Annotated in this window: 38 protein-coding genes (1 of these 38 running past the window's edge); 24 read left to right on the top strand and 14 right to left on the bottom strand. The window is 60.2% G+C overall.

What is annotated here, in order from left to right:
• On the bottom strand, nucleotides 1-1,196 hold the 5' portion of the coding sequence (locus tag KQI84_04810) for a thymidine phosphorylase (protein MCB2154184.1). 115 nt of this gene lie to the left of the window's left edge; 1,196 of the gene's 1,311 nt are visible here — the first part of the coding sequence; the start codon lies at nucleotides 1,194-1,196; its stop codon lies off the left edge, out of view.
• Between the two features lie 196 nt (nucleotides 1,197-1,392).
• Nucleotides 1,393-1,998, bottom strand: a complete 606-nt coding sequence (locus KQI84_04805) for a hypothetical protein (GenBank protein MCB2154183.1) — start codon at nucleotides 1,996-1,998, stop codon at nucleotides 1,393-1,395.
• Nucleotides 1,999-2,223: 225 nt separating this feature from the next.
• On the opposite strand from KQI84_04805, the gene KQI84_04800 reads away from it, so the two are divergent.
• The 5 genes from KQI84_04800 to KQI84_04780 all read left to right on the top strand — a co-directional run bounded on the left by KQI84_04800 (nucleotide 2,224) and on the right by KQI84_04780 (nucleotide 15,617).
• On the top strand, nucleotides 2,224-10,278 hold the full coding sequence (locus KQI84_04800; protein MCB2154182.1) for a right-handed parallel beta-helix repeat-containing protein: 8,055 nt from the start codon (nucleotides 2,224-2,226) through the stop codon (nucleotides 10,276-10,278).
• 90 nt (nucleotides 10,279-10,368) lie between these two features.
• Nucleotides 10,369-10,848, top strand: coding sequence for a peptide-methionine (S)-S-oxide reductase MsrA (gene msrA, locus KQI84_04795; GenBank protein ID MCB2154181.1), 480 nt, complete (start codon nucleotides 10,369-10,371; stop codon nucleotides 10,846-10,848).
• An 86-nt stretch (nucleotides 10,849-10,934) separates the two neighbouring features.
• Complete coding sequence (locus KQI84_04790) at nucleotides 10,935-12,662, top strand: hypothetical protein (GenBank protein ID MCB2154180.1); 1,728 nt, start codon at nucleotides 10,935-10,937, stop codon at nucleotides 12,660-12,662.
• 3 nt (nucleotides 12,663-12,665) lie between these two features.
• Nucleotides 12,666-14,138, top strand: a complete 1,473-nt coding sequence (locus KQI84_04785; protein ID MCB2154179.1) for a hypothetical protein — start codon at nucleotides 12,666-12,668, stop codon at nucleotides 14,136-14,138.
• A 3-nt stretch (nucleotides 14,139-14,141) separates the two neighbouring features.
• Entirely contained in the window at nucleotides 14,142-15,617 is a 1,476-nt protein-coding gene (locus KQI84_04780) for a hypothetical protein (protein MCB2154178.1), read from the top strand.
• Between the two features lie 18 nt (nucleotides 15,618-15,635).
• Here the strand turns inward: KQI84_04780 and KQI84_04775 are convergent, their stop codons facing one another.
• Entirely contained in the window at nucleotides 15,636-16,001 is a 366-nt protein-coding gene (locus KQI84_04775) for a NifB/NifX family molybdenum-iron cluster-binding protein (protein MCB2154177.1), read from the bottom strand.
• A gap of 221 nt (nucleotides 16,002-16,222) precedes the next feature.
• Between KQI84_04775 and KQI84_04770 the strand changes: the two genes are divergently transcribed.
• The 7 genes from KQI84_04770 (at nucleotide 16,223) to KQI84_04740 (ending at nucleotide 25,470) form a co-directional block, all read left to right on the top strand.
• Complete coding sequence (locus tag KQI84_04770; protein ID MCB2154176.1) at nucleotides 16,223-17,689, top strand: magnesium chelatase; 1,467 nt, start codon at nucleotides 16,223-16,225, stop codon at nucleotides 17,687-17,689.
• A 41-nt stretch (nucleotides 17,690-17,730) separates the two neighbouring features.
• The gene (locus KQI84_04765) at nucleotides 17,731-19,161 is read left to right on the top strand and encodes a radical SAM protein (protein MCB2154175.1); all 1,431 of its coding nucleotides are present in this window, start codon (nucleotides 17,731-17,733) and stop codon (nucleotides 19,159-19,161) included.
• A gap of 81 nt (nucleotides 19,162-19,242) precedes the next feature.
• Nucleotides 19,243-20,664 carry a pectate lyase gene (locus KQI84_04760; protein ID MCB2154174.1) on the top strand — a complete coding sequence of 474 codons (1,422 nt, stop codon included), beginning with the start codon at nucleotides 19,243-19,245 and terminating at the stop codon, nucleotides 20,662-20,664.
• A gap of 272 nt (nucleotides 20,665-20,936) precedes the next feature.
• A complete protein-coding gene (ftsZ, locus tag KQI84_04755) occupies nucleotides 20,937-22,406 on the top strand; it encodes a cell division protein FtsZ (GenBank protein ID MCB2154173.1) in 1,470 nt (489 codons plus the stop codon).
• Nucleotides 22,407-22,538: 132 nt separating this feature from the next.
• Complete coding sequence (locus KQI84_04750; GenBank protein MCB2154172.1) at nucleotides 22,539-23,639, top strand: glycosyltransferase; 1,101 nt, start codon at nucleotides 22,539-22,541, stop codon at nucleotides 23,637-23,639.
• A 77-nt stretch (nucleotides 23,640-23,716) separates the two neighbouring features.
• Nucleotides 23,717-25,138 (top strand): hypothetical protein, encoded by a 1,422-nt coding sequence (locus KQI84_04745; GenBank protein MCB2154171.1) that lies wholly within the window; start codon nucleotides 23,717-23,719, stop codon nucleotides 25,136-25,138.
• A 62-nt stretch (nucleotides 25,139-25,200) separates the two neighbouring features.
• A complete protein-coding gene (locus KQI84_04740) occupies nucleotides 25,201-25,470 on the top strand; it encodes a hypothetical protein (protein MCB2154170.1) in 270 nt (89 codons plus the stop codon).
• 15 nt (nucleotides 25,471-25,485) lie between these two features.
• Here KQI84_04740 and KQI84_04735 read toward each other — a convergent pair whose 3' ends face one another.
• Nucleotides 25,486-27,111: a family 10 glycosylhydrolase gene (locus KQI84_04735; protein MCB2154169.1), complete on the bottom strand. Its 1,626-nt coding sequence runs from the start codon at nucleotides 27,109-27,111 to the stop codon at nucleotides 25,486-25,488.
• A 145-nt stretch (nucleotides 27,112-27,256) separates the two neighbouring features.
• On the opposite strand from KQI84_04735, the gene KQI84_04730 reads away from it, so the two are divergent.
• The 3 genes from KQI84_04730 (at nucleotide 27,257) to KQI84_04720 (ending at nucleotide 29,283) form a co-directional block, all read left to right on the top strand.
• A complete protein-coding gene (locus KQI84_04730) occupies nucleotides 27,257-27,682 on the top strand; it encodes a VanZ family protein (GenBank protein MCB2154168.1) in 426 nt (141 codons plus the stop codon).
• A 219-nt stretch (nucleotides 27,683-27,901) separates the two neighbouring features.
• The gene (locus KQI84_04725) at nucleotides 27,902-28,624 is read left to right on the top strand and encodes a phosphatidylserine decarboxylase family protein (GenBank protein MCB2154167.1); all 723 of its coding nucleotides are present in this window, start codon (nucleotides 27,902-27,904) and stop codon (nucleotides 28,622-28,624) included.
• Between the two features lie 185 nt (nucleotides 28,625-28,809).
• Complete coding sequence (locus tag KQI84_04720) at nucleotides 28,810-29,283, top strand: MerR family transcriptional regulator (GenBank protein MCB2154166.1); 474 nt, start codon at nucleotides 28,810-28,812, stop codon at nucleotides 29,281-29,283.
• Between the two features lie 9 nt (nucleotides 29,284-29,292).
• On the opposite strand, the gene lysA is transcribed toward KQI84_04720, so the two are convergent.
• Nucleotides 29,293-30,564: a diaminopimelate decarboxylase gene (gene lysA / locus KQI84_04715; protein ID MCB2154165.1), complete on the bottom strand. Its 1,272-nt coding sequence runs from the start codon at nucleotides 30,562-30,564 to the stop codon at nucleotides 29,293-29,295.
• A 181-nt stretch (nucleotides 30,565-30,745) separates the two neighbouring features.
• Between lysA and KQI84_04710 the strand changes: the two genes are divergently transcribed.
• Together KQI84_04710 and scpA are read left to right on the top strand one after the other, a co-directional pair.
• Nucleotides 30,746-32,920 carry an acyl-CoA mutase large subunit family protein gene (locus KQI84_04710; protein ID MCB2154164.1) on the top strand — a complete coding sequence of 725 codons (2,175 nt, stop codon included), beginning with the start codon at nucleotides 30,746-30,748 and terminating at the stop codon, nucleotides 32,918-32,920.
• A 36-nt stretch (nucleotides 32,921-32,956) separates the two neighbouring features.
• Nucleotides 32,957-35,107: a methylmalonyl-CoA mutase gene (gene scpA / locus KQI84_04705; protein MCB2154163.1), complete on the top strand. Its 2,151-nt coding sequence runs from the start codon at nucleotides 32,957-32,959 to the stop codon at nucleotides 35,105-35,107.
• 78 nt (nucleotides 35,108-35,185) lie between these two features.
• Here scpA and glgB read toward each other — a convergent pair whose 3' ends face one another.
• From glgB to KQI84_04690, 3 genes are all read right to left on the bottom strand, one after another.
• Nucleotides 35,186-37,405, bottom strand: coding sequence for a 1,4-alpha-glucan branching protein GlgB (glgB, locus tag KQI84_04700; GenBank protein MCB2154162.1), 2,220 nt, complete (start codon nucleotides 37,403-37,405; stop codon nucleotides 35,186-35,188).
• Nucleotides 37,406-37,549: 144 nt separating this feature from the next.
• Nucleotides 37,550-38,389 (bottom strand): response regulator, encoded by an 840-nt coding sequence (locus tag KQI84_04695; protein MCB2154161.1) that lies wholly within the window; start codon nucleotides 38,387-38,389, stop codon nucleotides 37,550-37,552.
• A gap of 147 nt (nucleotides 38,390-38,536) precedes the next feature.
• Complete coding sequence (locus KQI84_04690) at nucleotides 38,537-39,526, bottom strand: aldo/keto reductase (protein ID MCB2154160.1); 990 nt, start codon at nucleotides 39,524-39,526, stop codon at nucleotides 38,537-38,539.
• Nucleotides 39,527-39,674: 148 nt separating this feature from the next.
• Between KQI84_04690 and KQI84_04685 the strand changes: the two genes are divergently transcribed.
• Nucleotides 39,675-40,088, top strand: coding sequence for a VOC family protein (locus KQI84_04685; protein ID MCB2154159.1), 414 nt, complete (start codon nucleotides 39,675-39,677; stop codon nucleotides 40,086-40,088).
• Here KQI84_04685 and KQI84_04680 read toward each other — a convergent pair.
• Nucleotides 40,085-40,531, bottom strand: a complete 447-nt coding sequence (locus tag KQI84_04680) for a DoxX family protein (GenBank protein MCB2154158.1) — start codon at nucleotides 40,529-40,531, stop codon at nucleotides 40,085-40,087. The genes KQI84_04685 and KQI84_04680 overlap by 4 nt on opposite strands.
• A 32-nt stretch (nucleotides 40,532-40,563) precedes the next feature.
• A complete protein-coding gene (locus KQI84_04675) occupies nucleotides 40,564-41,142 on the bottom strand; it encodes an NAD(P)H-dependent oxidoreductase (protein ID MCB2154157.1) in 579 nt (192 codons plus the stop codon).
• A 322-nt stretch (nucleotides 41,143-41,464) separates the two neighbouring features.
• On the opposite strand from KQI84_04675, the gene KQI84_04670 reads away from it, so the two are divergent.
• The 4 genes from KQI84_04670 to KQI84_04655 all read left to right on the top strand — a co-directional run bounded on the left by KQI84_04670 (nucleotide 41,465) and on the right by KQI84_04655 (nucleotide 47,463).
• Nucleotides 41,465-41,929, top strand: coding sequence for an Hsp20/alpha crystallin family protein (locus KQI84_04670; GenBank protein MCB2154156.1), 465 nt, complete (start codon nucleotides 41,465-41,467; stop codon nucleotides 41,927-41,929).
• Nucleotides 41,930-41,988: 59 nt separating this feature from the next.
• Entirely contained in the window at nucleotides 41,989-42,384 is a 396-nt protein-coding gene (locus KQI84_04665) for an Hsp20/alpha crystallin family protein (protein MCB2154155.1), read from the top strand.
• A gap of 179 nt (nucleotides 42,385-42,563) precedes the next feature.
• Nucleotides 42,564-45,185, top strand: coding sequence for an ATP-dependent chaperone ClpB (gene clpB / locus KQI84_04660; protein ID MCB2154154.1), 2,622 nt, complete (start codon nucleotides 42,564-42,566; stop codon nucleotides 45,183-45,185).
• Nucleotides 45,186-45,330: 145 nt separating this feature from the next.
• Complete coding sequence (locus KQI84_04655) at nucleotides 45,331-47,463, top strand: serine hydrolase (protein MCB2154153.1); 2,133 nt, start codon at nucleotides 45,331-45,333, stop codon at nucleotides 47,461-47,463.
• A gap of 55 nt (nucleotides 47,464-47,518) precedes the next feature.
• Here KQI84_04655 and ftsY read toward each other — a convergent pair whose 3' ends face one another.
• From ftsY to KQI84_04635, 4 genes are all read right to left on the bottom strand, one after another.
• On the bottom strand, nucleotides 47,519-48,535 hold the full coding sequence (ftsY, locus tag KQI84_04650) for a signal recognition particle-docking protein FtsY (GenBank protein ID MCB2154152.1): 1,017 nt from the start codon (nucleotides 48,533-48,535) through the stop codon (nucleotides 47,519-47,521).
• 362 nt (nucleotides 48,536-48,897) lie between these two features.
• Nucleotides 48,898-49,668 carry a site-specific DNA-methyltransferase gene (locus KQI84_04645; GenBank protein MCB2154151.1) on the bottom strand — a complete coding sequence of 257 codons (771 nt, stop codon included), beginning with the start codon at nucleotides 49,666-49,668 and terminating at the stop codon, nucleotides 48,898-48,900.
• Complete coding sequence (locus KQI84_04640; GenBank protein ID MCB2154150.1) at nucleotides 49,665-50,894, bottom strand: hypothetical protein; 1,230 nt, start codon at nucleotides 50,892-50,894, stop codon at nucleotides 49,665-49,667. Before KQI84_04640 ends, KQI84_04645 begins: the two co-directional genes overlap by 4 nt.
• A complete protein-coding gene (locus KQI84_04635) occupies nucleotides 50,869-52,179 on the bottom strand; it encodes a DUF58 domain-containing protein (protein MCB2154149.1) in 1,311 nt (436 codons plus the stop codon). The genes KQI84_04640 and KQI84_04635 overlap by 26 nt, the downstream gene beginning before the upstream one ends.
• A 694-nt stretch (nucleotides 52,180-52,873) precedes the next feature.
• Here KQI84_04635 and KQI84_04630 point away from each other — a divergent pair.
• Both KQI84_04630 and KQI84_04625 read left to right on the top strand, forming a co-directional pair.
• Nucleotides 52,874-56,596, top strand: a complete 3,723-nt coding sequence (locus tag KQI84_04630; GenBank protein ID MCB2154148.1) for a vitamin B12-dependent ribonucleotide reductase — start codon at nucleotides 52,874-52,876, stop codon at nucleotides 56,594-56,596.
• Nucleotides 56,597-56,806: 210 nt separating this feature from the next.
• A partial coding sequence (locus tag KQI84_04625; protein ID MCB2154147.1) for a TIR domain-containing protein occupies nucleotides 56,807-57,671 on the top strand: 865 nt, incomplete at its 3' end.

The following is a 57,671-nucleotide window of genomic DNA, read 5'->3' as shown; positions in this document are numbered from 1 at the left end:
TGGTAGATCGTCATGATCTCATCGCCCGCCGACACCTTCTCACCCACCTTGCGATGGACATGCAGACCAACGGCCAGGTCGACCGTATCCGTAGTCTTCATGCGTCCGGCCCCGAGCGTATTGCCCGCGACGCCGATCTTGCGCGTGTCCATGGACTGAATGACGCCGGAGCGGGAAGCCTTGTATGTCTCCGTAGTCTTGACCTGGGGCAGCAGGCTGCGGTCGCGGATGATGTTGGCGTCGCCGCCCTGGGCCGTGATCCACTCCTCGAACTTCGCCATCGCTGAGCCGTCGTCGAGCAGCTTGACGAGAGTCGCGTATGCCGCGTCGGAATCTGCGGCCTTGCCGGCGTGAACGAGCATGTCCGCACCAAGGCGCAGCGTGCATTCGCGTGAATCCGCCGGGCCTTTGCCTTCGAGAAGATCGAGCGTCTCGAGGATTTCAAGGCTGTTGCCAACCATATCGCCGAGAGGTTGACTCATCTGAGTGATCATCGCGCTCATCTTCATTCCGAGGGCTGTCCCGATGGCAACGAGTTGGCGCGCCAGCGCGCTGGCTTTCTCGAAGGTATCCATGAATGCGCCCGAGCCGCATTTGACGTCCATCACGAGAGCGTCGGCCCCGGAAGCGGCCTTCTTGGAGAGAATCGAGCCGCAGATCAGCGGGATCGACTCGACAGTCGCCGTCACGTCGCGAAGCGAGTAGAGGCGCTTGTCGGCGGGAACGAAGTTCTCTGTCTGGCCGATGATTGCGCAGCCGATCTTATCGAGCTGCGCCTTGAATTCGGCCTCGCTGAGCGCCCAGCGATAGCCGGGGATCGCGTCGAGCTTGTCGAGAGTGCCGCCGCTGTGTCCCAGGCCGCGCCCGGAAACCATGGGGTCGACCACGCCGGCCGCCGCCACGAGGGGGGCCAGAATCAGGGAGACCTTGTCGCCCACGCCGCCGGTCGAGTGCTTGTCGGTCTTGATTCCGGGGATCGAGGACAGGTCGAAGGTATCGCCCGAGGTCATCATCACGCGGGTCAGCGCGGCGGCTTCCTCTGGCGTCATGCTCTTGAAGAAAACGGCCATCAGGAAGGCAGAAATCTGGTACTCGGGCACGTCGCCGCTGACGTAGCCTCGGATGAGGAACTCAATCTCTTCGCGTGTCAGTTCGCCGCCCTGGCGCTTCTTGTAAATCAGTTCCGGAACGTTCATTGTGTAGGTGCGCTCTCCATATCATCGTGGTCAAAACCGGCTATGTAGGCAGAGAGCGGGGCCGATGGCAAGACCGACTTGCGGGGAATGGCGAATCCGTAATTGAGCGCCAGATGCGCGCACGACCAGATTGGGACCAAGGCATAGACAGGCGTCTTGTTCGACTCTGGCAGGCTCGGATGGCTGGTCGGGGCAGTCAGGACGCCCAGGAATTCCGGATGTCAGTGATGGTCCAGATGCCGTCGACTTTCTTCAGGAAGACCATGTCGCCAAACATGTGGAGGCCAAGTTCGCGGTCCGTTCCGGCGTGATAGACGTACACGACGGCTTCCGGGGGATCGGCGAGCATGTCCTCGCCGGGCAGCCAGAAGTAAAGATAGCCCCGGTTGTCTGGAAAGGTCGTTTCGTACTTCCCCTTACGAACCAGATTGTGGGCCTCGTTTCTTCCGATCAGAACGACGTTCTCATAGTGCAGAGTGCCGGGGAACTGGAATGGAAGGTTGTTCCGAGTCTCGAAGTTGCGCGTTGCCATGCTGCTCTCTTCGTACCACGGCCCCAGTCCCCCGGGTTTGTAGGGCTCACCCTCTGGCGTTTCGGAGAGTATCGCCACGAAGGGTCCGGTATTATTCGGGGCCCAGGGGGTTCCTTGGGTAACGTAGTGCTCGCAGACGGCCTTTATGATGCCGAGGTCCTCATCGCCGACCGCCGTGACGATTCGGGACGTCGTGTGGCTGCCCGCGCAGGCTGTCGCCAGGATGGCCATGACCAGCAGAGCTGGGGAGAAGGCGTGGGAGAAACGCATCGTGAGGGACCTCGTCCAAGGGGATTGGCTATTGTGAGCGTCGAGACGCCCCGTGGCGTCAATCGGTTCCCCTTACCGCGGGGCGAGTCAGAGGCACTCACAAAGAGAGAATCTCCTTTACGGACAGGGCATATCCAGGTTCAACTAGCCCAAATTAACGACTTGCGATCAGTCGCGCTTCCGACATGAGGACGGGAGCGAACTTCGAGGATTGGGAGGGGAGCCATGAAACGTTCCCTCAAGGCCCTGACCAGGGTCCGATTCATTGCATTTGTGTCACTTATTCTATGTACAGTCTGCCTGGCCGGTAGGGAGGATATGACTCCCACCAAGGGCGACGTGTCGGGCGATGGAGACATCGATGGGCGCGATGCGCTGCTGGTCTCGCAGTCCATCGAAGGCGTGGAGGTACTGACTCCCGATCAGCAGGACGCGGCCGACGTGGCGCCGTTCCCGGGAACCGGCGGAAGATGGACGGGCGACGGCGTCATCGACGAAGACGATGTGCTGCGCCTGCTGTACAAGGCCGTGGGATTGGTGCCTGAAGGCGAGTTCACCGGGGACTTCTCCGGATCCGGGCCGGTCGTGCTGGATTTCTCCCCGCGCGCAGGAACGGTCGGAACGCAGGTGACGTTGACCGGGGCGAATTTCCTGCCCGGGTTACCAAACGACAACGAGGTCCGTTTCGGGTCGACCATCGCATCGATCGATTCGATGACGAATACTCAGATCGTTGTGACGGTTCCTGCCGGCGCAGCCTCTGGGGTCGTCACCGTACAGACGCCCGGCGGCGAAGCCGTGACGCCCGCGGAGTTCGTCGTCACGCAGTCAACACCGGGGCAGTTCGTTCCCCCCGCCGGCGTGGACGCCTCGGCGCACACGATCGTGTGCGTGTACGATGAAGTCCAGGCGGATGCGTCGGGCAACTTCCAGATCGAATTTCCAGACGATCGCGTTGGTCTGATCGGAGCAGCTCCTCCAGGTGCAAGTCAGAGCACCTACCTGGCGCTTCGTCCGCCGGCCGGTTCATCGGCTCGGCGTGCAGACGATGTGCTGATCAACGCGGAGACTACAGCGGAGACGTTGGTCTTCATGCATCCGTTCTTCATCACACGCAATCCTCAGCGCGTGGAGACGTTGCTGAACACGATGGAGAACGTCCCGGAGGTCGCGCAGTTAGCGACCGTGATCGCGGAGCGCTATGCGGTCAGCGATCTTGGCCTCGACGATCCGCAGGTCACCACGGCGTGGAACAACGCGGTAATCGCGATGATGAACGCACTGCCGTCCGGTGTAACACATACAATCGGCGCCGTGCGCGGCGAGCGCTCGACTGATGACTTCGACACGACGATCCGCGAGTCCGCCGGCATTCGTGCCGATGGCGATATCCGTGTTCGCACGATGGGAATCGACCTGGATTACCTGTCGTTCCGGCGCGAAGGCGATGCGCTGGAGGTTACTCCGAGCCTCAGCGTGGATTACAGTCCGGTCGATTGGCTTGTCGCAATCTATCGTCTGGATCCGACGGATATGCCAACGGGATTCAGCGAGTCGTTCCGCGGAATCAAGGCGCGCAACATTCGCCGTACGGGCTATCAGAAGTCGACAATGGTGGCGGGGAATTTGTGGACGGCAAAGATCGACGTGCTTGGCCAGGGAATGGATTTCGTGATGGATTCCGTTCTGGATTGGGTAGGCATGGGTGGCGATGCGGTGCTGCCGCTGCAGAGCGACGAAGATGCGATCTACATGATTCGCGCGTTCAGTGGCTCTTACAAGGACCGCTGGGCGTTCTCTGGCAACGATGCGACAGCGATCAGTCAGGTCGATGGCGATCGGCGCCTGGCGAACACGGCAACGGGCATCAACGTGACGTTGGCTCTGGTCGACGTTTGGGGCCTGGTGGCAGGCGAGGAAGGGACGCCGAGTAAGGAAGCCATCAAGGCAGGCATGCAGTCCGGCCTCGCGGCGATTTCCACAGAGATGGGGAACAACGCACTCGGCGAATTCACCGAAGAGCAGGCGCTGGATTCGATCCTGAACATCATCACGGAGGTAGGGAAAGGCATCGCGGCCGCTTACGCGAATGAGGGCATCAGCCAGGCACAGGACAAACTGCAGGGAACACTCAAGAAGGCTCTCGGCAAGGCGGTTCCCTTGCTAACAATCCTGGAGAAGATTTCCTCGATTGGACGCGTGGGTGAACGCATTGTGGGATTGATGGGCTACATCGTCAGTCCCTTGGATCTAGAGATTGTTCAGGGACCGACGCCTTTGGAAGCGGGCCTTGTATTGGTGGGCGATCCGTTCTCTCCGATTGTCGAATCGATGGATCCGACATCCGGCGGACCAGGGACGGAGGTAACGATTACAGGCCAGAGATTCAATCCCAGCGCCACGCAGAACAAGGTAAAGTTCGGCAATGTCGAAGCAGAGGTCGTTTCGGTCAACGCGCAGGGCACGCAGCTTGTGGTGCGCGTACCGAGCGGCTTGTCGAAGTGGTCGAACCCTTACACGATCTCGGTCGAGACGCCTGCGGCAATGAGCCCAAAGGGGATTGCGGGATTCACGTATCGAGAGATTCCGGTATTGATGGAGTTGTCTGTCACGGAAGGCTATCCGGCATCATCGAACCCGACAGGAAAACCACACGCAGATTTCGCGGGAACGGAAGTTCGGCTGATCGGCCAGAACATGAACGTCCCATCGGAAGGACCGAATCACCGCGTCTACTTCGGTGGAACGGAAGCGACGATCACCTATCAGACGACGACTTCCATTTACGTCAACGTACCACACCTGACGTCGAGCGGAGCACATGATGTCTATGTGCGATTCACAACGGAGAACGGCGAGGAGTCGACTCAGCACCTGACGTTCAACGTCTATGGCGACCCGACGATTTCCTCGGTCGCTCCGACGGAAGTCCCGGCCGGTGCGACAATCAGTATCCAGGGCACAAACCTGTACGACCCGATCCAGGTGATGATCGACGACGTTGGCGTTGGTGGACAACTTGGCGTGAATGGAACGATCTACCTGGCTTCGATGCCAAACATCGGAGATGAAGGACAGCAGTTGGCTCTGCAATTGTGGACGCCTCGCGGCGTGGTCGAGCGCACCATCACCCGTCAGGCCGGAGTTCAGGTTGATGATCTGACTCCTTTGCCGGCCGGCATCTCAATGACCGTCACGACGGCTGCGAGTGGCATGACGCCTGACGGGGAAATCTCGCTGGCAGAAGCCGTTGCAATGGCAAACGGCTCGCAGAATTTCTGGGATGGTGGAGCATACGACGACAAGAACAAGGAAGAGACGGTCGATTATTACGAACGGCGCGGCGGCGAAGATCCGGACTTCTATTACTACTGGGAACAGGGAGGTTCGAGCGAAACGACTCTGGAAGAGAACAACGGGACTGCACATGAAATTAAGCAGTTCTATCGTGTCGATCACTTCCATGCCGATCATGGGGGCGGAACAAGCGACCGGTACCCGAACGGAACCGAAGATCTGGACAGCGGAGTGGATAATGATCACAAAGTCGAGGAGGGCGATCGCTGCTCAAACAAGGGTGGTGTGACGGATTTCGCCCATTTCAACGGAGCGAACTTTGCCGACACAATCACGGAGAGCACCGGAGCTCGCACGTATGCGTTCGGGACGACACTGGCTCTGGGTGTGCAGGATTATTTTAGCCTGACAGATTCAACGCTGAATATCACCGGCGGCGTGACGCTGCCTGAAGGAACGGACTTTCTGGGCAAGACACTCACAGTAACACAGCCCATCGCATGTTCCGGAAGGTGGGTCTATGTCGGATTCCAGGATGTGACTGCGACCGGGGATGCAGCCTTCGAATTGACGGATGGATTCCAGGTCGAGATCCGCAACATGGCCATCCATGCGACCGGCCATGCGATCAGCGGTTCAGGCGGCGGGAAGAACACATTCTCGAATCTGACGATCGACTCGCCCGGCGGAGATGGCATTGCGATGTCCAACTCCGACGAGAATACCATCCAATCTGTAGATATCACGGATGCGGGCGGAAGGGGCATCTACCTCAGCAATTGCGACCAGACTCTGATTGATCACGGTTCGATCTCCGGTGCAGGGGGCGACGGTATCGGAGTCGAAGGTGGCCGATACAATAAGATCAGGTATGTCAGCACGATCGAAGATGCAGCCAATGGAATCAGCCTGAAAAACACTGAACAGGCCCAGGTAATGGGGCAAATGACCATTCAGAACTGCACAGGCGACGGCATTCGAATCGATGGCGGCGGAATGCATCAACTGAATGACGGCTACGTTCAAAACATCATGGATAACGGCGGCGATGGCCTTGTGATCGTCGACAGCGAACTGAATCAGGTGCGCAATCTTCGACTCGCGGGTAACAGTGGCAGCGGTGTGGAGTTGCGCGGCTCGGGTTCGCAACACAACGATCTGGCTGGCTTGAATGTTGGCATGTACTACTCCCTCGATTCGGGGAATTGGGTCCTGAGCGGCAACAACAGCTACGGCATCCATGTTTCAAATGGCGCGAACAACAACCGCGTCGGAAGTTACATGGGCGGCACGAACAAGGTCGTGGCCAACGGCAATCATGGCGTACTGGTTGAAGGTGCGGGGACATCGTACAACTCGCTTGGTATCGAGGGCGGCTTCTACGGAGCGTCCGGCGCTGTCCAAGGCGCGAACCAAGGCGATGGCATCCGCATCCAGGGCGGCGCGTCCGACAATGAAGTCGTGATGGGCTTCATTCACGGGAACACTGGAAACGGCATTACGATTACGGGCTCCGGCACGGACAACAATCTGATCGAGCAGAGCGACATTGGAACACTTATTCTGAATGACGGGACCAATCCAAAGCCGAATGGCGGTCTGGAGATCGTGGTCTCCGGCGGCGCGCAAGGCACGCAGATTGTCGATACCGATGTGGGTGCCAATCCAAACGGTGGTATCTTACTCGACCAGATTTCCAGCGCATCTCTCGACAATGTCGATATCGGCGATGAGGTCGTCTACACGCGAGGAAAACGCATTGCGGCGACGGGGGTCGGCTTGGATCTCGTGAGTTGCAGCAACGTCGATGTTGCAAGTGTGTGGGCCGAGGGCTTCGAAACAGGCGTGCGGGTGGCCGGTGCGGGATCGAGTAACATCTCGTTGGATGCCTACGCGCAGTACAACTCGGGAACGGGTGTACTTGTGGATGGCGTGTCAGGTTTCAATGCTGTGAAACTGCAAGGCTTCAACAACCTTGGCAGCGGCATTGAATTGCGAAACTGCGAAATCGCGCCGGAAACCATTAGCGCGAGCTATAACGGCGCCCACGGTATCCTGGTGGAGAATTGCTCGCCGGTGACTCTTCAGAATCCGAATGCTCTCGACAATCTCGAAGATGGCGTGCGAATCGACAATTGCGCGGATGTCCTAGTGACCAACCCTGCGACGGCCAACAATGGGCAGCACGGGCTGCATTTCCTCAACGGTTCGTCCGGTATCGATGTCATGAACGGTTACCTGGAAAGCAATCAGGGCTGGAATATTGCCCTGGATGGCGTCAGCGATGTCCACATTGGCAGCGATCCGGGCGATTACCTGAGCATCGACGAAGGACTGCAGGGCGGACTGCAGGTCAAAGATTCCACAGACGTGTTGATCGGCAACGAGCGTGACGAATATCAGTGCTTCTTCAATTCGCATCCAACGACAGATATCGAGATCGGGGGATCATCGAACAATGTCCAGGTTGTCGGCACCTACTTCGGAGCGAATTCCGGTTCGACTGGCGACTCGTGCATTCATGTGACCGGTGGTTCCAACATTAAGATCGGCTCGGATCGGGCCGAATGGGGAAACTACTTCGTCTCACCAGGGCGCGATGCGATCGTTGTCGATGGTCCTGCTTCAAACGTGGAGATTATCGGCAATACGTTCGGGGCTGCCTCGACGAGTGGAAGCAACACCTACTACGGGAATCATATGGGTATCGTGCTGCAGAACGGCGTGACCGGGGTGGGGATTTATGGAAACTGGATCTTCTCCAATGATTCCCACGGCATTCTAATCCAAGGCGGTGCACACGGAAACATCGTCACACGCAACCACATCAATTCGAATGGCGGCGACGGTGTTCACATCACTGGAACGGGCACAACGGGCAATCGCGTGACCCAGAACAAGATCTTCCACAATGGTGGCGCGGCGATTGGATTGTCAGCCGGTGGAAACAATCAGATTCCAATGCCGGTGATCACGAACGTCTCGCCCGACAGCCACGCCCTCGGTGGCGTGGTGAATCCGGCGCCACCGGATGGGAGTTGGGTTGAGGTATTTGCCGATCGAGATGATGAAGGCTATCAGATGCTCGGCCGCACGCCGTTCCTTGGAAACAACTTCTATCTGAGGACGAAGATCCCTGCCGGCAAGCAACTGCACGCCGTCGCCCTTCATCCCGATGGCAACACGTCAGAGTATGGCCCTGTCGATGAGGTTCAATTGCCGCGCGAGTACGGCGTCATCTTCGCCTCTGGAATGGATACGCAACGCGACGCCTACTTCCTCGATCCAACAGATCCAGTGCCGCGTCAGATCACTCAGAACACGGCGGACGACTACTGGCCGGCGCCCATGCCACAAGGCCTGGGAACACTGTTTGTTTCCGATCGCGAAGGTTCTGCCGATCTTTGGATGGATTCGTTCCAAACGGAAGGTCTGATGCGTATTGCAGGGAATCCCGCCGAAGATACGCAGGCGGACTGGAGCGGCGCGACGAACGACATCGTCTTCGTCTCGCGACGCGATGGGAATGCGGAGCTCTACAAGACCAACGTCGATCCCGCAAGTCCCGACATTCGCTTGATCAACTCCACGGGCGACTTCGGCGATTGGGATTCGTACCCGACGGGATACTCGGCTGCGACGGTTCTTGATGCGGATGGACTGATCCTGACGGATTTGCACTTCTACGTTTCGACATCTTCGGCCGGCTTCGAGTGGAGCGTCCTTGAAATGGGGGCGACGGAACCAGGCGCGGTACTCACCAGCGGCACAGTTGCATCGACGAGCTTCGGCTGGGTCGATGTGCCGATCTCGCCCATCGCGGTCAGTGGCCAGGTTGCTGTCGCGATGACGTACGTGCAGGATTCGACACCAATGCTATCGACAGGCACGTCCGGCCCGGACAACCGCTACTACCTCTACAATCCATCAACGGGTTGGGAAGCGCGGCCGGACTACTTCTGGAGGATCGAGGCATCTGCCGCGCCGGGCGATCCGACAAGACTGACGAACGACCCCGCGGAGGATTTGCATCCGCGCTGGTCACCGGATGGATCTCGGATAGCGTTCGACAGCGATCGCGGCGGAAATCGGGATGTCTGGCTGATGAATGCCGACGGTACAGGTCCGACAAAGCTGACCGATGGCACGGGCTCGAACCACTCCCCCGCCTGGAGTCCCGACGGGCAGTCGATCGCATTCGTCTCCGACCGCGACGGCAACAGCAACATCTACACGATCGGCGCGGATGGGACGGGTCTTGCCGCGTTCACGGATGATGCCGCGGAAGATGTCGGGCCGGATTGGACGTGGGATGGCAACGCGATCGTGTTCGCCTCGAACCGTTCGGAAGGCTACGAAATCTACCGTCGCAATGTTTCCGGTTCGTCGAATGCCAAGCGTTTGACGTTCATGATCGGCGATGCGGAACAACCACGGACCGTGCCGCTGGATTACATGTATGGCTTCAACATCGACCCGACAGAGGTCCAGGTTGCGGTTCGTCGCGACGTGCCGCCGGTTGCGCGCGGCGGCGGGCCAACGACGGTGACAATCGCCAGCACGCAGGCCGTGCCGGGCGGGCAGTTCACACTGTCGCTCTTGATCGATGGCGCGGACGACATGGGCAACCTGGGATTCGAGCTCGAATACGATCCGGCCGTTCTGGAGATTGTCTCTGTCCCGACGTCGAGTCTGGGTACGGGATCGATCTACGCAATTGGCCCGGACACGTTCCCGGACGATTCGGGTTCAGTGCGCTTCGAGTGGATCCAACCGACCGGCTACATCGGCAGTGCGCCCGTGCTGGAAATGCCGATGCGCGTAAAGGCCAGCGCACCGTACGCCAACATACCGCTGACGCTGAAGGCGTCGCATCTGTACGACTCGTCGCTCCTGGAAGTATCGCTTGATGTGATCAGCGGCGTCGTGACGATCGGCGCGCAGACATACGAGGGGTGCTTCTGGATGTTCGTGGGCGACTGAGGTCGCGTGCTGGAGTTTCCGGAGCGAATCCATCTGCGCACGAATTTCGCTCCGGATGCTGCCAGCCAAATGGAAAGGAACATCGCGACCATGGAGAAGGCCACATTTGCAGCGGGGTGCTTCTGGGGAGTCGAGCAGGCGATTCGCGAGTTGGATGGCGTGGTTGATGCGCGCGTCGGGTACATCGGCGGGCACACGGAGAATCCGACCTACAAACAGGTTTGCACCGATGGCACAGGGCACGCCGAAGCGGTCGAGGTGACATTCGATCCGGAGAAGGTCAGCTACGCCGAGTTGTTGGATTACTTCTTCCGCCTGCACGATCCGACGACGCTGAATCGCCAGGGTCCGGACGTTGGTTCGCAGTACCGGTCGGCGATTTTCACGCACAGCGATGCCCAGGCGCAGGCGGCTGAAGCTGCAAAGGCAGAACTCGCCGCATCGGGGAAGTTCGGCGACCGCACGATCACGACCGTGATCGAGCCGGCCCCGACGTTCTGGGAAGCCGAGGAGTACCACCAGCGCTACTTCGAGAAGAACGGCGGCGGAGGCTGTCACATCGTCCGGTAGCCCACGCGCCCGCGAATCCACCTTGCGACCGCACATGAACCCTTGGTCAATTGGTCCATTCCATTGGCCGAGGGTTCTTCATTTCAATGAGGCGATTGCTGAGTGGACGGGGGCCATTGTGGGTCGCGGGGGTGCTATGTCTGCTGGCGCTGGTCGCCTTGATGTTGCCGACCCTCTTGCCGATGTTCAGCCCCAACACTCCGGCTTTCCCGCATGACGACGTGCGGAACGCATCCTTCGCAGAGGGGAGATTCGTCGACAATCAGACTGCACGCGTTGTCACGTGGGAACCAACGGGGCGCGAGGCGTATCGCGCAAATCCGGAACATCCTTGGACGAGCATCATTCGGTCGCATTGGTCGCAGAGATACATCCATCGGGAAGATGAAGTGTTCTCACGAGACTGGGCTCCCACGATCTCGATGCCAAATGATGGTGAACTGGAGATCCTTGTCGCTGTGGCTCGGACATCTGGCCATGAACCAATCTGGTTGGATCCGGAGCTGCAAGAAATTCGTGCCGAAGACGCCAAGGCCCGGCTTGCAGACTTCGGGTTAGTCGGCCTTGCTAATCTGGCGCAATCACCGAATCCCTTCTCATATGCCCGATTTCAGTTCTGGGCAAAGGCGAAGGGCGAGTTCGTAACTCATTGCAGTCGTGCCTCGCTCCGGGACACCGCAAACGGATATGAGTTGGCTGGTAGTCCTTGGTCTCTTGTCGAAACCAGTTCCGATGGGGTGGAGATCAGGACTGCCGGCTTCGACTACGCGGTCTCACCGCCCGGTCCACTGACTCTCTGGCTCGAGTCTGTTCCACCGCCGACCTCCTACTACTTGGGAGGGGCACCCGGTTCTCGTGCGATTGTGGATGGTGCGGAGGTCATACTCGAGGATGTCATCTATCCCGATGAGAATGGTTGGCTGCACATATTTGATGAGAACCAAGGCTCGACGACAGCAAGAGGGAGCTTCGCAGTCGCCATTGATCGGCCACCACGGATCGAGGGAAGCCGTTCACCGAGGCTGATTGCACATTTCCAGGATGGCAGTTCGCAGGTGTATTCAATGTCAGCCGAAGAGTGGTGGATCTTCGATAAAGGCGACCCCGAGACGGTTTCTGAATACGAGTTTGAGTTCGACAAGAGCCACAGATTCCTGAAGATTCCCGTTCCTGACCTGGAGAAGCTCTTAGGAACATCGCATTCTATCGAAGACTTGGCTGCGGTAGCGATTCCAACTTACAGCCTGAATGGAATGCCTGATCTCGCAGAAGTTCTCGGGGCTGCGCTCGAGTCGAGGGTGGTGATAGACGGACAGCACCTGTCCGGACTGGCCCCAGTCGGACCGGCAGCGCAGACTTGGCCACTCAATACGAAAGGAATGAATGCAGGTGAATTACTCAGGATATGGCGCAGCCAGTATTCATCTGAGCACGCGGTTCTATGGGCAAACGAAACGCGATCAAAGCCATATGTTACACTGACGCCGCCACAGTACATGTGGGATAGATCTCCCACATTCCGTTCGCAAGCCTTGCGTGCCTCCTCCAACGCCTGGTTGATCCTCGCCATTCTCGGCGGATTGCTTGGCGCGCTCAAGTTGTGGTCGTTGATTCAGGCGAAGCGGTTGCACGATCACCTGCGCAATCGTGGGTATGCGTGGATGGGATTCTTCCAGGCGGAGTGGCTCTATCTTCTCCTCGGCCGGCGGGCGTGGCGGATTCCGGCGTACGATGAACTCGGCGCCGTGCCGCACGTGACCCCGGACGACGTGAGGTCCATCGCGCGCGTGATGCGCGAGGCGGAGGAGCCCTGACTCATGAAACGCCGCGCGATCGTCTGGGCGCTGTTGACGAGCAGCAACTCGATGCGTGGGGCGCTGCTGCTGACAGCTCTTGCAATCGCCCTCATCGCGACGCCATGGGCGATGCGTATTGTCCAGCCGCACACGCCCGTGTTCAGTCGAAGTATGGTGCGAAATCCGAACTTCGTGAAACCCTATCGCAAACCGAAACAGCAGGAAGGACTGCTCGTCTCGTGGGAGCCCACGGGGCGGTTCGAGTACTCGTCCGGGGCATGGGGCCATGGCCCGCGCCGTGGTATTACCAACAGCTACCCTGGTGAGTTCAGCCGACTAGAAGAGAGGCCACTGAGTATTCAGAAGCGCGTCTACCTGGAGGAGTGGAAGCCTGCGATAACCCTGCCCGACGGTAGATGCCTGGAGTTCCTCGGTGCCGCGATTTCGTATGAGCATGGCGAAACTCTCCTGCTCGGGCCCGATCTCAATCCGCTCTCTGATTCCGAAAGGTCCGCGCTGGATGCTCGACTCACATCGGATGGACTCACGCTCGCGCCGCCTCGTCACTACGCGAATCACAGTGCTGCGATTAGGTTGTGGCTTCAAAGAACACCCGAACTCTGGCGCGAACAATCTTATACGTGCATTCGATTGCGCGATCGCGAGACGGGATGGCCGATGTACGAAGGAAGGAGATTCTTGCATTCCCGTCACGGTGTCGTTCACCTGAAGGGCAAGACGGAGAATGCCATCCTCAAGGTTGACTGTCATCTCGTCGCGCCGCCTTCCGGCCCTTCTCTCCTCTGGGTCAGCCTGGAGGGCGCCGATGTAGCCATCGCCTCGAATCGGCTCGACCGACTCCTTGGCTACACACAAACGTACGAGGACCTCGCCGATGTGCCATTGCCTTCGCGTGTGCTGCGCGAGGAGGGGGAACTGGAGGATCTACTGAGCGCCACGTTGCAGGCAGATGTCTCCTCTCCGATGGGCTTCCTGAAGGCTCTCCCTGCAGAGGAGTGGCCTGATGAAGTGCTGACAAATCCTGTCGATACAACCGGCATGACGGCGGGGGACTTGTTTAATCTGTGGCGGGCACGCTATCCCGAGCATGCCGTTGTGTGGGTGCGGGGCGCCAACTACTTGCTTCCCTGGGTGTCACTTGCCGCGCCAGGCTTGATCTGGGAGCGCCATCCAACCCGGTACTCGAACTTCCTATCGTTCCTGATGTCGCCTTGGAAAATCACTCGCATTCTTCTCATTGGGTACGCACTGCTCTGGCTTTGGTCGTTGCTCCAGGCGATGCGCCTCCGCGACCACTTGCGGCGCTGCGGCTACACGCGAATCGGTTTGACTCAGGCGGAGTGGCTCTATCTTCTTCTCGGCCGGCGGGCGTGGCGGATTCCTGCGTACGATGAACTCGGGGCCGTTCCGGACGTGAACCCGGACGATGCGAAGTCCATCGCGCGCGTGATGCGCGAGGCGGAGGAGCCCTGACTCATGAAACGCGGCGCGATCGTCTGGGCACTGTTGACGAGCAGCAACTCCATGCGTGTGGCGTTGTTGTTGACTGCTCTTGCGTTCGCGCTTCTGGCGACGCCATGGGCGATGCGTATTGTCCAGCCCCACACGCCGGTGTTCAGTCGAAGCATGGTGCGAAATCCGCATTTCGTGGAACCGTACGATTCTTCAAAGCAACCGGACCGCCTCATTGTTTCCTGGGAACTAGCGGGAAAGCACGAGTACAGATGGTCCGCCTCGGATCCGAGCTTCGTCTACAATCGAAGTGGAATCTGGCAATCATCACGCTGGGATCTTGATTATCCAGATGGCGTTCAAGATCAAGTTCTTGTCGCGGATTGGGAGTCCCCAATCGCGTTGCCGGGCGGGCGTGAGTTGAGAATCCTCGGAGCCGCCATTGCGCTTGAGGGTGGAGCACGTTACATCCTGGGACCGAATCTGGGGCCGATTTGGGACTCCGAGCGAGTATGGTTGGAAGACAGGCTGACTTCGCAGGGGCTTGAGCTCTCGGTGCCGAAGTTGAAACCGAATCGTTGCGCTGCCATTCGACTCTGGATACTGCGAACGCCGGACATCTGGAATGAGAAGGATTTTGCACTCGTGCGGCTGCGCGATCGTGATACGGGCTGGCCAGTATACGAGAGGAAATCACAAATCCTCAGCTACCTTGGCTATGTCGACATGAGCCGTGTGGCAGAGCAAGAAATCGCCGAGATCGAAATCAATCCGGTCGCGCCGCCAACGGGAGAATCGTTGCTGTGGGTTCATCTGCACGATGTCGACGTTGCGATTCGTGCCTCGAAACTGGACGGCCTGCTGGGTTATACGAAGACCTATCAGAATCTCGCGGCGGTGCCGCTCCCTCCACGAACACTGAATAGCGATGAGGAAATGATGGATTTGCTGAGCGCGGTGCTGCAGGGCGAGGCCCCCGGTATTGGCCCGTCCTTTCTCGATGATCTCCCGGAGGAGGACTGGCCAATTGAAGCGGCGCGATTCCCTCTCGATACCAGCGGTATGACGGCGGGCGACTTGCTGAACGCGTGGCGCGCGCGCAAACCTGATCATGCGGTCGTATGGAGCCGAATCAGGAGTTCGCCAGTTGCGACGATTTCACTCATTGCTCCGCAAGTGCTATGGGAGCGCTATCCAACTCGTTACACGAATTTCCTATCGTTCCTGATGTCGCCTTGGAAGATCATTCGCATCCTTCTCATTGGGTACGTACTGCTCTGGCTTTGGTCGTTGCTCCAGGCAATGCGCCTCCGCGACCACTTGCAGCGCTGCGGCTACACGCGAATCGGTTTGACGCAAGCGGAGTGGCTCTACCTTCTCCTCGGCCGGCGGGCGTGGCGGATTCCGGCGTACGATGAACTCGGCGCCGTTCCGGACGTGAACCCGGACGATGCGAAGTCCATCGCTCGCGTGATGCGCAAGGCGCAAAGAGAAGACTAGACTGAAGCGATCGCAGTCTTAGTGACTATGCCCGGAGCAGGCTGCCTGGTCGTCGAATTCGGCGAGTTGGCCGGCTTTCAGGGCTGCCAGATTGTCGCGCACGGTGCCGGGAACAGCCTGGAAAACGCGCACGCCGCCTTCGCGCATGTTCGCGAGGGCACGACGCCCGAGGCCGCCGACAACAAGCGTGTCGATGTTGTGGGCGCGCATCGTCTTCACGGGGTGGCAGCGGCCGTGCTCGTCGTGGGTGTTGTCGTTCTCGAGCGCGACGGTCTGGTCGGTTTCCGCATCGTGCAGAATGAACATGGGTGCCGAGCCAAAGTGGCCGGAGATTTCGCTGTCGAGTCCGCAGTCGACGGCGATGGGGAGACAAATCTTCTTCATTGGATATTCCTCATCCTCTCATATTCCTCCAAAATGCACGGCTCCTCCAGCCGCGCGGTCAGGATACTGGAATGGGGTGCGGGGAATGGCAAGGGGATTGGGGGGGAAGCGGCCAGGCTGTCAATTCGGAGCCAATAGGCGTGGCCCGGATTCTGCATGGCTGGGGGGTGTCCCCGCCGGGGCGGCGGTTGGGGGCAAAACCTGAACAGGATCAAGGCTCTATGATTGCGCTCCCAAAGACGATCGGTCAGTTGAAGGAATCCGGGTACAAGCCGGTTTCGGTGAAGGAGGAGATGCGGCGGAATCTGATCCGCAAGCTGCGTGCGGGCGAGGACCTCTTCCCGGGCATCATTGGGTACGACAAGACGGTGATTCCGCAGATTGTCTCGGCGGTGCTGTCGAAGCACGATTTCCTGCTGCTGGGTCTCCGCGGTCAGGCGAAGACTCGTATCATCCGCCAACTCGTCGGGCTGCTGGACGAGAAGATGCCGATTCTGCACCAGAGCCCGATCAACGAGGATCCGTTCCATCCGCTGACCAAGCGCAGCCGCGAGATGAACGAGGAGTTGGGCGATTCGACTCCGATCGACTGGGTAACGCGCGACGCCCGCTATCACGAGAAGCTGGCGACGCCGGACGTTTCGATCGCGGATCTGATCGGCGACATCGATCCAATCAAGGCCGTGGCGCGGAAGCTGGATTTCTCGGACGAGGAAGTGATTCATTACGGAATCATTCCGCGCACGAATCGCGGCATCTTTGCGATTAACGAGCTGCCGGATTTGCAGGCACGCATTCAGGTCGGACTGCTGAATATCCTGGAAGAAAAGGACATCCAGATTCGCGGCTTCCCCGTCCGGTTGCCGCTGGACCTGGTGCTGGTCTTCACGGCGAACCCGGAGGACTACACCAACCGCGGCAACATCATCACGCCGCTCAAGGACCGCATCGATGCGCAGATCCTAACGCACTATCCGGAAGACCTGGAGCATGCGAAGGCCATCACGCGACAGGAAGCCTGGACGGATCGCGACTCGAATGTGCAGGTTCCGGAATTGATTCGCGAGGCGATCGAGCAGATCGCCGTTGAGGCGCGCCATTCGGATTTCGTGGACAAGTCCAGCGGCGTGTCGGCCCGCATGGCGATTTCCTATCTCGAAACGGTGTACTCGACGGCAGAGGCGCGTGCGCTGCTGCACAATGAGAGCAGCACGGTTGCCCGGATCAGCGATCTCTTCTCGTCCATCACGGCACTGACCGGCAAGATCGAGCTGGTCTACAAGGGCGAGCAGGAAGGCGTGGCGAATGTGGCGCTGCACTTGATCGGGCGCGCGATGAAGCATCTCTTCAACAGCCGCGTGCTGCCGAACTACAAGCCCGGCAGGGATCGCAACGCGGACTGGACCGGATTCCAGCCGATCATCGATTGGTTCGAGGAAGGCAATCGGCTGCACCTAACCAGCGACATGAGCCAGCGCGACTACGAGGTGGCGCTGGAGGAAATCAAGGGGCTGAAGAAGATCACGAAAGATCTTGGTTTCCACACTTCGGACGCCGAGTTGCCGGTCATGATGGAGTTCGTCGTCGAAGGCCTGCACCAGAACTTCCTGTTGACCAAGCACATCAAGGACGCCCGGATCACGTACACGGACGCTGTGAGCTACATGATGAACGAGCTGTCCGAGTAGCGTGGACGCCGAGCCGAGGCTTGGCGCCCCCAGGAGACTTCATGGACTGGCGCCGGAAGCTGACGCAGGTTTTTCAGCCCGACTCGTATTTCTGCGATAAGTTGTGGGCGGCCGTTTCGGTGCGTTGGAACGGCGACGTCGAACCGTGCTCCTGCGCCTATGGCGAGTTCGAAGTCCAAAACGCGTTCGATTCGTCTGTACATGAAATCTGGAACTCGGCGCCGTACGTGGCGACGCGCCGGTATCTGAATGAAGAGGCCGCCGGTCAGACGCCGGAGGCCACGCCGGAAGTCTTTCCCATCTGCACAAATTGCCCCGTGCCTCTGATCGATCGAATGCAGGTCGTGCGCTGGCGCCTGAAGGGCTTCACGCCGCGGCTGTGGTGGAAGTCTCGCGGCGATGAGTTGTGGAGAACGAAGTACAAAAACTACCGCCAGTTGCAGCGACATCTCGCGACACCGTGCGAGACGATTCCGTACATGCCCATCATCGCCAATATCGACGTGGCGAACATCTGCAATCTGCGTTGCCCGTTTTGCGTGGCCGGGACGGAGAGTCTGACTCATCCACGGGGCATGATGAGCATGGAACACTTCGAGCGTTTGCTGGAGGAGCTTGGGCCGACGCTTCTGTACCTGGAGTTGTACCGTTACGGCGAGCCAATGCTGAACAAGCACTTGCCCGAGATGATCGAGCTGGCATCGCAGAAGTACAAGATCGCGACGCGGATTTCTAGCAATCTGTCGATGCCGCTGAAAGACGATACAATCCAGCGTCTCGTCCGCAGCGGTTTGGATGAACTCTTCATCGCTGCGGATGGAACAACGCAGGAAGTGTACGAGCAATATCGGCGTCGCGGGAAACTCGACGTTGTGCTGGAAAATGTGAAGGCGCTGGTGGCCGCGCGTCGAGCCGCCGGGCGCAAGACGCCGCGGCTGGTGTGGCAGATGCTCGTCTTTGCGCACAACGAACATCAGGTGCCGGATGTGTATCGCATGACGCGAGAGCTCGGCGTGGACGATGTGCTTGAGATCCAACCTCAGATTCCGAAATTCGACGACTCGCAGAAATGGGCCAGCAGCCGCGGGGCACGCGATGCGAAGGACGAGCGCCTCGTTCGGCAGATCCGCGACGTGCGAGTGGAACGAGTGAAGGATCGCCTTCGAATCGAAGCGGACACGATCAATACGACGCGCGAACAATGGGTGCGGACAGGCGCGAATCCCTTCCGGGTCGGGGTGAAACTCTACGCCGCCGACAAGACGACATTCTTGCACGAACTGGGGCGACTCGAACTGCCGGAGAATCTGCTGCCTGGCGAAGAGGGAACTGCCACAGGTGAATTGCCCTCCCCCGCCGAACCGGGCGACTACTGGCTGAAGCTGGATGTGCTGCGCGAAGATCTCTACTGGTACGAATGGCGAACAGGGCACCGCAGCGAGCCGGCGTGGGTACAGTTGAAGGCCGAATGAAGCCTTGAAGGGGACCTCCTTCAACGTCTATGAAGGACTAAGTGGCGATCCCGCCGCGAAGCCCATCAGGAGTGTTTCGAAGTGTCCTTCCATCTCGTCCGCCGTTCTCTCATCTTCATCTTGCTTTGTCTACCACTTGGAGGCTTCTCGCAGATCCCGCGGGAAGACCTCTGTGTCGAAGCTCGCGATACGATGAAGAAGGCGGCGACGGTCTTTTACGCCAAGGCTTCCAGTCATGGTGGCTACGTCTACTACTACAGTCCGGACTTCACGACCCGCCTTGGAGAAGGCGAAGCCACAAAGGACCAGGCGTGGGTAGAACCGCCGGGAACGCCGATGGTTGGAATGGCTTTCCTGAAGGCCTACGAAGCCACGGGCGATCCATTCTACATGGAGGCGGCGACAGATGCGGCGAGGGCGCTGATCTATGGACAGTTGAAATCCGGCGGTTGGGCGGCAGAGATCGATTTCGATCCGCAAGGAAATCGCTCCGCAGACTATCGCAATGGGAAAGGGCACGGCAAAAACAACACAAGCCTGGACGATGGGGTCACACAATCTGCCCTTCAGTTCATGATGCACATGGACAAGGCCACCGATTTCAAGAACGAGGAAATCCATGAGGCGACGCAATACGCGCTGGATGCCTTTATGAAGGCGCAATTCCCCAACGGGGCCTTCCCCCAGGGATGGGACCAGCCAGTTGCTCAAGACTTGCCGATCGTGCCTGCAGCGTTTCCCGACTACGATTGGCGAACGGAAGGTCGCATCAAGGAGTACTGGGATCTTTACACGTTGAACGATGACGTGGCGGGCTATGCCGCCGATACCCTGATCGATGCCTACCGGATTTGTCAGAATCCGAAGTTTTTGGAGTCCCTTCGCCGGCTGGGGGATTTTCTGATCCTGGCCCAACTGCCCGCCCCGCAGCGGGGTTGGGCCCAGCAGTACAGTTTCGAGATGATCCCCGTCTGGGCACGGAAGTTCGAACCGCCCGCCGTCGCCTCCGATGAAACTCAGGAAGCGATTTCGACGCTGATGGACATCTACGAGGTGACCGGCGATCCGAAGTATCTTCAGCCTATCCCCGCCGCGATCTCCTATCTGCGAGAGTCTCTCCTGCCGGATGGTCAATTGGCCAGATTCTATGAACTGCAGACGAATCGGCCCCTCTACATGGTTCGGGATGGCAAGGGCTACAACCTGACTTATGACGACTCCGACTTGCCCAGCCATTATGGATGGAAGATCACGCCGAAGGTGGATCGCCTGGAGGAAAGGTACAATCGGCTGCTTGCAGGCGCCCCTGAGGAGAAGACGGAGAACTGGGAGACGAGGGCGCGCGAGATTCTGGTTTCGAGTTGGGTGACGACTTACGAGGGACAAGGCTTGAAGGGACAGCCCAAGTTCAAGACGGGTGAGGAGTTCATTTCCAGCCAGGAATTCAGCCGAAGGTTATCGGATCTGAGCGAATTTTTGATGGCAGACTGCCAGGCCGACTGAAGGCCGTATTCGCAGGGACGAAGCGGGATTTGTGCTCCGAATTTGCGTTCTCATTGGATTGACGGCTTTTTCCGCCAATTTCTCGCAACAAGTACTTGACACTGTTGGGTGCCTCCGTGCCCTTTTCGAAACGAGTGTGGTCAAGGTCTGACTTCCACTTGGGATTTTTCTAAGGAGGCATCGCCAACTAGACGAACTTCCCTGCACCGGGCAGCACCTGTTCCATATTCCCCGATCCTGTTCGAAATCTTCCCGCTCCCGAGGAGAGTACCATGCCAGAATTTGTTCTTGAAGACGAGCCCGCAGGGTTCGCGCGAATCAAAGTTGTCGGTGTCGGCGGCGGAGGCTGTAATGCCGTCGATTCTATGTTCGACCTGGGCCTCCAGAACGTCGAATTCTTCGTTATCAACTCCGACTTGCAGGCTCTGAAGCGCAGCAAGTGCCCGAATCGTATCCAGATCGGCGCTGAACTGACGATGGGCCGTGGCTGCGGCGCCGATCCGTCGCTGGGCGAACGTTGTATGGAAGACGCCCGCGAAATGATGATCGAGACGCTGACAGGCGCGGACATCGTGTTCGTGACAGCCGGCCTGGGTGGCGGCACCGGTACGGGCGCCGCTCCCGTGATCGCCCGGATTGCCAAGGAACTTGGCATCCTGACCGTGACCGTCGTAACGCGGCCCTTCAAGTTTGAGGGCCCCCGCCGCACGAAGTCGGCCCTCGAAGGCCTCGAGAAGCTGCGCGACGCCTCCGACACGATGATCGTCATCAACAACGAGCGCCTGCTCGAGGTCGTCGGCCCGAAGGTTCCGATGAAGGATGCCTTCGCGACCGCCGACAAGGTCTTGAGCCAGGCGGTCGCTTCGATCAGCGACCTGGTCACGACACCGGGCCTGATCAACGTCGATTTCAACGACATCCACACGATCATGGGCGGCCGCGGTGGCGCCGTGATGGGCGTTGGCCTTGGCAAGGGCGAGTCCCGCGCCACGGAAGCGGTCAAGAAGGCCACCAACAGCCCGCTGCTGGACAAGGTCGTGATCGACGGCGCCACGGGCGTCCTGATCTGCATCACCGGCGGCCCGGACATGACTCTGGCCGAGGTCAGCGAAGCAACCAACCTGGTTGCCGAAGCGGCCGATCCGGATGCGGAGATCATCTTCGGCGCGGTGATCGACGAGTCGCTTGAAGATTCGATGCGCGTGACGTTGATCGCCACGGGTTTTAGCGATGAGCTCCATCGCCGGCGCGAGTTGGAGCAAGCATTCAAGTCCGCGCCGACTGCCCCGCCGTCTCGCCTGACCAAGCCGGACACGCCGGCTCCGATGGCCGAGATGGAAGAAGAAATCTCCGTCGAGGATGAACTCGACGATAATCCGATCTTTCGGGAAGAATCTCCAAAATCCCGCCCGCGGCGCGTCGAGCCTGAGCGCCCGAAGCAATCCTCCCTTCGTGAGGCCCTGGAAAGCATGATGGAAGAGGATGGCGAGTCCGAGCCCGAGCGTCCGCGTCGGGCGGAGCAGCCTCCGATCCGTGTTGCCCGGCCCCGCGTGAACGGTGGACCGGCTGTCCGGCCGGCGAACCCACAGCACGCCTCCCACGAGCCGCGCGTGAAAGCCCAGCGCCACGACGAGCCGGCACCCAGCGTGCCGCAGTACAGCCCTGTCGGCGAAGAAAAGGCCCAGGAGGACGACTACGATACGCCGGCCTTCCTGCGTCGTCGCCGCAGCCTGTTTGACTGATCCCTGAAGTCACCCACCGCATCTCCTGTCGAATCGCCCCCGGTGCAAGCCGGGGGCGATTCACGTTCGTGGCTGTAGTCAAATAGGGTTTTCTGCTGGACGCGGTCTGGCGTTCAGGGATTCCGTTGAGGAATGAAGATCATCCGTGTCGTGGACAAACTGAGTCATGGCGGCGTGCAGCGAGGCGAGGTCCTCGCGGCGGCCGAACTGGTTGCCCGCGGCCACGAGGTATTGGTCCTGTGCACGGAAGAAGAGGGCGAACTCGCGGCAAAGGTCCGTGAGTCGGGAGCACGCGTGGACGTCTTTCCGATGCGGCACTGGCGCAGTGCGCGAGACATCTGGCGCCTTTCCCGGTTGTTCCGGCGGGAACGGCCCGATGTAGTGCACTCACACAAGTTTCGCCAGAACATCCCCGCGACATTCGCCGCGTGGCTGGCCCGCGTGCCGAAGATCTTCGCCCAGGTTCATTCCATCGACTCCATTCGCGGCCGGGGGAAGGTCCGCGCGGAACGCATCGCCGCGCGACTGCGAACCGGTACGATCGTGGTTTCCGAATCGGTCGCGGCGGATGTACGAAAGGCCCTGGCACCGTGGGAGATCCCGCGCCTTCATCTCATCTACAACGGGATCGAAACGGAACGGTTCGCTTGTCCCGAGCGGAAGGCGACTCGCGCTGCGGTGCGGGAAGAATTCGGCCTGCCGCCAGATAGCCTCCTTCTGTTTGCGGCGGGACGGCTCTCGCGCGTGAAAAACCAGGAGATAATGGTCAAGGCGATGGCTGCGCTGAAGGACGATTTCCCCATGGCGCATCTCCTGATCGCGGGCGAGGGCGATCGGCGGGAGTTGCTGCAGAAGGCGATCGAGCGTCACGGCCTCGAGCAGCGCGTGGTCCTGGCTGGATTGCGCAACGATGTGCCGCGCCTGTTGTGCGGTTCGGATATCTATGTTTTGTCCTCGAATTCGGAGGGATTCTCCTATGCGACGATCGAGGCAATGGCTTCCGGCATCGCGATCGTCCATACGGACGTGGGAGGAGCGCGTGAGGCGCTGCACGAGGAGCGAAACGGCCTGATCGTACCTCCCGGCGATGTGGAGGCGTTCACGGCCGCCTGTCGACGCCTTTTGGAGAATGAGGAACTCCGGCATGCGATGGCCGACAACAATCGCGCGGATGCAGAACGCTTCAGCTTGCGCGCGATGATCGATCGGACGCTGGAGCTTTACAGCGACTGACCAGAGCGGCTTTTCGATTGGTTCCGCTGCTAAATCGCACCGATGATGGATTCTACTGTGGACTGAAAGGTCGCCGAGTGCCCCAAGAAGTCAAACCCCGACCGAAGGAGAAGCTGTTCCGCCGCGATGCGGGACACGTCGCTCGCGTGGCTCTGGGTGTGCTCGCCATTCTGCTCCTGCTGCTGAATCTGGGTGCGTGGGCGATTCTGCGAAATGTGCTTCGTACGCAAGAGCACTTGCTGGAAGAAAGTCTGGAAACAGGAGCGGCGCTGATTGCCGGTGCGATTCCGTACGGCAATCTCTTCATCCTCGAAGCCTCCTTCGATCCCACGGCAGAAACAACGAACATCGAGACGCTCGTCTACTACGCAGGGTTGGATATTCCGTCGGCCAATGCGCTGCAGCGATCGATCGCAGACGTCTCGAAAGGGGCTGAGACTTTCAACGCAGAGGTGCTCTCGCTGGACGGGAAGCTCCTGCTGGATGAATCGGGGTTTCATCTGGATGGTGCAATGGCGGCGGGCGTTGAAGAGGATGCGGACTTGATGGCAAGGGCCGCGACCGGCCAGCGCGTCTCTAATGTCATCAATCGAGAGGATCGAACGAAGCGAACCTACCAGCCTCTGCGTTCAGAGGACGGCACAGTGATCGCGCTGCTGCGCTTGACTTCGGAGCGGCTCAATACGTTCCCCGGTCGTCAGCAGATTCGTCGCCTGACAGTCGCAACGCTGCTGGCAACGGCGCTTATCGTGGCGTTGTGGTTGGCGCTATCTCGCCTGATCAAGCGCGCAGTTCTGGCGGAACGAATGGCCGACCAGAGCGATCGCCTGCGCGCATTGGGCACGGCGACTGCCGGGATTGCTCACGAGATCCGCAATCCGCTCGGGATTATTCAGCTCTCGGTGGAGGAACTGGCCGCCACCATTCACGAGGTGAAGGATCCGGAAGCGCGCCGTCGCCTGGAAGCGTTGTCGAGCGATCTCCAGGAAGAAACGGTTCGCCTGCGCGAGTTGTCGGATCAGTTCCTCGACTTCGGGCGCGAAACGCCGCGCTCTGAGGGTGGTCCACTCGATCTCGCCACCGCCACGGACCAGACAGTGAAACTCTTCCGCAAGGGGCTGCCGCCTCAAGTCGAGATCGAATTGCTGTGTGGCACGGGCGATCTGAGTGTCGTGTTTGGCGAGAATCGCCTGCGCCAGGTGCTGCTGAATGTCCTGCAGAATGCGAGCGATGCGCTGGGCGAGAAAGGCGGACGCATCACCGTGCGAACGCGGCGCGAGAAACGCACTGCTGTCGTCGAGATCGAGGACGACGGCCCCGGCATGGACGCTGCCACACTAGCTCAGGTGTTCGATCCGTTCTTCACAACAAGGCCGGAAGGAACGGGACTGGGTCTTTCACTCAGCCGTTCGCTTGTCGAAGCTGCGGGAGGGAGCTTGAGCGCAGAAAGCTCCAGGGGCGTAGGAACGATCGTTCGCCTCGTGCTGCCACTGCGATAGGAGCGTCTTGAATATCGTCCGCCTGCGAGGGTAGGGATAGTAAATCCTAAAGGAGGCACGATTTGGAAGGCTTGATTGCGCTCGCAATTCTGAATATCCCTGTCTATTTTTTGATCGGGTGGGTCGTCTTCGATGGATGGGGGGATTTCTTCGAATCCATCATCTTCTGGTTGAAGCCCGACTTCTGGTCATTCCTGAGCGGTGAATTGATGGAAGACTGGTGGGCGGAGATGAAGATTCTCTTCTTCCTGCTGCTCTGCGGACTTGTTCTGTTTGGAGAGTACCAGACGTTCGGGAACGCAGTCGGGAATCTCGTGAAGGGCCTGATGTGAGGCCCCTTCTTCCCCCTACTGCCCCAAAACCAACCTGACCGTTTCTGTTCCCGGCTGATTGATCAGTGCCTTGCCGGCGGCAGTTCCTTTGCCGCGCTTGGAGGCTGAAATCGCGAGGGGTTTGCCCTTCGGAACTTCCAGAAACGCGCAACGGCCGTCCGCGGCGGTCACGCCGGGGCTGCTGCGATCAGCCATGCGGACGGTGGCATCGACGACTGGATTGCCAGAACCGTCCACTACGGTGACGAGCACATGAGAGGCGAGTTGCGTGCGCTGGGTCGCCAATGCACCTCGCCCGGAAGATGCCGAACCGAAGAGCGCGGGATAGCTCCCGTCGTGCTGGCGCATCCGAGTCAGCGAGAAGATCGATCCGCCGTTTCCGGTCGAATCGGCGACCCGCCATTCGCGCGAGAGTTCGCTCCAACTATCCAGGTGATTGCCGCCCATGCCCGGGAGGATTCGCATGCCCGAGGCTTCGCCGGCGAAATCCCGCGCCAGTTCGCCAAATACCGGTTTACCGGGAATCCTTGCCTCCGGCCAGTAGATCATCGGACAGACGCCGTCCACCGTTCCCCGACGCAGCCAGCCAAGGGAGTCCTGGTAGAACTGGTGATAGCCGGAGGAGAACTGCTTGTAGCCGGGAAGACGGGTGTTATCGCAGATGCCCCAAACAGCCGCTGTCAAAGGCAGGCCGGGTTTCTCTTCATTGATCTGCGCTTTCAACGTCTCAAGCAGCCGCGTGACCTGGTCGCGCTGCCAGGATTCCCAGTCCAGCTTCTCCGGATTGCCGGCACCTTTGAAGCGTGCCTCCGAAACGTCGTCATGGCTTGTGTCGGCCAGCGGATACCGCACGCGGTCCACGTGGATGCCATCGACATCGTAACGCCGCACGACGTCCATGACGACGCGGCGGATGTAGGCCTGGACCTCAGGGTTGCCAGGCGAGAAGTAGAAATAACGATCAATGTCCTGAAAGTCCGGCGGCTGCCCGTCTGCGCGTTTGATTCCCCAGTCTTTCCGCCCGCCGTTGCCCATCACGACATAGAACGGGTGGATGGGCTTCGTTCCACGGGCAGGCCAGGGCTGATCCTCTTCCCACTGCCATACGGGATAGACATTCATGTAAGCATGCAGGGCAATGCCACGCTTGTGTGCTTCCTCGATCGCGAGCGCCAACGGATCGAATCCAGGGTCTCCGCCGATCAGCGGGGACCACGGTTCGTAGGGCGATGGATAGAGGACGTCGGCCTGGCCGCGAACCTGGAAGAATACGGTGTTGAAACCGTTGCGCGCCAGGATCTCCATCGACTCGATGATGTTGGCGCGGGTGGCAGCGGGGTCGTTCTTCACGGGCCACTCGAAACGCGTCACCCACGCGGCGCGGATTTCTCCGGCGGGGTGAAGGTGCTGGCGGTTGGCTTGTTCCAGGTTCTTGCTCAAGAGCGACGTCTCGCGGACTTGGGCTCGGGGCAGGCGAATGGTCTCGTCGCCGAGGGCGATCTGCACCACGTCGCCATTGACAGCCACGATGCGGCCGTCCAGCACGCGGCCGTTCTTCAGAACGATGGGTGCAGCCAGCACCATGGCCGCCACAATCGGCCAGAGAATCATCAGCAGGAACAGGCGGCGGCGGGAGATCATCAACGCTCAAAACCCCACAGGTCTAGTTCCCGTTTGCGTGGCGGTTTTCAGAGAACACTGTCAAGAAGTTCAGCGGGGGGATTACCCCTTGAGGTGAGGCGCCGGGGCTCCCTAGCTTCTTCGGACGTTTGACTGGGAGTCGCTCGTGCTGCCTGCCGTTGCTCTGCTCATCATTGGTGCCATCATCTGGGTCCTCGGATCTGGATCATTTGGACGCGCTCAGACGCAGGCCTGGATCGATCGGGTGCGCAGCCGCCCCAAGATTTACGAGTGGCTAAATCGCCACCATGGGAAATTCCGCGCATCGGCGCACTACATTGAGTTCGGTGGACTCTTCCTGATCTCGTATTGGTGCTGGGACTCGTGGTTTGGGGACGGAATCCTTGCGTGGCACCCCTGGAGAGCTGTGATTATTGGGGTTATCGCGGCCATTGGGGCCTACATGGATGAAATCCACCAGTTGCGTAGCGGCACCCGTCAATTCCGTCGTGTTGATTTCCTGCACAGTCTTTGCGGCATTTCGATCGCTGCTTGGATCATGTTTTACCAGGCGTGGTTTCGATTTTCTTGAGACCAAAGCCGAACTTGGAGCGTATGCTGGGGGCTCGCACCGCATTGACACTAGTATATTTAGTTCTCAGCGCGGTCGGGCGAGTCATCAGCCGAGTGCCATCCCATCCTGGCCTTGCGCATCGCCCCAGCCTGTTCTAGCCCAGCAATTGCTAGACGCGTGAGAGTACCGGTTCGCCCCACAGGCCGAACCTGAGTTTGAAAGGACTGTTGATTTTTCATGCCTAGTCACCGAGAGCCTGCGATCAATGTCGCGGCTCCTGCCTGGAAGTTCTTCGTTCCCCTGGCGGTGCTGACGATCATCGCGGCCATCTTCTATTGGCCGTTCGCGATCGTTTTCGCCATCCTGGGGCTTTATGTGTTGTATTTCTTCCGCGACCCGCGTCGCCGCGTGCCAAACATCCCGGGCGGAATGGTTTCGCCGGCGGACGGCAAGGTGGTCTCCGTGATCGAGGTGCCCTGCGAGCAGATGCCGGACGGGCGGGCCTTGCGCGTCGCGATCTTCCTGAACATCTTCAACGTTCACATCCAGCGCGCCAGCCATGCCGGCAAGGTGATCGAGGTCATCCGCAAGGAGGGCCGTTACCTGAATGCCATGAACGAGAAGTGCAGCGAGGAAAACGAGCAGTGCACGATCTGGCTGGAGAGCGAAGAGGGTGTGTTCGGCATCCGCCAGATCGCCGGCGCGATCGCTCGCCGGATCGTCTGCGATGTGAAGAAGGGCGATTCGCTGGAGCACGGCGAGCGCTACGGCCTGATCCAGTTCGGTTCGCGGGTGGAGTTGTTCCTGCCTCTGGATGCGACAGTGAAGGTCGAACCCGGCCAGAAGGTGGTCGGCGGCGAGACGTGTCTGGCAGTGCTATTCGAGGAAGACGTCCGCAAGGGGCGCCGTCCAAGCCGCGAGTCCATGGAAGCGAACGAGAAGGTCGCGGCAGTGAGCTGATTCCGATTCTGGAGAAGACTGCGTTCGGATTTTTGAGGGATTTGCCGTTCGTCAGCCCCCGACACCCGTCGTCAATCACGTCATTCCGATGCCCCGGCACGCCCGGGGCGTCTTTTTTCGTTGAGAACCAAGGCGCCGGGACCCAATAACTAGCCTGACCACAGAATTCTGGAGTCCGCCCCGCGATGACGACGTATCCGAAGAAGCTGTTCTACCGCATCAACGAGGTCGCCAACATCATCGGAGTCGAGCCGTACGTGCTGCGGTACTGGGAAACACGCTTTCCGCAGTTGGCTCCGGAGAAGGACGGAAGCGACCAACGGCGCTATCGCCAGAAGGACATCGATGTCCTGCTGCGGATTCGCGAGTTGCTGTACGAGGAGAAGTACACAATCGCCGGTGCCGTGGAGAAGTTGAAGGAAGAGAAATCCAGCGGCCGTGGCGGAACTCGCACCGTAACGCGCCCCAAGAAGTCCCAGAAGGTCCAGGACCTGTTCGACGACGCGGAACCGCCGGACGGCGTCGATTCCGCCACGCCGACTTTCGATGCCAAGGAGACCGGACTCTCCGAGGATCAACTCGATCGCATCCGCCGCGTGCGCGAAGAGCTTGGTCTGCTCAAACGCGAGATCGAAAACTGGCGGGACGAACTGGCCTAAGCTCCCCTACTATTGCAGATGCTCCGGCACGACCTCGTGCTTTGTCAGGTCGCGCGCAGTTTCGCGCCGACGAATGAGGTGTGCCTGTCCGCCGTCGACAAGCACTTCGGCAGGCTTCGGACGTGAGTTGTAGTTGCTGGCCATCACGAACCCATACGCGCCGGCATCCAGCGCGGCCAGCAGATCGCCGGGCCTGGGTGCAATCATCTCGCGCTTCTGAGCCAGGAAGTCGGCGCTCTCGCAGACTGGCCCGACGATGTCCATCAAGGCCGTCTTTCCGCGACGCCGATCGACGTTCAGTATCTCGTGATAGGCCTGGTAGAGCGCCGGGCGAATCAGTTCGGTCATCGCCGCATCGATCACCGCGAACGTGCGATCGTGGCCCGGCTTGATGAATTCAACGCGAGTCAGCAGCGCTCCCGCCGGACCGACGATGGAACGACCGGGCTCGAGGATGAGCTTCAGGTTGTGGCGCTTCACAAGGCCGACGACTTCTCGTGCGACGGCCTTCAGGTCGAGCGCCTTCTGCCCTGGCTCGTACGCGATGCCAAAACCGCCGCCGAAGTTCAGCGTGTGCACTTCGATTCCCTCAGAAGCCAGCCCATTGATGAACTCGTCGAGCACCGCCACGGCATTTCGGTGCGGCTCGGCATCGAGAATCTGAGAGCCGATGTGCGCGTGGAGCCCTTCCAGGCGCAGGTTCGGCAGGTCGCGAATGCGCTGCGCAAGTTGGGCGGCGTCTTCCAGCCAAAGACCGAACTTGTTTTCCTTACGACCGGTGGAGATGAACTTGTGCGTGCGCGCGTCGACGTCCGGGTTCACACGAATGGCAACGGGGGCGATTCGCTTCATGGAGGCGGCGACGTCATTAAGACGCTCCGCTTCGGCGGCGGATTCGAGGTTGAACTCGAGCACGCCGGCCTTCAGAGCCTGCCGCATTTCGGCGACCGTCTTCCCCACGCCTGCAAAGATGATCCTGTCCCCACCAACGCCTGCGCGACGGACGCGATCCAGCTCGCCGCCGGAGACGATGTCGAAACCGGCGCCCTCCGCCGCCAGGAGCCGTAGAATCGCGCCGTTGGTGTTGGCCTTGGTGCTGTAAGCGACGAGCGGCCTGGCCGCGGCGAATGCCTTGGCGATGCGGCGGAAGTTCCGGCGAATGGTTCCCGCCGAGTAGACGAACAGCGGCGTGCCGAATTCGGCGGCGATGTCCGAGAGCGGAACGCCGTCGCAGGCGAGCGCGTTGTCGCGATACTGGAATGGTCTGTCGTTTCGGGGCATGAGGAACTCCTTCGGTCTGGGAGCGAGACCAAAGGGCCTGGCAGGGGCATCTGTCAAGGTGCTGGTCTGTCAGTGGCGGCACCCGCGGCGAATCCTGTCACTTCCACTTGTGGCCCCCCGGATGGCGTGGATAGGGTCCGGCGGATAGAAAATCCGGGGAAAAGAGGAGTATCTCAGCAAGATGACAACTCACAAACCTGAACCGCCAGCGGTGGGAGATGAGCAGTCGTATCATGCTCCCGCGTTGGAGCTTCACAACGAGTTTCCGGTGCCTTCTTTGGAGGAATGGCGCCAAGTCGTTGAGAAGGACTTGAAGGGCGCAGACTTTGACAAAAAGCTGGTCTGGCGCACGCACGAAGGGCTGGCTGTGAAGCCGCTCTATGCGCGGCCGGATCTCGACAGCGTCCAGCACCTTGGCGGCCTGCCGGGACAAGCGCCGTTTACGCGCGGCACGGATGCGCTGCAAAATGTCGCGGAGCCCTGGCTCGTGCGGCAGGATTGCGTGCTGACCGATCCGGCGGACGCGAACGCGACGATCCGTCGCGGGCTGGAGCGCGGCATGACGGCAGTAGGGCTGCGGCCCGACGATGCGGCACGTGCCGGCGTCGATCCCGACGGCAACGATCTCGTTGGGCGCGGCGGTGTTTGCCTGCACACGCTGGCAGATATGCAGACGGCACTGGAAGGCGTCGATCTGGCCGCAGTGCCGGTCGCGATTCGCGCGGGTGCGTCAGCGCCGGCGATGCTGGCAATGCTGGTAGCGCTCGCGGATGCGAAGGGCCTCGACCGCAAGTCACTCTCAGGCGTCGTCGAATGCGATCCGTTGGGCGATCTGGCCCGCGGCGGCAAGAGCCGTGCGGCCCTGGATGCATTGCTCAACGAAGCGCACGCGATGGCGGCCTTTGCCGCAAAGGAATGTCCGAAAGTCCGCACAGTCACCGTGGATGGCAGCACCTACCACAATGCGGGCGCCTCGGCCGTTCAGGAACTGGCTTACGCGATTGCAGCGGGCGCGGAATATCTGCGGGCGCTGACCGAGCGCGGAATAGACGCGAATGCCGCGGCACGTTCGATCGCGTTCAACTTCAGCGTCTCGACGAATCTCTTCATGGAAATCGGCAAGCTGCGCGCGGCGCGTACGGTTTGGGCAAAGATTGTTGCGGCCTTCGGCGCTGATGACGCCGAAGCGCAGAAGATGGTCATGCATGTTCGCACGAGCTGCCACACAAAGACGGTCTTCGATCCGTACACGAACATGCTGCGTACAACGATCGAAGCGTTTGCAGGCGCCGTCGGCGGTTGCCAGTCGATGTTTGTGGCACCGTTCGATGAAGTGCTGGGCAAGCCTGACGAGTTCAGCGCGCGTATCGCTCGCAATCAGCAAATCGTGCTGCGCGAGGAATCGTACCTAAACAAGGCAGTCGATCCGGCGGCCGGTTCTTACTACGTGGAAGCGTTGACGGACTCGATCGCGAAGGCGGCGTGGGATCTATTCCGCGAAGTCGAGAAGACCGGCGGCCTGGCAGCGGCTTTGAAAGCAGGCACGCCTCAAGCCGCGATTCGAGATACCGCTGCGAAGAAGCGCAAGGCGATCACGGGACGACGCGATCCCATCGTCGGCACAAGCAACTATCCGAATCCGACGGAAACGCTGCCGAAGAAGGCGCCGTTGGATGGGGCTGCCGTTGCGGCAAATCGCAAGGCGCACTTCGAGAACTGTCGTGCAGGCCGCGACGAGGAAGCGTTGGCGAAGAAGCTGGCGCAGTTGACCGACGCGGCCCGTGAAGCCAAGCCGGAAGCCGTGGCAATCGCAGCGGAAGCGTTGGCGATGAATGCGACGATCGGCGAAGTTCTGGCCGCGCTGAATGCCGCGGCGAGTGGCGATGCGGAATCAATCGAGAAGCTCGAAGCACATCGCGCAGCAGAGCCGTTTGAAGCTCTTCGCCATCGCGCGAACAGCGCATCGGAACGCCCGCGGGTTCTTCTTGTGCCGATGGGACCGTTGGCAATGCGCAAGGCACGCGCCGGATTCTGCTTCGGCTTCTTCGGTGCGGGCGGTTTCGAAGTCGAGGAAGCGGCTGCTCCGGATTCGACGGACGCAGCCGTGAAGGCGATCCTCGATTCCGGCTCGCGCGTCGCCGTGATTTGCAGCGACGACGCGTCCTATCCGGAAGTCGTTCCGCCGATTGTCGAAAAGGTCAGAGCGGCGAAGAAGGATGTGCTCGTTTACGTAGCCGGCTATCCGAAGGAGAGCGTCGAGGCGCTCGAAGCGGCCGGCGTCGACGGCTTCGTTCACGTGCGCTCCGACGTTGTGGAAACTCTCTCCGCGCTGCAGGATCGGCTCGGACTCGCCTGAAACCTGGAGGATGAAACCAGAAGGGGTTAGCAATACATGAAACCAAACTTTGCAGAGATGCCATACGACCTGGGCGAGTTCGGCGGCGCGTCGATGGAGGATTGGCGCAAGGCCGAAGGTAGCGACCAGACATGGGCAACGCCCGAGAAGATTGACGTGAAGCCGCTCTACACGGCGGCGGACCTGGAAGGCATGCAGCACCTCGACTACCTGTCGGGCATGGCGCCGTTCCTGCGCGGCCCGTACTCCACGATGTACGCGATGCGTCCGTGGACGGTGCGCCAGTACGCGGGATTCTCCACGGCGGAGGAATCGAACGCATTCTATCGTCGCAATCTGGCCGCCGGCCAGCGCGGCCTTTCGATCGCGTTCGATCTGGCAACGCATCGCGGGTACGACAGCGATCATCCTCGCGTTGTCGGCGATGTCGGAAAGGCCGGCGTTGCGATCGACTCGATCCTCGATATGAAGGTCCTGTTCGATCAGATCCCGCTGGATGTCATGTCGGTCTCGATGACGATGAACGGTGCGGTGATTCCGATCATGGCGCTGTACATCGTAGCCGCCGAGGAACAAGGCGTGCCGATGGAGAAGCTGACCGGAACGATTCAGAACGATATTCTGAAGGAGTTCATGGTCCGCAACACGTACATCTATCCGCCGGCACCCTCGATGCGAATCATCAGCGATATCTTCGCGTTCACGTCGAAGAACATGCCGAAGTTCAACTCGATTTCGATCTCCGGCTATCACATGCAGGAGGCCGGTGCGACGGCGGACCTGGAAGTCGCATACACGCTGGCGGACGGTGTCGAGTACATCCGCGCCGGTGTGAACGCGGGGCTCGATGTGGACGCGTTCGTGCCGCGGTTCTCGTTCTTCTGGGCGATCGGCATGAACTACTTCATGGAAGTCGCCAAGATGCGCGCCGCGCGCGTGCTGTGGGCGAAGCTCGTGAAGCAGTTCAACCCGAAGAATGCGAAGTCGATGGCGCTGCGCACGCACAGCCAGACGTCCGGCTGGTCGCTGACCGAACAGGATCCGTTCAATAACGTCGCGCGCACGGCAGTCGAAGCCCTCGCCGCGGCGCTCGGCCACACGCAGTCGCTGCACACGAACTCGCTGGACGAAGCGATCGCGTTGCCGACGGACTTCAGTGCACGCATTGCGCGCAATACGCAGCTCCTGCTGCAGGAAGAAACGAACATCACGCGCGTCGTCGATCCGTGGGCCGGTTCGTACTACGTTGAGTCCCTGACAAAGGGCCTGATGGAACGGGCCTGGTCGCTGATCGATGAGGTCGAACATCTCGGCGGCATGACGAAGGCCATCGAGACGGGACTACCCAAGATGCGTATCGAGGAAGCGGCTGCGCGCAAGCAGGCGCGCATCGATTCCGGCAAGGACACGATCGTCGGTGTGAACAAGTACCGGCTCGATCAGGAAGAACCGCTCGACATTCTGGAAGTCGACAACACGGCGGTACTGAAGTCGCAGCTCGAGCGCTTGCGCAAGCTGCGTGCGGAACGCGACGAAGCCGACGTGAAGGCGGCCCTGGAAGCCGTTACAAGCGCGGCAGAAGGAAGCGGAAACCTGCTCGAAGTCGCCGTCGACGCGGTACGCAAGCGCGCGACCGTGGGTGAAATCTCCGACGCGATGGAGAAGGTGTTCGGACGCTACAGCCCGACGATTCGGTCCATCAGTGGCGTGTACTCCAGCGAGGCGAAAGACATGAGCGAGATGCAGAGCGCCATGGATTTGGCGAAGAAGTTCGAGGCCGCAGAAGGTCGCCGGCCGCGTATGCTGGTCGCAAAGGTTGGCCAGGACGGCCATGATCGCGGCGCGAAAGTCATCGCCACGGCGTTCGCCGACATTGGCTTCGACGTCGACATCGGCCCGCTGTTCCAGACACCGGAAGAAGTCGCGCGCCAGGCGGTTGAAAACGACGTGCATGTCGTGGGCGTGTCGTCACTTGCGGCTGGACACAAGACCCTCGTCCCAGCCGTTATCGAGGAGTTGAAGCAGCTCGATCGCGAAGACATCCTTGTGGTCGTCGGCGGCGTGATCCCGGCTCAGGATTACGATCATCTGTACGAGGCCGGCGCCGTGGGCGTCTTCGGCCCCGGAACGGTGATTCCGAATGCCGCAAAGAAGATTCTCGAACTGATGTTCCAGCAAATCAGCTAAACGAGTTTTCCACCAGAAACACAAAGGGCCGCCGAGCAAACACTCGGCGGCCCTTTCTTATTCAGTGATGTTACACGCTTACTTTTCTTCCTGCTCGCGCATGGGCTTGAAGACGAGGCAGCTAAGCGGCGGAATGGTGATGTTGATCGAGTGATAGTGGCCGTGCAGCGCCCAGTTCTCGGACCACACGCCGCCGTCGTTGCCAACGTTGCTGCCGCCATAGAATTCGGAGTCGGTGTTCAGCACTTCCTTGTAATACGCAGGGAGCGGAACGCCGATGCGGTAGTTGTGGCGAGCGATCGGGGTGAAGTTGCAGACGATCACGACATGGTCGCCGTTCTCTCCCCAGCGAATGAATGCCAGCGAGGATGACTGCCAGTCGCTGCAATCGATCCAACTGAACCCGCGCGGTTCCGCATCGTGCATCCACAGCGACGGTTCTCCGTGATAGAGGCGGCCGAGATCTTCGAAGAAGCGCTCGATGCCCTGGCGGTTTTCGTGGCCGGCTTCGTGCCAATCGAGGCTGCGGTCAAACTTCCATTCCTGGCCCTGGGCGAATTCGCAGCCCTGGAAGACAAGGTTCTTTCCGGGGTGCGTCCACATGTAGGAAAGGAACAGGCGGTAGTTGGCGAATTTCTGCCAATCATCGCCGGGCATCTTGGATAGCAGCGAGCCCTTGCCGTGTACGACTTCATCGTGGCTGATCGGCAGGATGAAGTTCTCTGTGTACGCGTAGATCATCGAGAACGTCAGGTCGTTGTGGTGGTAGCTACGGTGGATGGGGTCTTTGCTGATGTAGCGCAACGAATCGTTCATCCAGCCCATGTTCCACTTGAACGTGAACCCGAGGCCGCCAACGTACGTCGGGCGGGAAACCGCTGGGAACGATGTGGATTCCTCGGCGACGGTGAACGCGCCGGGGAATTGGCCATGGACTTCTTCGTTCAGGCGGCGCAGGAAATCGATCGCCTCGAGGTTCTCGCGTCCGCCGAACTTGTTCGGAACCCACTCGCCTTCCTTGCGGCTGTAGTCGAGGTACAGCATCGACGCGACAGCGTCCACACGCAGGCCGTCGATGTGGTACTCCTCAAGCCAGAACAGCGCGTTGCTGATCAGGAAGTTGGCGACTTCGTTGCGGCCGTAGTTGAAGATCAACGTACCCCAGTCGCGGTGCTCTCCCAGGCGGGGGTCGGCGTGTTCGTAAAGGGCCGAACCGTCGAACTGGCGAAGGCCGTGATCATCCTTCGGGAAGTGCGCGGGAACCCAATCGACCAGGATACCGATTCCGTTCTGGTGCAGCAGGTCGATCATGTACTTGAAGTCATCGGGATCACCGAAACGGCTGGTCGGCGCGAAGTAGCCGGTGACCTGGTAACCCCAGGAGCCGTCGAAGGGATGCTCGGCGAGGGGCATGAACTCGACGTAGTTGAAATTGTAGCGCTTGCAGTGATCGACCAGCTTCGGCGCCATGTCTCGATAGGACAAGAAGCCATCCGGATCGTCCGGGCTGCGCATCCATGACCCGAGGTGGACTTCGTAAATCATCATTGGGGACTTCAGCGGATCGCGCTCTTTGCGCTCGGTCATCCAGCCGGAATCGCCCCACTTGTGCTTGCCGAGTTGCCAGACGATGCCGGCGGTTTCCGGGCGGCGCTGCGTGTAGAACGCGAACGGATCGAGCTTCAGCTTGATGTCGCCGGAAGCCGTCTTGATCTCGAACTTGTACATCTCGCCCTCGCCCAGCCCGGGAACAAATAGCTCCCAGATTCCGGACGAGCCCATGCTGCGCATCGGGCACAGGCGGCCGTCCCAGCGATTGAAGTCGCCGATGATGCTGACGCGGCGGGCGTTCGGAGCCCACACGGCGAAGGACACGCCCTTGACGCCATCGACGGTGCGAACGTGAGCGCCGAGCTTCTCGAACAGGCGCCAGTGCCGGCCTTCGCCGACGTAGTACAGGTCCATCTCGCCGAGAGTCGGCATGAAGCGATACGGGTCCTCGCGGATCCAATCGTTCCCGTCGGAGAACTGGAATCGATAGCGATAGGCGGCGGGGACAGCGTCCTCGGCCAGGAAGACCTCGAAGACACCGCCATCGTGAATGCGGGTCATCTCGTGGGACTTCTTCCGGCCGTCGATGATCAAATCGACGCCGACGGCGTCCGGGTGGAAGGCGCGGAAGACGAAGCCTTCCTTGCCCTTCGGGCCCTTTCCTGGGTGGACGCCCAGAATGTGATGGGGATCGCCGTGCTCAAGATTGGCGAGCGCCTGGAGTGCCGTCTGGTCGATGGTGCTCATGCTGAGTCCTCGAATTGGGGTCTTTGCGGTCGTTCGAGGGAAATCATGGGGGAGCCCCCCGGGACGGATAAAGGGAGAAATCGCCCTAAGGTGGAGCGGTTTGGTAAAAGGAATTACTGAAATCGAAGGGAGGGCGGCCGGTGGCTACTCTCTATCGCCGCCTTCGGCATCGCGGCGACCGCGGGGTTTTTCCGTGTAGCGGATGATCTTCCAGCCTTTGTGGGTCTTCTTCAGCATGTAGTTGACGATCTTTGGCCAGACGCGCCCGTCGATATTGTCTTCACGCTCGGCGATGATCTTAGCGACGTTTCCGCTGACCTTCTCCTCGAGCACCTTGGTGATGGTCTGCGTGCGTGTGTGCCCCTTCTCTTCGCGGTAGGTCTGGTGCCGGCGGGCGATGTAGTCGTTCAACGTGAGCTGGCCGGTCACTTCGGCATCCAGGCAGCGATACTCGGTGGCAAAATCGTGCGCGTTCCAGGCCTCTGCGTAGGCGCGGGCCACTTGGGCGGGGGTTGCATTCTCGAGTTCATCGGGCGACACCGTCTTAGGGCGATTGACGGCCGCTGCGCTTTCCTCCGAATCGAAGTCGGCGCTGGTGGAACGATAGTCCTGGCGGCGGAAGATGTACTCGACGCGACCCAGCAAATCGAGCGGATCGAAGGGCTTGGCGACATACTCGTCCACGCCGAGGCCCTTGGCCCAGTAAGTGTCCGGGCGATCGTCGTCGGACCCCACGGCGGACAGAACAACGATCGGAACGGTGCGAAGGCGCTGGTGCTTCTTGAGGCGCTTGATAACTTCGAGGCCGGAAACCTTGGGCATCATGAGATCGCAGATGATCATATCCGGGCGGTCGTCTTCCGCCATGCGCAGACCGTCTTCACCGCTCTCGGCAGTGCGAATCTTGTAGCCCTTGGTCTTGAGAACGCTCCGGACAACTTCCAGGACGTCTCGTTCGTCGTCGATCACCAGGATGTGTTTCATGGTTTACCAGTCACAACCGTTCACCCGGCAGAGCCGGGAGTACTCGTTTATAATTCGCGAGAACCTGCTCTCTCCCCCCGGACACGTCAACCGTGAAGTCAACGAAGTGTCGAGAGTAGCCGTGCAAGAGGCCTTCGTCGTGCACAACTATGCATTGACAGCCATCAATTCGTTCAAAACGGACATCACTTCATCAAACTGGGTGCGTGACTCAAAGCCAATTGTGAAAATGTCGAGGAATGGCGATTCTGTGGCAGACAGGAGGCCGAGATGGCGCTTCGCCTCCGTCGAGTCGCCGGGTATCTGCTGGAGGCCGGCAGCGAAGATCTTCATGCCGATCACGCCCTTGCCGGATGCCTTCATACTGGTGAGCACATCCTTGACAGCACTGACGTTACGCGTGTCCATGTTGTGCCCCCAGGGATTAATCCGAGCCAGGTCGACGTCCACCCAGGGCTCCTCCGCGGCGACCTTGAGCTCGTGGAAGCCATGGCAACTGGTCCCGTGAGACCGAATCAGGCCCTCTTCCTTCATCTTCGCCAACTCGTCCATCGCCCCGCGGCACTGAACATTCCAGTCCCCGCGCACATCGCCGATGCCTACGTGATGGAGCAGGACGGTATCCAGATGATCGGTGCCGAGTTCGCGGAGGAAACGCTCGACGCATTGGCGGACGTAGATGTCGTCTGCGATGTTCGGATCTCCGGAAACACGCCCGCGCCAGTCGCGATCCATATTAATCTTGGTCATGAGCATAATTTCGTCGCGATCAATCGTCCCGCCCCCCGACTTCAGGGCCTTGGACACAAGCCCGTGCGAACCGTACTGGTCGGCGGCCTCGAAGAATCGCACGCCGCGATCGTATCCGTACTCCAGCAGATCGACGAGCCCCTGGCCGAGACGGACCTGAACGGAGGATCCGCCAAAGCCGTTGGTGCCGGTCCCCATGCCGAGGATCGTCGTCTCGATACCCGTGGCGCCGACCTTTGCGCGGGGCAGAACGAAGTCGGTGGCCGAAGCGACGGCGGACTCCGACTCGCCCCACAGGCAACCGGTTGTCGTGGCCGCCAGCGCGCCGGCCAGGGTCAGCTTGATGAAGTCGCGCCGAGTGAATTGGATGCTTCTGTCAGTGCCCATGATTTGTGGTCCCCCGAAAGAGTACCTGGAGCATGCCGAATCGTGGATTCGTGGTCAAGTCGGTTGCTGATCTGTGGAGCTTCCGGGTTGTGTCCCGGGAGCCTGCGCGGCACGTTCGCCCCAACGGACCACAGAAGAGGAGATCACCATGCAAGTCAGCCGAGGCGAGTTGAATGTGTATGCGACGAATGTCCCGCACAGCGTGGCGTTCTATTCGCAGGTGTTCGGGTTCGAGCCATTCTCCGACAACTACATGGGTGCCGGGGATGGCGAGAAGTGGCAGCGGCTGCGATCCGGCGACATTGTCTTGAACGTTTTCCAGGCAGAAACGGACGATCAGGCGCCGCCTCCGGGCTTCGCACCATCACTGTCGGCGGACCTGTTGATAGACGATCTGGATGAACTGGTTCGGCGACTCGAGGAGTTCGGAACACGCATGAGCGAACCCGCCGAGTTTCCCGGCGGGCGCTATATTCACTTTATGGATCCGGATGGGATTGCGTGGGAAGCGATCGAGATGGGGACGGAGGCGGTGCCCCCTCCCCCACCCGAGGAGAGCTAAGCCCTGAGCATGCGCTTCTTGATCAGATGATCGACTGAGAGCCGGCCGGGCCCCATCAGGGCGAGCGCTGCAAATCCCATCAGGTAGAGCATCGGGAATTCGACCTTCGAGAAGAAGGGATCCCCATTCGCCAGGTGGACGAGGAAACCCGCCACGAACATCGTAATCATGAGAGGAATCGCGGCGAATCGAGTGGCGATTCCGAAGAAGACGAGGATCGAGCAGAAGAACTCGGCCCCCACGGCGAGAGCAAGGGAGGCGGCGCTGCCGATCCCCAAGGGATCTGAGAACGAGTCCATCTTATCGTTGAAGTTGAGCAGTTTTCCAAGTCCATGCCCGCCGAACATCATGCCGGCGAAAAAGACTCTCAGCAAGAGCAGACCAACATCATTCAGGGCCTGCTGAGTGCGGGTGTTGAAAATCCCCTCCCAGGTCTTTACCATTCCACGTTTCATTGCTGATCTCCGATCTCTGATTACTTGAGGCTCGCAAGGTGCTCGGCCAGACGGCGGCCGATGCCTTCGGCGCGATCACGCAATTGCGCGTCCTTTAAGTCCTCGCCCTCGAACTGCTGGTGTGCGCTGGAGACCGTGACGTAGTCTGCCAGCACGGTGACGCGAATGTTCTGCAATATATCGCGAAGATGGAACATGCCCCGCAGACCACCCAATGCACTGGGGGACGCGGACATGAGCGCCGCGGTCTTTCCGGCGTAGGCGGAGACCATGGGCTCGTCGGCAGTTTCTTTGCGCGACGTCCAATCGATCGCGTTCTTCAGAACGGCGGTGATCGAGCTGTTGTACTCGGGCGAGGCGATGAGCAGGCCGTCGTGCTGGGCGATCAACGTCTTCAGGGCTTTTGCTTCGGGCAACATGCCCTTCTCGGCTTCGAGATCTTCATCGAAAAGCGGCAATGGATAGTCGCGCAGATTGACGTCGGTGACTTCGGCACCTGCCGCTTCGGCACCGCGCGCTCCGATCTGAGCCAGACGCGTATTGAACGATTCGCGGCGCAGACTGCCTGAGATTACTAGGATTTTTGGGTGATTTGCCATGTCTTTCAGTTTCCTTATTCGTCTCTCGTACTCTTTCATTGTGGAATGGGAATCAATTACTGTGCCTGATCCGTCGCACGACCAGGCGAATTGGAGCGGCGCAACGTCGCAAGGCGTCGCAGTGGACGTCGCGAAGATGCGTCTGAGGCGGTTCTCGCATTGTGCAATCAAGTTTACACGATTGATTCCAAAAGACTTAGAGGCCTGGCCCGGCAATGTCCGAGAGTGGCACAAACCCTGTAATTAGATAGGGCGCCGAAAGGGAGAAATCCCGGAGGCGAGAAAATGACAACTCACGATGATTTCCATAGGAGGTACGATCATGAGAATGTGGGATGCTTTTGAAGGGCTCGATGTCCTTCGCCGTGAACTGGACCGCGTGTTCGAAGATTCGGGACTGCCGCGCGCAGGAAAGTCGATGCCGCGGTTCGCGTTCCTGCCCGGACGCGCCGCGCGGGGTTACCCGCTGGTGAACCTGGACGAGAATGCCGACGCGATCGTTATCGAAGCGCTGGCGCCGGGGCTTGACCCGGAATCGCTCGAGATTTCGGTGGTCGGCGATCAACTGACGATCTCCGGCGAGAAGCCGGGCTTGGGCGAGAAGGTGCAGTCCGAATCCTATCACCGGAGCGAGCGCTCCGCCGGTCGATTTGTCCGGACGATCGAGTTGCCCGCCGCAGTGAATCAGAACTCCGCGAAGGCGGAGTACAAGAACGGCCTGCTGCTGGTGACGCTGCCGAAGGCGGAAGAGGCCAAGCCGAAGAAGATCGCGGTCAGCGTGACCTGATGCAAACCGCTCGAACGACAACCAACGACTCGCAAACGACGACATGGAGGTATAGAAAGATGGCTGAGAAGACGATTCCCGAAACCCGGCAGAGTGTTGAAGCGGAAACGGCAGAAACCCGTGAAAGGGGTCGCTACCTGGTCCCGCCGGTTGATATCTACGAAACGGAACACGAACTGGTGGTCGTGGCAGACATGCCCGGCGTTGCGAAGGAAGACGTGAACGTCCACGTGGACGACGGCATTCTGACGCTCGAGGGTCGCAGCAAGCATGCGCTCGAAGGCGAGCCGCGCTTCCGCGAGTACACGCTGCAGAACTTCTATCGCCAGTTCCAGTTGGGCGAGCAGATCGACCAGGAGAAGATCAACGCCTCGCTGAAGAACGGCGTGCTGACGATCGCGCTGCCGAAGGCCGAGAAGGCCAAGCCGAAGCAAATTGCGGTCACGGTGGCGTAGGGAGAATGGCCCAATTCGAGAACCGCCATCCCAGGACCGAGCATCGCGACGCCCTGGGATGGCACGCTGAAAACCGCGCTCTTGCTGAGCCTGGAGATACGAGTTCGAGTACCGCTGCGCTGAGTGAGAGTACGAGTACGGCTCTGCATTGCGGATAATAGACCTTCAGGGGGGATCCGATGGACATTAACAAGCTGACCCAGAAATCGCAGGAGGCGTTGGCAGCCGCGCAGAGCCTGGCCGTGGAACGCGGCCATCAAGAGGTGGATTGCGAGCATCTGCTGCTGGCGCTGATGGGGCAGGAAGAAGGTCTGGTGCCGCGGCTTCTGGCTCGGATGGATGTCCAGCGGGATGGATTGCTGAACGCCACGGAAGGCGTGCTTGATACGCGGCCGCGCGTTAGCGGTCCGGGGATGGACCCGAGCAGCATTCGCATTACGCAGCGTCTATCAAAGGTTCTGTTGTCGGCCGAAAAGGAAGCCAAGCGGCTGAAGGACGAATACGTCTCCGTCGAGCACCTGCTTATGGGCCTGATGGACGACGACAAGGCCGGAAAGCTGCTCGGCCAGTTTGGTGCGACTCGCGATCGGTTCCTTTCAGCGTTGACCGACGTCCGCGGAAGCCAGCGCGTCCAAAGCGCCAACCCCGAAGCGACGTACGAGGCGCTGGATCGTTACGGGCGCGACCTGGTGAAAGCCGCCCGCGACGGGAAGCTCGATCCAGTGATCGGTCGCGATGCGGAGATCCGTCGCGTCGTGCGCATTCTGTCGCGAAAGACGAAGAACAATCCGGTGCTGATCGGAGAGCCCGGCGTCGGCAAGACGGCGATCGTCGAAGGACTGGCGCATCGCATCGTACGCGGCGATGTTCCGGAAGGCCTGAAGGACAAGACGGTATTCTCGCTCGACATGGGCGCGCTGGTTGCCGGTGCAAAGTTCCGCGGCGAGTTTGAAGAGCGCCTGAAGGCCGTCCTGAATGAAGTGAAGGAAAGCGACGGGCGAATCCTGCTCTTCATCGACGAGTTGCACACGATCGTCGGCGCGGGCAAGGCCGAGGGCTCGATGGATGCCGGCAACATGCTGAAGCCGATGTTGGCTCGCGGCGAATTGCACTGCATCGGCGCAACGACGCTCGACGAATATCGCAAGCATATCGAGAAGGATGCGGCCCTGGAGCGACGCTTCCAGCCGGTGCTGGTGGAACAGCCGACGGTCGAAGATACCATCTCGATTCTGCGCGGCCTGCGCGAGCGCTTCGAGGTACACCACGGCGTGCGCATTCAGGATAACGCGATCGTCGCCGCGTCAACGCTGAGCCATCGCTACATCACCGATCGATTCCTGCCGGATAAGGCGATCGACCTGGTCGATGAAGCATGCGCCATGATCCGCACGGAAATCGATTCGATGCCGGCAGAGTTGGATGCTGCTTCACGTCGCGTGATGCAGTTGGAAATCGAAGAGGCAGCGCTCAGGAAGGAAAAGGACAAGGCGAGCAAGGAACGCCTGAAGGCGCTGCAGAAGGAACTGCAGGACGTTCGCGGCCAGGCGGACGCGCTGCGCTCGCAGTATGAGGTCGAGAAGCAGGCAATCCAGAAAGTGCAGGCTCTGCGCGAGAAGATTGAGAACGTGCGGATCGAGATCGAGAAAGCCGAACGCGCTTACGATCTCAATCGCGCGGCCGAATTGCAGCACGGCGAACTCCCGAAACTGGAGGCGCAACTCCACGAAGAGGAGGAGCAACTTGATCGGACCCACGATGGCGCAGCATTACTGCGCGAAGAGGTCACGGAAGAGGAAATCGCCGAGACCATCAGTCGCTGGACGGGCATTCCCGTAACGCGCCTGGTCGAGGGTGAACGCGAGAAATTGCTGAAGCTCGATAGCGTTTTGCACGAACGCGTCGTCGGCCAGGATGAAGCCGTGCAACTTGTGTGCGACGCGGTGATTCGTGCACGCGCCGGTATCAAGGACCCACGCCGTCCGATTGGCAGCTTCATCTTCCTCGGCCCGACCGGCGTGGGGAAGACGGAACTTGCGAAGACGCTGGCCGAAGCGCTGTTCGATACGGAAGACAACATGGTCCGCATCGACATGTCGGAGTATATGGAGAAGCACGCCGTGGCGCGGCTGATCGGTGCGCCTCCGGGGTATGTCGGCTACGAAGAAGGCGGTCAGTTGACGGAGGCCATTCGCCGCAAACCCTACTCGGTGATTCTGTTCGATGAGATCGAGAAGGCACACCACGATGTGTTCAACGTGTTGCTACAGATTCTCGACGACGGGCGTCTGACCGACAGCCAGGGACGCGTGGTGAACTTCAAGAACACCGTCGTGATCATGACAAGCAACATCGGTGCGACGCACCTGATGGATGGCATCACGGAGAACGGCGAGATCAAGGAAGGGGCGCGCGATGCCGTCATGCGCGACCTGCGGGCGAACTTCCGTCCGGAGTTCCTGAACCGTGTGGATGACGTGGTGCTCTTCAAGCCACTGCTCCTGAGCGAAATCGAGCGCATTGTCGATCTGATGGTTGCCGAGTTGCGGAAACGTCTCGCCGATCGCCGCATCGGGCTGGAACTGACGGAAACGGCTCGCGCGTTCATCGCGGAGGCCGGTTACGATCCGGTCTACGGCGCCCGACCGCTGCGGCGTTACCTGCAGCGCGAACTCGAGACGCGGATCGGCCGGGCCCTGATCGCGGGCCAGGTGGCCGATGGCGCGACGTTGCGGGTGGATGCTCCAGCCGGTGAACTGGACATCCAGATCGATGCTCCGCCCGAAGTCCGACGGCCGTAGTTTCAGAAAAGGGCAGACGAGCAGGGGCGCCGCGCTGAGCAATCACTCAGCGCGGCGTATCGTTTGATTCCAATGAAGAAATCCCGATCTCCTCCGTAGAAGTTAGGATGATGCAGTCCAACGCTTTCTGTGTGGAGAATCGACTATGGTTCGACAAGTCCTTATGCTGACATTGGGGATTGGGGTTTTTCTGTTGGTCGCGACGGCGGCTCAGGCCCAAGACGATGCGCCGGCGCTCGCAGGCCATTGGGAGGGCGCCGTCGAAGTGCCCGGGATGGAACTCAAGTCCATGCTGGATTTTGAGTACGAGGACGATGCCTGGACGGGGACGATCGATATCCCGGCTCAGAACGCCAAGGATCTTCCCCTGGCGAATATCTCCTTCGATGATGGAAAAGCCGTTTTCTCAATCGAAGGCGTTCCCGGCGATCCGACGTTTGAAGGCAAAATCGCTGAGAATGGCGAATCGATGTCCGGCGATTTCACGCAGGGCGGGCAGACGTTTCCGTTCTCGCTGACGAAGGGCGAGAACAGAGTTGCCAAGGCACAGGAAGCCCTCGATGGCTTCGACGATGTCGTGACCCAGGCGCTGGAAGATTTCAATGCTCCGGGAATCGGAATCGGTGTCGTCGTCGATGGAGAACTGATCATCGCGAAGGGCTATGGCCTGCGAGACATCGATGGCGAGTTGCCGGTGACGGAAGAGACACTCTTCCCGATCGGTTCCTCGACGAAGGCCTTCACGGCTTTCACGATGGCGACACTCGTGGACGATGGCGATGTCGACTGGGATGCGCCTGTTGCCCAGTACATCCCTGGATTCAAGTTGTACGACGAATACGCGACGGCGCACATCACGCCGCGCGATTTGCTGACGCATCGCAGCGGCCTGCCTCGCCACGATCTGATGTGGTACAACAAGCAGGACATCCCGCGCAAAGAGATGGTGCGTCGGCTGCGCTTCCTGGAGCCGAACAAGGAACTGCGTGAAGTGTGGCAGTATAACAACCTGATGTTCATGACTGCCGGCTACGTGATCGAGCAGGTTACGGGGCAGACGTGGGAAGAGGCCGTCCGTGAACGCGTGCTCGATCCGCTTGGGATGAAGGCGACGAATTTCTCGGTCAAGGAAACGCAGGCGCGCGATAATCACGCAACGCCATACATCGAAGATGACGATGAACTGAAGTCCGTGGCCTATCGTCCGATCGACGTGATGGGACCGGCCGGATCGATCAATTCGAATGTCGTCGAGATGGCGAATTGGCTGAGAGTCTTGCTTGGGTCAGGCAAATTCAATGATGAGACGATCCTCCCCGTGACTGAGTTCAGTGAACTCATCTCGCAGCAGATGGTTATTTCTGGGGCTCCACAGGAATCGTGGGCATCTCCGAGCTCCTACGCGATGGGCTGGTTCACTGACACGTACGCAGGGCACTATCGCGTGTCGCACGGCGGAAACATCGATGGCTTCTCGGCACTCGTCACGTTCTATCCGAACGACGATCTCGGCATCGTTGCTCTATCGAACAAGAACGCCGATCCGCTACCGGAATTGCTGTCGCGCGAGATCGCCGACTGCGTGCTGAAGATCGAATCGAAGAAATGGCTGAAGGAAGCGCTGAAGAATCGCGAGAAGTTTAAGGACATCGTGAAGGAAGCCGAGGAGCGCAAAGACGAGTTCCGGGTTCCGGATACAGACCCCTCGCATTCGATGACGGAATACGCCGGGGAATACATGCACCCGGGCTACGGGACGATCGAGATCGACGAGAAGGACGGCGCCCTGCAGATGATCATGAATGGCATGACGATGCCGCTGGAGCACTGGCACTACGATGTGTTCCAGGTCGCGGAAGTGCCCGACGAGTTGATTCCGGAAGGACTGAAGGTGCAGTTCCGAACCAGCGTCCGCGGCAGCGTCTCAGGGCTGGCGGCGGAACTCGAGCCGATGGTCTCGGCCATCCAATTCGAGAAGCAGGCGGACAGTAGCATGTCCGATCCGGATTACCTGAAGCGACTGACGGGCGAGTATGAACTGGCGGGACAAACGTTCACTGTTTCGCTGAAGAACGATCACATCACTCTGTATGTGCCCGGACAGCCCGAGTACGTCCTGCAACCGATCGAGAACAACGAGTTCAGTATCGAAGAAGCAACGGGCTTCAGCGTGAAGTTCACGCTCCCCGAAGAAGGCTCTGCGACGGAAGTCACGTTCATTCAACCGAACGGCGTGTTTACAGCGGAGAGGAAAGAGAAGGACAAAGACGAGGAGTAGTGGCTAGTGATGAGGAATATTGGGTGACTGAGTGGCGTTTGCTCAGTCACCCATTTCATTTTGTGGGCTCATCCGCGAACAGCGCGTGCGCGAACTGCTCGGGATCGAAATCGCGAAGGTCTTCGGCCTGCTCGCCGACGCCGATCAGCGTGACGGGGATCTTAAACATATCAAGCAGTGTGATCAGGATGCCGCCCTTTGCCGTGCCATCGAGCTTTGTCATGACCAGGCCACTGATATCGACGGCGGCCTTGAAGGTCTTCACCTGCTGAATCACGTTCTGTCCTGTGGTTGCATCGATTACCAGCAACGTCTCGTGCGGCGCGCCGGGGAGTTGCTTGTCGATCACGCGATCGATCTTGCCGAGTTCGGCCATCAGGGTCGACTTCGTGTGCAGGCGCCCGGCGGTGTCGATGAAGACGACGTCCATCTCCCGCGTTTTTGCTTTGTTCATCGCATCGAAACACAGTGCCGCGGCGTCGCTGTTCGGAGCGGCCTTCACGAATTCGCAACCAATGCGCCGTGCCCATTCTTCGAGTTGCTCGACGGCAGCAGCACGGAAGGTGTCGCCGGCAACAAGCATCGTCTTCAGACCGACGTCGGTGCAGCGCTTTGCCATCTTCGCAATCGTCGTCGTTTTTCCAACACCGTTCACGCCAACGATCATCACGACGTAGGGACCTTCCTCCGGGCGCTTCGGTTCAAAACCGGTCGAGCCGGAGATGATCAGATCCTGAATGGCTTCTTTGAAAACATCGAGAATGACGGTGGATTCCTTCGAACCCTCCTTGTCGCGCGACCGCATGGCGGCCCGCATGCGATCGATGATCTTCTGAGTTGTTTCGACGGCAACGTCGCTCTGGATCAGAATCGCTTCGATCTCTTCGATCGTTTCTTCATCCAGCTTGCCGGAAAGGCCGACGACACTGCGGACGCGATCATAGAGGCCCTTGCGCGTCTTGCCGAGGCGGCTGGAGAGGCGCTTGAACCAGGAGGCTTTTTCCTCGGACGCAGCGGCGGCGGGGACTTCTTCCTCCGCCGGCTCCTCGGGTGCCTCCGGCTCTTTGGCGATAGACTCTTCGGCCTCGGGGGCCTCTGCCGGAGCCTCCTTCCGACCAAACCAGCGACCGAACACGCCGCGCTTCTCGGGCTCAGCGGTCTCCTCCGGGACTTCCTCCGCGGACTCGGCCTCCGGCACCTCGATGGGTTGCAGTGTCTCACCCACCGGCGCTTCCTGATCCACGGGCGCCTCTGCGGCGGAGACGACGCCTTCGGTCTCCTCCTCAGGGGCTTCGACGTGCTTCAGGTCGAATAAGCGGCTGAAAAAGCCCGGTTTTTTGCGTTTTTCCTCGCTCAAGGGGACCTCTCTTGTGGTCGGAATGACTGGCTTCCCGGCAAGCGGGCTTGCACATTACGTTCCCGAGGATTCGAGGTTCAATGAGAGGATTCGTCGGATTCGGCCATCAGCCGCCCGCGGGCGATTTCCACGGCGTCGGCCGAGGCGTCGCAGCCCCAGGCGCGGCGGCCATGGCGGATGGCGGCGAGCAGCGTGGTGCCACTGCCGCAGAAGAAGTCTCCGACAAGGTCGCCCGGCCGGGTGTGGACCTTGACCAGCCACTCCAGCAGAGCCAGCGGCTTCTGCGTCGGCCAGCCGGTCCATTCCTTGGCGTGATTCGGCGGACGATTGATGTCGAGCACGTCGCCGCTGACCTTTCCGCGGTCATCGAAGAGGTGGGCGCGCTTCTTTGCAATCACGGCGTCGTACGGCACGCGCGCTTCGTCGTCGTTGAAGAGGGGATGTCGACCGGCCGCGTACCAGAGGATGGTATCGTGCTTTCGCCCGTACCGATTCTTTGTCCCACCGCCGGAGCGATAGGACCAGATGATTTCGTTGATGAAGCGCTTTGCGCCAAAGATCTCGTCGCAACGCACCTTCATGTAATGCACGGCGCGCCAGTCGAGATGGAGGAACAAGGATCCTCGGTCGTTGAGGAGAGGCTTCATGGCGGCGATTCGTTCGCCCAGGTAATCGACGTAGCTGCCGATGTCTCGCCGCCAAGTGTCGGCGAAGTCGCCAGCCTCCTTGCCCTTCCATTTCTTACCGGTGAAGAAGGGCGGATCGAGGTAGATCATTGTGAAGCTGCCCGGCTGGTGCTCGGCAGCGGCGGCAAGGGCGTCAGAATGCTCGATCTGGAAGTCGCTCATTCTTCTTCGGCCTCTTCGACTCGCTGGCGGGCCTTCTCGCGCTCGAGGACCTCGTGCAGGCGCGGCTCAAGAGACTCGATATCGCGAAGGAACTCTGCCGCTTCTTCATCCGACACGTCCAGGGATGAATAGCAGGCACGGGAAAAGAGCGGATCGAGTTGGGGCACGGTATCCTCTCCGGCAAGGAGGCGCTGGGCAAGGCGGGTGAAGTACACGCGCACCGTCTCGCCGTCGTCACGCCCCCAACCAGCGCGCCCCATCGATGTCGCAAAGCGCCGGAACGCCGCCAGGACGCGGCCCCGGGCATCGCTGGATTCCTCAAGCTCGACTTCTTCATCGTCCTCGGGAATGCGCGCGGAACGGCGTTCGAAAGCCTTCAACTCGCCCTCGCCGAATTCCTGGCTGCCGCGCCGCCGCGAACGCAACTTGCGGTCGATCCATGCGATCGTTCCAAGAGTTGCGATGATTAGGATCACCATCATGATCGCGTCCCAGTAGACATCGGAGTAGCTCACCGGTCCGATGGGCGACACGCCCTGGCGCGGGGACCCTTTGAAGACGAGCTCCCGGGTCTTGCCGCGCAATGCCCAGGCGAGGACTCCCCATGATGCGAGCCCAATGACCCACGGGATCAAGATCGCCACAATGGATTCGCGGGCAACATCTCGCGCCGGTGCGCCCGGCCCGGTGCCATGTTCGTCGAGGCGCGAGTGGAGGTACTCCGCGCGGAAGGCAATGAGTAACGCGAGAATCCAGACTGCCGTGATGGCAAAAGGCGGAAGGGGCGGGGAGAGAATGCCAAGGGTGACGAGGAGGCCGCTCGTTGCGTAAACGCGGCCGCTCTGCACCGGGCCGATCGCCAGCAATCCGGTGAATACCAGCAAAGCGGCGCACGCGTGATCCACGCCTTTGATTCCGAACAGCACGGGGATCAACATCGCGCCAACGTGCGCCAGGAACATGGCGAAACGTTCCTTGTAGTGCATCTGCGCGAAGATCTCGAACAGAACGGGGGCGAACAATCGGCTGAGGTACAACGCGAGGACGAGCAATGCGCTCCAGATGCAGGCGAAAAGCAGCCCTTCCCCACCGCGCGCCCAGAAGGCCGCAAACAAGGACAGCACACCCGCCGCGCCGGTGGCGACCAGCCGCACGATGTCCCATTGTTCCGCTCCGAGAACGCCAGTCGGCGCCTCGGCGTCAGAATCCGACCAACTCCGCATCATTGCCGAAGTAACTCCTGTCAAGTCCCTGGACGAGCGCCTGCTCGAGGGTTCGGGCCTTCGTCACAACATGGACGCGGGCCCCAAGTAACGTGAGGAACTCTACCGTCTCCTCCATGCTCATGGCCTCGAGGTGACGGGTTTCCTGCTCCTGGTAAATCTTTACGAACGCTCGATCGTCGATGAGCACGATCAGCGGGAGGATTTTGCGCTGGCGCATCGCCGCGATCAGCGGCGCCACGGCATTGGGATCAATCGTGGTGGCACCGAGCACAAGAACCGCCGTGCCGCCCGGCGCGACAAACGGAAGATACCGGCGCACGGATCCAGCGAAATCCGCTTCTCCGGAGGAACGCAGGAAGGCCAGCCGATCCAGCACCACGATCAGGTGACGCGTGCCGCTGCCGGGCGGGATGTGCTCGGTCTTCTCGCCGATAGCGAAGACCTGGACGGCATGCGTCTTCTCAATGGCGCGCTTGGCCAGGCTGGCGGTGGCCTTGATGCCGTACTCCACTGATGTCTGGTCTCCAAGGCCAGTCAGACCCATGCGGCCCAGATCGAGGAAGAAGGTCACCTGCGTGCTGCGCTCCTCCTGGAACTCCTTCACCATCAAATTTCCGGTTCGAGCCGTCGAGCGCCAGTGGATCGCGCTGGGAGAGTCGCCGATGCGGTACTCCCGCAGGCCGATGAATTCCTCGCTCTGGCCGGCGCGCGGCATCGTCTCAACACCCACGTGGCGGAGCGTTCCCTCCCCCAGCACCTCGGTCATTCGCAGGTCCACGGCGGTCGGATAGACGAGCAGTTCGGTGAATTCTTCGAGCGTGACCGTCCGGCGGAACAGGCCCAGATCGTCCCAGGCGATCAGACGCACCGGGCCGACGACGTACAGATCGCGGTGATGAACGCACTCGCCCCAATAGTGGATGGTCACGCGGAAGTCGCCGACGAGAGGGCGCTCGATCAGGTGGGGCACGCGCGCGGCGCCAGGTGTGAAGTGATCCTCCACCAGAACGAGCGACTGCGGAACGGTGCCTCCGCTTTCGACGTCCAGCTCAACGGGGACGAATTGGCCCTCGAAGGCCCGGGGCGTGTGGCGCCGCGTAACGCGAACCGAGCGCAGCAGTGTGGCCGCCTGCCAGACGCTGCGCCCGAGCACCAGTCCCGCCACGATCCCCACAAAGAGGAGCTGGGGATTCCGCAGGACGATCCCCGTGTACAGACCAAAAGAAAAGGCCAGCAGCAGAAGGTTCCGGGGCGTCATGAAGCGCAGCGTGCGGGAGTCGGTCATGGCGGGGAATTCTGGGGGGGAAAGGCCGGTTGGCGCAATGGAATGGATGGAAAGAATGAGGCCACGGGCATAAATCGCCCGATAGGAATCTGCCGGCCCGTTCGGCCGGTGCTGCTCGATCGAATCCGAGATTCGCCCAACCCCACCAATGTCAATGATCCGCGATTTTGGCGGGTGTGGACAAATTCCGGAAATAGTCAAAAGAGGGGAAAAACTAGCAAAAACTCACGATTCAGACGATAAAGTGTTTACTATCAGCATTCCATGTTGAGAAATAGGCTCCGTTTGTGGCCCTGCGTCCCTCATTATTCGGCTGAGGATCAGACACCCAAATCGGCTGGATTCAAGGCTTCGGAGATGCGCCTGGGGAAAAAGAAACGGCCTTGGTTTTTACCTTGACCGACACAACATCTGGTAGGCAGATTCGCGCTTGGCACTAGCAATAGTGCTTCGTTGCCACAAGATACTCACCGTGTATCCACACGTTATCGACACGTTTTCCACAGAGTTTTTCACAGGTGGGGCCGTCTTTATATGCCCCTTGGGGAAACGTGTCTCTTGCTCGCGAGTTTTTCCCAACTTTTGGGCAACATTCGCGAAAAGTCAGGCTGGCGGGAAACTCTACCGCGAGCCTTTTGCCGGAACTGCGCAAAAGTCCGGCCACCGATAGAAGAGCTTTCTCGGGGGTAACACAATGAAAATCAGTCGCCGATTCACGAGGACCGGTCAGGATCCCTATGCCGGTATCCCGTTCAAGTCGGCCTCCTCCCGAATCGTCAATCCGGACGGTTCGGTGGTGTTCGAGGCCAAGGACGTTCAGGTCCCGGAGCACTGGAGCCAGATCGCCGTAGATATCATGGCGCAGAAGTACTTCCGCAAGGCGGGCGTCCCGGTGGCGACGCGGCCCGTCTCGGAGAAGGACGTCCCGACCTGGCTGCAGCGCCACGTGCCGGACGACAAGCGCCTGGCGGACCTGCCCGCCAACCAGCACACGGCTGGCGAGAACGACACTCGCGCCGTGTTCCACCGTCTGGCGGGCTGCTGGACGTATTGGGGCTGGAAGCACGGCTACTTCGACACCGAAGAAGATGCCCGCGCGTACTACGATGAGAACTGCCACATGCTGGCGAAGCAGATGGCGGCTCCGAACAGCCCGCAGTGGTTCAACACGGGCCTGCACTGGGCCTACGGCATCACAGGACCGGCGCAGGGACATCACTACGTCGATCCGAAGTCCAGCAAGTCCATGCGCAGCAAGTCGGCCTACGAACGGCCTCAGCCGCACGCATGCTTCATCCAGTCCGTTTCCGACGATCTGGTGAACGAAGGCGGCATTATGGATCTGTGGACGCGCGAGGCGCGCGTCTTCAAGTACGGCAGCGGCACGGGAAGTAACTTCTCGAAGCTGCGCGCCGAGGGCGAGGCGCTCTCCGGCGGCGGCAAGTCCAGCGGCCTGATGAGTTTCCTGAAAATCGGCGACCGCGCAGCCGGCGCCATCAAGAGCGGCGGCACGACGCGGCGCGCGGCAAAGATGGTCGTTCTCGACGTCGATCATCCGGACATCGAGCAGTTCGTGAACTGGAAGGTTCACGAGGAGCAGAAGGTGGCCGCGCTGGTCCTGGGGTCGAAGCTGTGCCGCAAGCACCTGAACGAAATCATGACGTCTTGCCACGAGCCGGGCGATGCGAGCCTGAACGGCAATCGTTTCGATCCGCGCGCGAACCAGCGTCTGAAGAAGGCGGCGCGCGAAGCGGCTCGCGCGGGCGTTCCCCAGAATTACATCCAGCGCGTGATCCAACTGGCCCGCCAGGGCTATAAGGGCATCGAATTCGACGAATACGATACCGACTGGAACAGCGAAGCGTACTACACGGTCAGCGGCCAGAACTCGAACAACTCGGTGCGCGTGACGAATGCGTTCCTGCAGGCCGTCGACAGCGACAGCGATTGGAACCTGGTCGAGCGCGTGAAGGGCGAGCCCCGCAAGACGCTGAAGGCGCGCGAATTGTGGCAGCAGATTGCCTACGCGGCGTGGAGTTGCGCGGATCCGGGCCTGCAGTACGACACGACGATCAACGAATGGCACACGTGCCCGAACAGCGGCCGGATCAACGCCAGCAACCCGTGCAGCGAATACATGTTCCTGGACGACACGGCGTGCAACCTCGCGTCGCTGAACCTGATGAAATTCATCGATGAGAAAACGGGACGTTTCCGCATCGAGGACTTCCGTCATGCCTGCCGAATCTGGACGATCACGCTGGAGATCAGCGTGCTGATGGCGCAGTTCCCGAGCAAGCGCATCGCGGAGTTGAGCTACGAGTTCCGCACGCTCGGCCTGGGCTACGCGAACCTCGGCACGCTGCTGATGGTGCTGGGCATTCCGTACAACAGCCCCGAGGCCACGGCGATCTGCGGCGCGGTGACGGCGCTGATGACGGGCGTTTCGTATGCCGCCAGCGCCGAGATGGCCGGCGAAATGGGGACGTTCCCGGGCTACGAGAAGAATCGCGATGCGATGTTGCGCGTGATTCGCAACCATCGTCGCGCCGCGCACAGCGCGCCGGCAGCGGACTACGAAGGCCTCACGATCAAGCCGATGGCGATCGATCCGGAGTATTGCCCCGCGGACCTGCTGGATTCGGCTCGCAAGGCTTGGGATGAGGCGCTGCGGCTCGGCGAAGAGCACGGCTATCGCAATGCGCAGACGACGGTGATCGCACCAACCGGAACGATCGGTCTGCTGATGGATTGCGATACGACCGGCATCGAGCCGGACTTCGCGCTGGTGAAGTTCAAGAAGCTGGCCGGCGGCGGCTACTTCAAGATCATCAACCAGAGCGTGCCCCGCGCGCTGACGCGGCTGGGCTACTCGGAGGAGCAGGCCAAGCGCATCATCGATTACGCGCGTGGAACGTTGACGCTGGAAGGCGCGCCGCATGTCAACCCGGCGGCGCTGCGCGAGAAGGGCTTCACCGCCGAGATGATCGATGCGGTGGAGAAGCAGGCGGCGAGCGCGTTCGAGTTGGGCTTCATTTTCAACAAGTGGACGCTCGGCGAAGAGAATTGCCGCCACCACCTGGGCTTCACCGACGAGCAGTTGAACGATTGGTCCTTCAACATGCTCGAGGCGTTGGGCTTCACGCGCGAAGAGATCGACGAAGCAAACGATTACGTCTGCGGCCGGATGACGATCGAAGGCGCGCCGGATCTGAAGGAAGAGCATCTGGCCGTGTTCGACTGCGCGAACAAGTGCGGCAAGTACGGCAAGCGCTTCCTGGATTACCCGTCGCACATTCGAATGATGGCCGCGGCCCAGCCGTTCATCAGCGGCGCGATCAGCAAGACGATCAACATGCCGAACGATGCGCTGGTCGAAGACATCGGCGACGCGTACATGATGTCGTGGAAGCTGATGCTTAAAGCCAACGCGCTCTATCGCGACGGCTCGAAGCTGAGCCAACCTTTGAGCTCGGTTTCCGATCTGATGGAAGACCTGGACGATGAAGAAGAAATCGAAGAGGCGGTTCGGACAGTCGAGATTCCGAAGATTGCCGAACGCGTTGTGCATCGCTACCTGTCGCGACGCCGGCGCATGCCTCTGAGACGCAGCGGCTATACGCAGAAGGCCACCATCGGCCCGCATAAGGTGTACTTGCGCACCGGCGAGTACGAAGACGGGACGCTGGGCGAGATCTTCATCGACATGCACAAGGAAGGCGCGGCGTTCCGCTCGCTGATGAACTGCTTCGCCATCGCCGTGTCGCTGGGTCTGCAGCACGGTGTGCCGCTGGAGAAATTCGTGAACGCGTTTGTGTTCACGCGATTCGAACCGAGTGGATCGGTGCGGGGAAATCCGTACATCAAACGCTCCACATCAATCATCGACTACATTTTCCGCGAGTTGGCGATCAGCTATCTGAATCGCTACGACCTCGCCCATGTTTCGCCGGAAGAGCTGCGGCACGATGCGCTGCAGAACGAAGCGGCGGAATACGACGACGAGGAAGTAGTGAGCGAACGGATCGTCGACGCGCGGGAGTCCCAAAAACTCCGCGGCCAGCGGCACCGTCCACCCCGTAGCGAACACATGCTCCCGTTCCCGCCCGAGGTAAAGACGGCCGCAAGCTCCGAGACGCCCGTTTCCCGCTCCGGTTCTGGTTCCGGTTCCGGCAGCTCTTCGGGTGCCGCGGCCGCGGATACTGTCGCACCGTCCCCGCGCCTTGCTCCGGCTCCAGCTCCTGCACCTGCACCTGCTACTGCCACAGCGACCATCACCCGCGAGGAGCAAGTACGTATCGCCCGGCTGAAAGGCTACGAAGGCGACCCGTGCCCGAACTGCTACTCGTTCACTCTCGTGCGTAACGGTACCTGTCTCAAGTGCGACACCTGCGGTGGGACAACGGGGTGCAGTTGACGAGAATTCCGCTCCGATAGAGGTTTCTCGCCGACTCCACTTCACCAAACCCCGGCGGAAGGAAGACAGGCCTTGCGCCGGGGTTTTTGTATTCAGCCTGGCGGGCGCATCCGACTGGCGAGTGTTTCCGATTTACACCGCCGAATTGCAGATACATTCTTTCCTTCAACCACTCGTCTGCAGTTCGTCAGGTTGGAGGAATGAAACGCCATGTCGGATGCTTTCCAGTACGACGTCTTCATCAGCCACAGCTCACAGGACAAATCAATCGTTCGCCCCCTGGCAGAGCGCCTTCGGGATGATGGCTTGAGTGTGTGGTTTGACGAATGGGAGATCGGTCTGGCGGATAGCATTCCATCCAAGATCGAGCATGGGCTGGAGCATTCGCGGGTTCTGATATTCTGTATGTCGGCCAACGCGTTTGGGTCGGATTGGGCTCGATTAGAATCCTATACGTTTCGCTTCCGTGATCCACTGAACAAGGAACGGCGATTCATCCCGCTACGACTCGACGATGCGCCGATCAAGGGGTCATTGGGGCAATTTCTGTATGCTGATTGGCGCAGTGCGAACCGCGAAGAGGAATACATGCGCCTCGCCAATGCCTGCCGCCCGCCATCGGCTGGACGGGGCGCGTGGGGTGCATCGATCGAAGATGAGCCCGCTGTCGAATTGCGATCTCTGGGGCACACGGAACCCGTCTGGAGCGTCTCGTGGAGCCCTGATGGACGCCGCGCCATTTCCGGCTCCGTTGACAACACCATCCGCCTTTGGGATGTCGACTCGGGCCGCTGCCTCCGCGTCATGGAAGGCCACACGGAACGCGTCGGGAGCGTCTCGTGGAGCCCTGATGGACGCCGCGCCATTTCCGGCTCCGTTGACAACACCATCCGCCTTTGGGATGTCGACTCGGGCCGCTGCCTCCGCGTCATGGAAGGCCACACGGAACGCGTCGGGAGCGTCTCGTGGAGCCCTGATGGACGCCGCGCCATTTCCGGCTCCGTTGACAACACCATCCGCCTTTGGGATGTCGACTCGGGCCGCTGCCTCCGCGTCATGGAAGGCCACACGGAAC

The organism is bacterium (assembly GCA_020444065.1).
Lineage (GTDB): Bacteria > Sumerlaeota > Sumerlaeia > SLMS01 > JAHLLQ01 > JAHLLQ01.
Note: the sequence above shows the minus strand (reverse complement) of the source record. Positions and strands in the feature narration are given on the sequence as shown.

What these genes read in the sequence shown, in the direction of transcription:
- KQI84_04805 (MCB2154183.1), bottom strand. Translation starts at nt 1,998, where the DNA reads ATGCGTTTCTCCCACGCCTTCTCCCCAGCTCTGCTGGTCATGGCCATC.
- KQI84_04800 (MCB2154182.1), top strand. Translation starts at nt 2,224, where the DNA reads ATGAAACGTTCCCTCAAGGCCCTGACCAGGGTCCGATTCATTGCATTT.
- msrA (MCB2154181.1), top strand. Translation starts at nt 10,369, where the DNA reads ATGGAGAAGGCCACATTTGCAGCGGGGTGCTTCTGGGGAGTCGAGCAG.
- KQI84_04790 (MCB2154180.1), top strand. Translation starts at nt 10,935, where the DNA reads ATGAGGCGATTGCTGAGTGGACGGGGGCCATTGTGGGTCGCGGGGGTG.
- KQI84_04785 (MCB2154179.1), top strand. Translation starts at nt 12,666, where the DNA reads ATGAAACGCCGCGCGATCGTCTGGGCGCTGTTGACGAGCAGCAACTCG.
- KQI84_04780 (MCB2154178.1), top strand. Translation starts at nt 14,142, where the DNA reads ATGAAACGCGGCGCGATCGTCTGGGCACTGTTGACGAGCAGCAACTCC.
- KQI84_04775 (MCB2154177.1), bottom strand. Translation starts at nt 16,001, where the DNA reads ATGAAGAAGATTTGTCTCCCCATCGCCGTCGACTGCGGACTCGACAGC.
- KQI84_04770 (MCB2154176.1), top strand. Translation starts at nt 16,223, where the DNA reads ATGATTGCGCTCCCAAAGACGATCGGTCAGTTGAAGGAATCCGGGTAC.
- KQI84_04765 (MCB2154175.1), top strand. Translation starts at nt 17,731, where the DNA reads ATGGACTGGCGCCGGAAGCTGACGCAGGTTTTTCAGCCCGACTCGTAT.
- ftsZ (MCB2154173.1), top strand. Translation starts at nt 20,937, where the DNA reads ATGCCAGAATTTGTTCTTGAAGACGAGCCCGCAGGGTTCGCGCGAATC.
- KQI84_04750 (MCB2154172.1), top strand. Translation starts at nt 22,539, where the DNA reads ATGAAGATCATCCGTGTCGTGGACAAACTGAGTCATGGCGGCGTGCAG.
- KQI84_04735 (MCB2154169.1), bottom strand. Translation starts at nt 27,111, where the DNA reads ATGATCTCCCGCCGCCGCCTGTTCCTGCTGATGATTCTCTGGCCGATT.
- KQI84_04725 (MCB2154167.1), top strand. Translation starts at nt 27,902, where the DNA reads ATGCCTAGTCACCGAGAGCCTGCGATCAATGTCGCGGCTCCTGCCTGG.
- KQI84_04720 (MCB2154166.1), top strand. Translation starts at nt 28,810, where the DNA reads ATGACGACGTATCCGAAGAAGCTGTTCTACCGCATCAACGAGGTCGCC.
- lysA (MCB2154165.1), bottom strand. Translation starts at nt 30,564, where the DNA reads ATGCCCCGAAACGACAGACCATTCCAGTATCGCGACAACGCGCTCGCC.
- KQI84_04710 (MCB2154164.1), top strand. Translation starts at nt 30,746, where the DNA reads ATGACAACTCACAAACCTGAACCGCCAGCGGTGGGAGATGAGCAGTCG.
- scpA (MCB2154163.1), top strand. Translation starts at nt 32,957, where the DNA reads ATGAAACCAAACTTTGCAGAGATGCCATACGACCTGGGCGAGTTCGGC.
- glgB (MCB2154162.1), bottom strand. Translation starts at nt 37,405, where the DNA reads ATGAGCACCATCGACCAGACGGCACTCCAGGCGCTCGCCAATCTTGAG.
- KQI84_04695 (MCB2154161.1), bottom strand. Translation starts at nt 38,389, where the DNA reads ATGAAACACATCCTGGTGATCGACGACGAACGAGACGTCCTGGAAGTT.
- KQI84_04690 (MCB2154160.1), bottom strand. Translation starts at nt 39,526, where the DNA reads ATGGGCACTGACAGAAGCATCCAATTCACTCGGCGCGACTTCATCAAG.
- KQI84_04685 (MCB2154159.1), top strand. Translation starts at nt 39,675, where the DNA reads ATGCAAGTCAGCCGAGGCGAGTTGAATGTGTATGCGACGAATGTCCCG.
- KQI84_04680 (MCB2154158.1), bottom strand. Translation starts at nt 40,531, where the DNA reads ATGGTAAAGACCTGGGAGGGGATTTTCAACACCCGCACTCAGCAGGCC.
- KQI84_04675 (MCB2154157.1), bottom strand. Translation starts at nt 41,142, where the DNA reads ATGGCAAATCACCCAAAAATCCTAGTAATCTCAGGCAGTCTGCGCCGC.
- KQI84_04670 (MCB2154156.1), top strand. Translation starts at nt 41,465, where the DNA reads ATGAGAATGTGGGATGCTTTTGAAGGGCTCGATGTCCTTCGCCGTGAA.
- KQI84_04665 (MCB2154155.1), top strand. Translation starts at nt 41,989, where the DNA reads ATGGCTGAGAAGACGATTCCCGAAACCCGGCAGAGTGTTGAAGCGGAA.
- clpB (MCB2154154.1), top strand. Translation starts at nt 42,564, where the DNA reads ATGGACATTAACAAGCTGACCCAGAAATCGCAGGAGGCGTTGGCAGCC.
- KQI84_04655 (MCB2154153.1), top strand. Translation starts at nt 45,331, where the DNA reads ATGGTTCGACAAGTCCTTATGCTGACATTGGGGATTGGGGTTTTTCTG.
- KQI84_04645 (MCB2154151.1), bottom strand. Translation starts at nt 49,668, where the DNA reads ATGAGCGACTTCCAGATCGAGCATTCTGACGCCCTTGCCGCCGCTGCC.
- KQI84_04640 (MCB2154150.1), bottom strand. Translation starts at nt 50,894, where the DNA reads ATGATGCGGAGTTGGTCGGATTCTGACGCCGAGGCGCCGACTGGCGTT.
- KQI84_04635 (MCB2154149.1), bottom strand. Translation starts at nt 52,179, where the DNA reads ATGACCGACTCCCGCACGCTGCGCTTCATGACGCCCCGGAACCTTCTG.
- KQI84_04630 (MCB2154148.1), top strand. Translation starts at nt 52,874, where the DNA reads ATGAAAATCAGTCGCCGATTCACGAGGACCGGTCAGGATCCCTATGCC.